The sequence below is a fragment of the Shewanella sp. 10N.286.51.B8 genome (assembly GCF_041469325.1).
Lineage (GTDB): Bacteria > Pseudomonadota > Gammaproteobacteria > Enterobacterales > Shewanellaceae > Shewanella.
The window spans coordinates 156,210-203,573 of record NZ_JBFRKG010000004.1 but is presented as its reverse complement, the minus strand read 5'-3'; the positions used below and the strand labels follow the sequence as shown (position 1 = coordinate 203,573).

The window sequence follows — 47,364 nt, the reverse complement described above, 5'->3', positions numbered from 1 at the left end:
GCTATAGTTTTATTTCGCTACAGTTCTGCAGAGCACATAAACTGTCACTACTTACGAGTAAGCTTAACCTTCTCTCTGGTTAAGCAGTAATCACTGCCGGCCATTCTTCCTATGGCATCTAATTTGTCACTATCGATTCTAAAATCCTCAATGATGTCATCTTTAACATGAATAGCGACGACATTACCTAATATTAAATGGCCAGATAACGGTTCATTGCCCAAATCAATAATCTGATTAAGCTGGCACTCAAAGCTAATTAGCGCTTGCTTAACGAGACTCGGCTTAACTATAGATGCTGGGGCTTTTTCAATGTTGGCATACTCAAATTCATCTATATCGGCAGGAATATGATGGCAAGTTTCATTCATCACCGCTAAATCAGGATAGCTCACTGTATTGATGACAAATTCACCCTGTTGGCGAATATTAGTTAACGTATCCTTTTCCTGACCATCATCCATGCCCATAGGGTTGAAACACAGCACTGGCGGGTTAGCGCTGGCCACAGTAAAAAACGAAAAAGGTGCTAAATTGGCCACCCCATCAACAGAAATAGTGGAAACCCATGCGATGGGTCTAGGCGTTACTCCACCAATCAATAACTTATATATTTGTTGCTTACTTAACTGTTGTGGCGACAATAACATTAGGCTCTCGCAAATATTCTTAATAGGGTAAATCACATTCAACTTTAACAGTACTATGCCAGATATGTACGCTGTATAGGTTTTAAAAATATGTTAACCCAACACATTTTTATCCGCTGAAGATGAAACTGCTTAGCAAGATATCAAATCGCTGTTCAGAATGACAATTGCTCAATTCTAGCAAGGGAGTAATGAAGCGAGTCTTTTCTATCTAAGCCATCAATTAAACATTAAAATTGAGCCATCCAATAACAAAAGAATGAGCTTTCACCTTTCAGAACTTTATCGCTCTACATACTCAATAGGTAAAAATTTAATGCGTAAAACCCAATGGTTATTTGATGATGTCACTCAATTCAAAACGTCAATAGCACCAGCGATGACAGCCGGGCAACAAAAGTGCTGGTCAATGCTGAAACAGTTTTACAAACAACAGATGCCTTATTCAAAGCCAACAATGAAAGAAGATATAGCGGTGATCATGGCCAAAGATACTCAGTTACAGCAGTCGAATATTGATAAAGAAATAAATGAACCTGTTAATACAGTTTCTAGTGCCGCTATTGCTAAAGGAAAGAGTCGCAATAATCCTGACAATAGTATTATTGCGGTAGTAAGAATAAAGCCCATTGGCCAATATCAGTTGGTAACCGGCCTTGTCGTTGCTAGTGAGTATAGAGGCGGTGGACTTGCCCATACATTGCTAGCATTCATTGCTGAAAAACTAAAATGCGAGCAATGTTTTGTATTTTCCTTACCCCATTTAACCCAACTTTATCAAGAGCATGGCTTCAGTGAGGTAAAACTGGCGACAAATGATATTCAACAACTTTATCTAAAACATCATTCACCACAAAAACCATTGGTGCTAATGCAGCTGCAGACTCAACTTTCTTCTAGAAAATAGTTTAAAAGCAACCGCTTGTTAAAAACTTCGCGTTAATAATCGTTTCGTTAACAGTGATCAAAATGCGCAGTTTCGACACACATAAAGGAAATCTGCTGTAATGATAAAACTGGTACATTCATCACTCGACCATTGTCAGTATCAAGTAGGTGATTGTCAGTACTCAGCACAATTTGCTCTTGATAACCATTTGAACGCCCGCATAAAATCCATTGGTCTTGCCATTTTACTGCATATATTGACTGAGCATTCCCGCTGGTTGTCGGCTGCTTATTAAGCTCAAATGCTTCACAATCCAAATCATTAGCCGCAAGCACACCCACTACAATTTTTAAATTCTCGAATGCTGATAGTCTTAACGACAAATAAGATGCAAATAACTCATTAAACAGCTGAGTTGTATTTTGTTCCATAGTGACCTCTTAAACCTCATCTTGATGTCTTTTTCGATGAGAGTACGATACTAATTAGCTAACACCAGTAAATAATAATCACGCTGCTGAAAGCCAAAATAATCGACCACTTCCATCGATGCCTTACGGGTATGTGCGGCAAAAGATAATGCATTATCTTCAGCAATGAAGGTGACCATATAAGGTAGCTTTTTGCCTACATGCCTTGCTAACTGACTAACCAGTTGTTCAAAAATACCTTGGCCGCGATGATTACTATGGATCCAAATAGGACCATATTGGCAACTGTTACTCTCAGATAAACGGCTATAACCCATTTCGATACTGGGTAAGCGCTTTAATATCGCTTGATAGATAGACCAAGATTTAAATAGGGACCAAGGGCCAGCAATAACATAACCAATAATCTTGCTATCGCAGCAAGCCAGCATTATCCAGCCTTGATTAATTAAGCTGGTAATTTGCGGCTCCGAAAAGTGTTGCCCTGCCATCCCCTGTCCATTTGACCCTAGCTCATCATGCATATGAGTTAGCTCAAGCTGAGCAATTTCAGCGGCATCATCTCGTTGGGCTAATCGATAACTAACTTTCATTTATCTTGCTCATCATCAGTTGAGTTTACGGCTTGTTTTTGCGCCCAACTAAAAACCAGGGCTACCGGATAAGGCGCCATGATGACAAACCCAAGCCCAATTAAACACGCCACGACTAACATGCCAGAGACTTGACTAGCCACTTCAGTGAATAAATACAAACCAGCGCCGACGGCGACAAAAATCAATCCAACGGCATGCAAAATTTTAAAAATGTTACTCATTAAACTCACTCTTTTTGGCTAATAGCCTTATTGTATCGCCTTATCGGGCAGATTCGGCTGATTTAACATTTATTGATTAAATAAGGCGGTAATAAAATCAGTAAATTATCATTAATTATTATTCAAGATGAAAAAAATCAATGTGACTCAGTATATACTATGGCTATTAACGACCCTATTTGGAAATGCCTCTCATGTTCAAACCTCTCCTCGGCGCGTGTTGTATTATTTTTGGACTCAGTGCTTGTCAAAGTGCGCCGCCTCCAGTTGAACAAGTCAATCTACTTGGCAGTTGGCATATTGAAACCGCGCTATCAAATCCTGTGATTGATAATAGCCCTGCACAAATTACCTTTGCTGAAGAAGGTAAATTATCTGGCAACAACAGCTGTAACCGCTTCTTTGGTGATTATAGCCAGCAACAAGATAAGCTAAGCTTAACGCCTGCAGGCACTACCAGAATGGCCTGTGTTGAAGTATTGATGCAGCAAGAGCAAAGTATTATGAAAGCAATGACGTTAGTCACCAATATCAAACAAGCGAAATCGGGTAAGCTATTACTAAAATCTCAAGATGGCGCCACCTTATTGGTATTGGCTAAACAAGATTAGCTTGCGATTAAACAAAAAAAGAGTGAAGCCATGGCTTCACTCTTTTTGTATCAATCGCTCACAGCATGATGCTAGCTAGGTATTTTTACCTGTGACTCAGTTTGTTGTAATTCAGTTTCTGCCTGCTGCACAATCATCGCAGACTGCTCCATATCCGCATTATAATGCTCAACATCAAGTTCATCTTCAGAGCGAGCAATCATAGTCGTTGCCACTAAGTCTCCTGAAACGTTAACCACTGTTCGCGCCATATCTAATATTCGGTCGATACCGGCAATAATCGCCACACCTTCAAGTGGTAAGCCTACCGTTGTTAACACCAAGGTCAACATCACTAAACCAGCGCCAGGCACACCCGCAGTGCCAATTGAGGCTAAAGTCGCGGTAAGAATAATCGTTATGTATTCAACCCAAGTTAAATCCACCCCAAATGCCTGAGCAACAAATAACGCAGTTACGCCCTGATAAAGCGCTGTGCCATCCATATTAATGGTGGTTCCCAGTGGCAATACAAAGCTTGAAATCTTTTTATTCACACCTAAGTTTTCACTGGCACACTTCATGCTCGCCGGCAGGGTTCCTGCTGAACTTGAAGTGGTAAATGCCACCGCCATCGCATTAGCAATGCCTTTAAAAAACTGCAGCGGATTGAGTTTGCCAAACACAGTTAACACTAAACTGTAAAAACCTAATACATGTAATGCACAGCCCAAGTATACCGCGACGATAACCTTAATTAATGGCAACAACATCTCTAAGCCATACTCACCAGCAACCCATGCCATTAAACCAAACACACCATATGGCGCTAACTTCATTACCATGTCAGTTAGTTTGTACATAGCTTCTGCTAAGCTTTCAAATAGACGAATAGCAGGCTTACCACGCTCGCCGATTAACACCAGTGAAATACCTAATGCCACAGCAAATACAATTACCTGCAGAATTTGACCACTGGCTAGTGCCGCGACAGGGTTAGTCGGCACAATATTAATCAAGGTATCCATTAAGCTTGGCGCTTGCTTTACATCGGCTGCAGCTGCAGCCCCTTTAAGACCAAGACCTGCACCAGGCTGCATGATATAACCGACAAGCAGGCCAATACTGATAGCAATCGAAGTGGTACCTAAATAAAAGGCAAAAGACTTAAAGCCAATTCGGCCCATTTTCGCCGTATCCTGCATCGAGGTCACACCAACAATGAGCGAGCAAAATACCAAAGGAATAATTAACATTTTGATGGTATTTACAAACAAAGTACCAATGGGTTTTAAATAGTTGGCATCTTCACCTAGGCTTACCCCAGTAATAATACCTAGCACCATACCTATGAGGATTTGTAACCACAAAGGAACTGACATCCAGCGAGACCAGGCCCGACCAAGAAGTGAAGGAGCATGTTTTGACATGATTTAAAACCCTGTAAAATTGATAGTTGAGTAATTAAGTACGCTGCTTATGATATGACTAACGAATGCACCGCTAAAGGTGGCATATATCACGATAAAAATCGGCGACGCATACTAGCATGACACCTCAACTACATTAGATGATCTAGGTCACCTTATAAGGTCTATACACTATAAATTACAGGGTTTAAGCGCATTAAGCTTCAAAAACAGTTTCAGCCTCATCAGTACCGACCTTTAGAGTATAAAGTGCTGCCGGAGGTCGCTCCCTTTCAATTAAGTAACTCCAGTAATCATCATCAAATCCCGCGAGAAAATTATTGCCCTCGCCACGTGATTTTAAGATTAACCACCACCAGACCATGCCCCAACAGCCAAAGGTGACTATGGTGAGCAAAAAATGCAACAAATGATTAATCGAAGGCTGTGTAAGCGATCTGACTGTAGTAGCATGAGCTAAGTGAATCCTATTAGGGTGGCTAAAATATCGCCTAACCCTAAATTGATAGCGTCGGTAAATCGATGAGCTGACAGCTTTATTAGCCTGAACCGTAGAATTTAATCCTGATTGACATTGAGCATGTGGCTTTGCCATAACTGCCCCCAAAAACAAAACAAGTATAATTATTAAGCATAGCAGCTTAGACTTTAGTCGAATAAAAATTAGCACTATTTTTATATCAAGGAGCCACAATGAAAATAAGAAAAGGCCAACTATCAGATTTATCAGCATTAGTTGAATTTAACCAAGCCATGGCAATGGAAACTGAGCAGCTTCACTTGGATAATGAACAGCTCACTAAAGGGGTGAGCACTATGCTAAGCAGCCCAGAAAAAGGCTTTTATTTAGTGGCTGAGATAGATGGTGACATCGTGGGTTCATTAATGGTCACCCTTGAATGGAGTGATTGGCGCGCAACTAACTATTGCTGGATCCAAAGTGTGTATATACGCCCGCAAAACCGCCGCCAAGGAATATATGGCAAACTTTATCAGCAAGTTAAAGCAATGGCTGAGGACATGGGCGGCGCGGCCAGTTTCAGATTATATGTAGAGCATGATAATCATGCCGCTCAGCAAACCTATAAGGCACTCGGCATGGAGCAAAGCCATTATTTGATGTTTGAACAGCTTCCAGAAGCTCACTAATCAGCGTCAACTATCAAAAAATCTCAATAAAAAAGGCTTTCAAATGAAAGCCTTTTTTATTGAGTTCAAGCTGTTATCTCAAACTAAAAATTAAGCACAAAGGTTAGTCACTTTAATGGCTAAGCCGCCTTGACTGGTTTCACGGTATTTAGAGTGCATGTCTTTGCCAGTCTCATACATAGTCGCGATCACTTTATCTAAGCTTACTCTAGGCTCTGAATTACGACGAAGCGCCATACGTGAGGCATTAATCGCTTTAACCGATGCTATGGCATTACGCTCAATACAAGGCACCTGCACTTGACCTGCGACTGGATCGCAAGTTAAGCCAAGGTTATGCTCCATGCCAATTTCAGCCGCCATACACACTTGTGAAGGTGAGCCGCCCATTAACTCAGCTAAGCCCGCCGCCGCCATAGAACACGCCACACCCACTTCACCCTGACAGCCCACTTCAGCACCAGAGATTGACGCATTACGTTTATAAAGCGAGCCGACTGCCGCTGCTGCTAAAAAATAACGACTGCATTCTTTAGGGCCCACCTTTTGAATAAACTTATTATAGTAAGCTAATACCGCAGGAATAATCCCAGCAGCGCCATTGGTTGGTGACGTCACCACGCGGCCACCAGCAGCATTTTCTTCGCTCACAGCTAAGGCAAATAAGTTAACCCAATCAATTATTTCCATTGGATCATTACTTAAACGCTCACAGCGTAATAACTCACGATGTAACGCTGGCGCTCGACGTGACACTTTTAGCGGCCCCGCTAACACCCCTTCAGTATGACAGCCCTTTTCAATGGCGTTTTGCATGGTTTTCCATACTAAACTAAAGCCAGTGTACATCTCTTCTTCAGTGCGAAAACACAGCTCATTTTGCTTCATCAAACCGCTGATGCTTAAACCTGACTCTTTGCAGTGCGCCATGAGTTCATCAGCAAAATTAAAGTGATAAGGTACTTTTACCCCATTAGAGTGTGTTTGATTAAACTCAGCTTCATCAACAATAAAGCCACCACCGATTGAATAGTAGGTATTTGAGTAAACACGCTCATCACCAATCCAAGCATGCAACTTCATCGCATTTTCATGTAATGGCAGCGTTTCAGGATGAAACACTAATGCATCAGTAGGGAACGCCACATGATGAATCGCATCACCAATGATAATTTCTTCGGTTTTAGCCACTTGAGCAATGAAATGTTCAATAGCTTCAATATCCACAGTTTCAGGCTCATTACCGGCTAAACCCATAATAATAGCGATATCAGTATGATGACCCTTTCCCGTTAGTGAAAGAGAACCATAAACATCCACGGTAAATTTAGTAATTTGTGTTAGCTGCCCTTGTTCAATTAAATCATCAACAAACCGATTAGCCGCTTTCATTGGGCCTACGGTATGCGAGCTTGATGGCCCAATACCAATCTTAAAGATTTCAAATGCACTAAACATAGATGTACCTCAACACTTTTGTATCTAAGCGCGCGGTTTTGGCTATCATGTCAAATCAACATCGATTGTAGTTAATCAGTTGAGTTAACTTAATTCACTTGGACCAAAACAACACACTAAAACAGCAAAGATAAAACAGAAAAGAGGAGCATCAAAGATACTCCTCTACTACAGCAAAACTTGAATTAATTTAGCTCATTAAGCCAAATAGAATCGCTGTCATAGCCAGTAAACCAGCAATAACCACAAACACATTACTAATGCGGCCACGGTAAGCTTTTAGCGCAGGTACTTTATGGACAGCATACATAGGCATTAGATAAAGGATTGCAGCAATAATCGGACCGCCCAACGCTTCAATCATGCCTAAAATGCTTGGGTTAATAACCGCAACAATCCAGATGCTGAAGAACATGAAAGCCAAAATGAATTTATTTAGCTTAGCCTCTGATACTTCTTTATTACTGCTACGTAATTGCTTAGTGATCATGCCTTTTAAACCTTCAGTCGCCCCTAAGTAGTGGCCAAAGAAAGAAGAAATAATCGCAATAAACGCAATAATAGGGCCAAAGTAGCTCACAAAACCACTTGAGTGAACATTGGCTAAGTAAGACAAAATAGCTAAGTTTTCACTCTTTGCTTCAGCAAGTTGCGCTGGGCTTAATGATAAAACACAAGAGAACACGAACAGCATCACGAAGCCCACAAGCATCATTGAGGTGTTACGTAAAATCACATCTGCTTTTTTAGCTGCATTGTTGCCATGCTCACGCTTAAGTGACACAGAGAATTGTGAAATTGCAGGAGAATGGTTAAAAGCAAAGATCAATACTGGAATAGTTAACCAAACAGTACCAAAAAACTCACCTGCCGATGGCACCACTTGCAAAGCATCCATTTTCCAGTCAGGAATTAAGTAAAATGACATAAATGCCAAAATCGCAACCAGTGGGTAGACTAAAAATTGCGTCACTTTCAGCATGAATTTTTCACCCGCAACCATCACTGACATCATGCCAATAATAAGTAATGCCGATAATAAAAAACGTGGCGGTGAGGCAAAGCCAAGCTGGTGAACAATAAAGCTATCAACTGTGTTAGTAATACCAACACCATAGATAAGCACAATAGGAAAAATAGCAAAGAAGTATAACAGCGTGATCGCTTTACCCGCATTAACGCCAAAGTGCTCTTCTACCACTTGAGTAATATCACTACCCGGATTCTTAGAAGAGCACACAAAGCGAGATAAACCGCGATGAGCAAGGTAAGTCATAGGTCCAATAAAAACGGCCATCATGACTAAAGGCCAAAAACCGCCCATACCCGCGTTAATAGGTAAAAACAAAATACCGGCGCCAACAGCGGTGCCAAATAGACTTAACATCCAAGTGGTATCTTGACGACTCCAGCCTTTAACTTGAGTTTGCTCACCTTGAGTTGCTACAGCAACATCCTGCGCACTGATTGAATCTCTTTGCATGGAATAACCTTTGAGGTAACTAATTTGGCGCGGAGAATACAGTGTTCTTATTTGAGAATAGTGACCTAGTTCATTTTTTTGATCCCACACAGCAATAAGAGAGGCGCAATGTGCGCATGATCAAATATTAACTTGGTTACTAATACAGCTTCATTAACAACAATTAATTTAATTGCCAACATTAGATACAAATGATCAACTGCGAATGTACTGCAAAGTCACAAGCCAAAGGGGTTTAAACACTAATAACCTAGTGAATACTTGACTATTTCAATCAAGTAACTCAAGGTTTTTCGATGATAAAATAGCCTTATCACTGTCGAAAGGGAAACGAGAAGGTTAGCTTGAAATAGAAGATTAGCTTGAAAAAGAAAGTTAGCTGGAAATAGATAAGTAAGCTAAAAGCAAAGTTAATATTCACCCAGCAAAGCGTCGAATTTACATTTTTACAGCGGTAAATTCGACTCAACTGAAGTTATATACGATATAACAATATCGCTAGCCCGTTCTTAAACTTAATATGGCGGCGACATCCAGCGCCTTGTCATATTTGACAAACCCAGTCAGTTTTTGATCAATGGCATAAATCGACATACGGTCGGCCAATTCATTGCCTTCAATCCCCACATGAGCGGCAACGTGTTCAATCTCCATATCATCTTTAATGGCATCATAAAGTTCATGAGCCTGCTTAATGACTTCAAGATTGGCGATATCACCGGCAGTCTTGCGTTTCCAGCCTTTTGACTTCCAGCCATAAGCCCAATTAGTGATGCAATTAATCGAATATTGGGAGTCACTGAGTATTTTAACCGTTTGATTAGCCTTAATGGCCTTTTGTGCCACTAATATCGCTTGATAAAGCGCATTCAATTCGGCGCTATTATTGGTGCCATTGGGATTATATAAACCAAACCACAACTCAGCGACTGCGCCATTACGGTAAATCGCCATGCCTGAGCCCGCTTTACCAGGGTTGGGCTCACAGCCGCCATCAGTGAATATCATCACCTCATGAGTGGATAAATCAATCTTAGCTTTGCTGGTCGATGTTGTTTTAGTCGCAGTGCTAGCTTTACTTTTCGCGCTAAAAGCCGCTTTACCTATACTTTTACTTGCCGATGCGCCAAATGCCGCTTTAGCCTCTGCTTCAGTCGGGAAAGATTTGTATTTTGCTTGGGGAAATTTATCCACCTGCTTCTTGGTATAATCCCAACTGGTAAAAATGCCGGTCTCACGCCCTGCCCAAACCACATAAAACTTCTTCGCCATAATGACTTCTCTATAAAATCGCTTAAGATACTCAATGCGCACCAGTTTAGCGTATGACGTAGCAAAATCACCAACTGTTCAGTAAAACTTGGATACTAATTTATGCCTCAAGCACCATTAACGATTATTGTCGGCTCAAATAACCCCGTAAAAATCAATGCCGCCAAAGTGGCCATCAGTCAGTATTTTCCTGATCGTAAAATCAATTGCAGCGGCATGCATGCGCCCTCGTTAGTGGCCGATCAACCCATGACAGATGCAGAAACCAAATTAGGGGCCATTAATCGTGCCCAGTTTTGCCAGTCGCAATACCAATCAAATGCCCAAGAGGCTGACTTTTTTATCGCGATGGAAGGCGGTGTTGATAATTTTGACCATGGCCCTGCGACATTTGCTTATATGGCCATCATTCATAAGCAACAACTATCAGTTGGTCGCAGCGCGCTACTGCCATTACCCACTCAAGTTTACCAAGCGCTAGAGCAAGGTGAAGAGCTGGGCCATGTTATGGATAAACTCTTTAATACCCACAACATTAAGCAAAAAGGCGGCGCAATTGGATTACTCACTCACGGCTTAGCAACCCGCGAAAGCATTTACACCCAAGCGATTATTTTAGCGATGGCGCCTTTTATGAATGCTGAATTTTTCAACAATTAGTTTGCCCATAGGAATAAGTTACTTTGTTTTATGGATAAAGATTGCTAACTTCGAAGTAACTCGTTTCCATAGGAGAATTAAATGGAATATCAACGCATAGCGCATTCTAGCCTTGATGTTAGCAAGATTTGTCTTGGTACCATGACATGGGGCGAACAAAATACCCAAGCCCAAGCTTTTGCACAAATGGATTACGCCATTGGTCGTGGAATTAACTTTATTGATACCGCTGAAATGTATCCTGTGCCACCCAGTGCTGACACCCAAGGTGAAACTGAGCGCATTATTGGTCACTACCTTAAACAAAGAGGTAATCGCGATAATTTAGTCATTGCATCAAAAGTGTCAGCTGCAGGCCCTAAAAGTGATTTTGTTAGACCAAACATGGCCTTAGATTGGGTCAACATCCACCAAGCGGTTGATGCATCACTAGAGCGACTACAAGTCGATACCATTGATTTATATCAGCTGCACTGGCCTGATAGACACTGTAATTACTTCGGTGAGCTACTTTACGACCAACTGGATGATGAACATCAAACCCCTATTTTAGAAACCTTAGAAGCATTAGCTGAAGTCATCCGCCAAGGAAAAGTGCGCTATATCGGCGTGTCCAATGAAACCCCTTGGGGCTTAATGCAATACCTTCGATTAGCTGAAAAGCATGGCTTACCCCGCATCGTCAGTGTGCAAAATCCTTATAGTTTGCTTAATCGCAGCTTTGAGGTGGGCATGTCTGAAATCAGCCACCGTGAAGAATTGCCTTTGCTGGCCTACTCGCCTTTAGCTTTTGGCGCATTAACAGGTAAATATGAAAATAATCAGTGGCCTGAAAACGCCAGATTAACGTTATTTAAGCGCTTTGCCCGCTATAACAGCACAGCAATGGCAATTGAAGCTACTCAAGCTTATGTGGATTTAGCCCGTGAGTTTGGTTTGTCGCCAACCCAAATGGCCTTAGCCTTTGTTAATTCAAGACGCTTTGTCGCTTCAAACATTATTGGCGCTACCAATCTTGAACAGTTAAAAGAAAATATCGATAGCCTTGATGTTAGTTTGTCCGCAGAGCTTATTGGCCGCATCAACGAGCTGTCTAACCTTTATCGCTTGCCTTGCCCATAACAAGTGTGAATAACAGGGGTTAATAAGACCTTTTGCCAATCAGCATATTGATGCTTGCAATAAGCGCTACAATCTATGAAGATCGTAGCGCTTTTCTTATGCTGAAGCGATAACTTCAGCGATTCATCATTAACTTAACGAGCTTTCAATGACAGTGCCTGTGGATACCGTTTTAATTAATAATGCCTTTGATCACCAAGCTATTCGATCTCAGTTTCCAATATTGGATCAACAGCTAGATGATAATCCATTGTGTTATTTAGATACGGCAGCCACCAGCCAAAAGCCTGTTAGTGTCATTGAGGCAATGACTCAGTATTATCAGCATGATAACGCTAATGTGCATCGCGCCGCCCATCAGTTATCAGCCAGAGCCACAGCCAACTATGAACACGTTCGTCATCAAGTTAAGCAATTTATTAATGCTAGCCAAACTGAAGAAGTTATTTTCACTCACGGCACCACTGAATCGATCAACATGGTCGCTGCAGGCTTAAGCAAACAGCTTAAAGCTAATGATATTATTTTAGTTGATAGCGCCGCCCATCACGCCAACTTAGTACCATGGCAACAATTGGCCAAAAATACCGGCGCTGTGGTTAAACCCATTCCACTGAATGAGCATTTATCCATTGATATCAATGCCTATTCAGCACTGCTTAGTTTAAAACCTAAGCTTGTGGCCATAAGCCATGTGACCAATGCGCTGGGGTCGGTAAATGATGTCAGCCAATTAGTTGAGCTTGCCCAGCAAGTAGGTGCACTCACTCTTGTTGATGGCGCTCAGGCCATCGCCCATATCGATGTCGATGTACAACAAATTAACTGCGACTTTTATGTGTTTTCAGGCCATAAAATGTATGGCCCCACTGGCGTTGGGATCTTATACGGCCGTTATGCCGAGCTCGATAAGCTTGAACCGCTGCTAACAGGCGGCGAAATGATAAAGTCGGTGAGTTTTGAAGCTACCACCTTTGGGGAACTGCCCAATAAATTAGAAGCGGGCACCCCAGCGATTTCAGCGGTTATCGGTTTAGGCGCAGCAATTAGTTTTATCAATGGACTGCCAAAAGCTGAGTTACTGGCCCATGAGCAAAGCTTACTGAACTATTTGCAAAATGAACTCAGAAACTTAGGCGATATAACCCTTATTGGTGCAACGCCGCATAATATTGGCGTGGTTGCGTTTAACTTGGCACAAGAGCATCATCAAGATGTTGGGATACTACTTGATCAACAAGGCATAGCCGTTCGTTGTGGCCACCACTGCGCCATGCCATTAATGCAGCAGTTAAACATTAAAGGTTGTTGCCGAGCATCCATTGGCCTCTATACTAATAAGCAAGACATTGACCTGTTTATCGCGGCGCTGGGTAATGTTAAAGATCTACTGTTATAGCCTGATGTTTTAGCCAGCTTTTTAACCTTAGCTTTATAGCTGCAAATACTCTCCACCACCTGATAGTAAATTGAGAAAATGACTAACCAATTACCACAACCCCAAGAGCACTGTTTTAAACCGCTAGATAATAAGGTCGCACAAGCCGTCAGCGCGATTGAGTCAGCAAGCAACTGGCAAGATAAATACCGTCAAATCATGCTGGTTGGTAAAGCCCTACCGACACTTGATGATGCCTTTAAGCTAGAGTCAGCCCAAGTAAAAGGCTGCGAAAGCCAAGCGTGGCTTTACCATAAAGCGATTGATGGCAAACATTTTTTTTGTGCCGACAGTGATTCACGTATAGTTAAGGGTCTAATTGCTATACTGTTATATGCAACTCATACAAAAACCAGTGCCGCCATTAGTGCATTTGACTTAACTGAGTATTTTGAACAATTAGGACTTAGCGGCCAATTAAGCCCCTCTCGTACCAATGGGCTTACCGCACTCGCCAATGCTATTAAGCAATACGCCGCAAACTAATCAATAATGATTACGAGCGTTAAAAGGAATAACAATGTCTGAAAGCGCTTGTAACCAAAACAGAAGAACCCTACTTAAAGGGATCGCTGCAACCAGCTTACTTTGCCCGCTGTATAGCACTTCTGTGTTTGCCGCCTCCAAAAAGCGCCTCTATATTGATGGTTTATCATTTCTGCCCGAAAACCTAGCAGATGTTCGCGAATCAAAACTTGATGCTTACATCTGTGATATCTCCGCTATCGAAACTATTACACAGCCCGATGGCACCACCAATTACAAACGCACCTACCAAGCCTGTATTGAAAGTATAAAACAAGCTAAAAAAGTGGTCGATGATAACCCTTCAGTTTTATTACAAGGGCTAACAGGCAACGACATTGCCAAAGCCCGAAATGAGCAGCGCACCGCGGTGTACTTTCAAATCCAAGGCGCTGACTGTGTTGAAGCCGATGCCGATAACGCTAACAGTGGCGATAAGCCTTGGCCACAACTAGACCAATTTCACAAACATGGTTTACGGGTGCTGCAATTAACCCACCACTACGGCAACCGCTTTGCCGGTGGCGCATTAGACAATGATGGCTTTCAAAGCCTCAATAAGCCACTGACCGCTGATGGTAAGGCATTAATCGCCGAGCTTAATCGTCACAATATTCTTATCGATGTCAGTCACTCAAGTCCGCAAACCGCACTGGATACCGCTAAAGTCTCCACTAAACCCATAGTGCAAAGCCATGGCGCTGTGCGCTCCATCGTCAATAATGCTCGCTGCTCACCCGATGAAGTGATCCGCGCTATTGCCGACACTGGCGGTGTGTTTGGTATTTTCATGATGAGCTTTTGGCTCACCAATAAGCCTGTGCCGACCATTGATGATTATATTCGCCAACTTGATAGGGTCGCTAGACTGGGCGGCATGGATGTAGTAGCCATTGCCAATGATTTCCCACTGCGGGGACAAGAAAACTTACTGGCGTTAAATAACAATAACGCTGAAGGAGTTAAACAATACCTGGGTTGGTGGCAAAGTCTTGCTGATAAAAATGTATTAGGCTTTGACCATACCCCTGAGCATGTGGTTATCCCAGAACTTAACCATATCGACAGAATGAGTCGCATTGACGATGCACTGGCCAAAGCACGTTATAAGTCGAGCGATAGAGATCGTTTCCTCGGTGGCAACTGGCAAAGAGTGCTTAAACAAGTGTTGGTTTAAATTACATCAGATTTAAGTTGTTGGTTTGCTTTCTGTATTTCCAAACTCCGTTTGGATTAACGTTGTGGCGCTTCGTTCATACCTGATTTATTTTTTTAAATATTTCCAAACTCCGTTTGGATTAACGTCGTGGCGCTTCGCCCACACCAGATTTAGGCTGTTGGTTTCCTTTCTGTATTTCCAAACTCCGTTTGGATTAACATCGTGGGTTTTCCACCCACACCCGACCAAAAGGGTATCAACAGCAATACCCTCTTGGATCACCCTGCCGCCCCTAACGAAAAATGCTGAAAAGCGCATAGTTTTCGATGGGGATCGATCCAGCTTTTAACTTCGTTTGTAGACTGCTTCGGTCTTATTCGAAAATGCTAACGCTTCCGATGGTGCATCCCTGCACCGCGAAAGCTATGCTCACATCCATGTGAGCATCACGCTATTTTCTTCAACGTCCTCAATTCAAATTGAGTCTTTTGGATTTTTAGCTTTATATCTTTTTAATCTTTTTAATCTTTTACTTGGCACTAATACAGTCAAATCGAAGAAGCAATAATCCCAGTGTAGATGCAGCAGCGAACTTCTGACTGCCAAGGATGGCGGGAATGTCATTATTTGTCGGGAACAAATATGACCAAAACATGGCGAAGTTTCACAGTGTGAAACGCTCTGAGCGAGAGGCATGGATGCCGAACTGGCCGTTTAACATGGATGTTATTTGTTTTCGCAAAGCCCACATGGATGCGTTTGCGGCGTGTCTTGGATATATCAAAATCAATGTTAGCTTTGTGTGATAAAAACAACGACAGAATTGCATATTATAGAAATTAATTATGCAGAAAATAGAATTTAAAAACGTCAACAGTAAAAATACAAAAAACTTAGTTCTTATTGTATTTCTGGCGAGTAGTTCACAATTACCCCTGTTATAAAAGTTATTATTAATAATAAAAACTCTTCTTCATTAAAATATATAATAGTTAAGCATATACTAATTAATGAATATATAAATTGACCTGTAATATAACTTTAGAATAAATATGACTTCAATCTCAAACCCGAATAATAAAAGTAGTAGTAAAGTTTACATCCCTTCATGACAATGTAATCTATAAATCTAATTTTTAGATTACTACATTATGAAAAAAATAATTTTTAACATTTCTATCTTTCTATTTACTTATATCATTATAAATTCAGTTGCATCTGCCCAGGATATGAAAAGCCTTCGGGGAGAGACTATGGGTAATAAATATAAAGTTACTTGGTTAGAAACTAAAATATCTGCAAAAAGAATGGCTGATATTAGAAGTCAAATAGAACAACGTCTAGATGATGTGAATCAATCAATGTCAACTTGGCGTAAAGACTCTGAAATCAATAAAATAAACAACTCACCTAAAGCTACACCCATACGCATTAGTTATGACATGAATCACGTCATAACTAATGCTATTCATGTTGCTCAACTCACTAATAATGCACTGGATATCACAGTTGGGCCTTTAGTTAATTTATGGGGGTTTGGCCCTGATGGCCAAGTCACTGACTTACCATCAGAACAAGCAATCGAAGCAGCCATAAAATCCACCGGAATTAGCAATATAACCCTTAAGAATCAGTATCTCACAAAAAACGCGGCCAATCTAAAAATTGACCTTTCAGCTATAGCAAAAGGTTACGGTGTCGATGTCGTAGCTGACGTATTGGAACGCAATGATATTCATGACTATCTAGTTGATATTGGCGGGGAGTTAAGAATTAAGGGATTAAATGCTAGCCAACAGGCTTGGAAGGTGGGAGTTGATAAACCCTTTGCTTATTCAACAGGACAAATGGAAATTATCACCCCTGGGGACTCCGCCGTCGCGACATCGGGGAACTACCGTAAATATTTCGAAAAAAATGGCCACTACTACTCGCATTTAATTGACCCTAGAACAGGAAAACCCGTATCTCATACCGTTGTTTCAGTCACGGTAATTGAAAAAAATTCTATGACAGCTGATGCATTGGCTACCGCCTTTATGGTGCTCACTGTTGAGGAATCATTGGCTGTTGCCAATGAACACAATATCCCAATCATGATCATTGAGGATAAGTTTGGAGAGTTGATTACTCACCATTCAGAAAGCTTTAAAAAATATATTAAAGAATAGTTTTAAACTATTAACAGGAAAAATGATGAAGAATAAATTTAAACTAAGTGTATTATGTATTGCTGTATTAGGTATGACTGCCTGTAGTGATGATGATAAAGATACATCTGGGCTTGAAAGCCAAATAAAACAGCTTGAACAACAAAATGCTGAATTAAACTCTCAAAATACAGAATTAAGTTCAAAAAATGAATCATTAGCAGAAGACAATGCTAATTTAACAACTAAAACTGAAGAACTTCAGGATAAAGCAGTAGGCTACATTTCTACTTTCAACCAACAATGCGCTGAAGAAGGCGTTATGTTTGATTATCTTGACCCTAATGCACCAGCAGAAGAAGCACCACAAATGTCAGCATTTGCAAGCGCCATGGCAGCTGATGATTGCATGAGCTGCCATAGCTATGATGCAAATGATCCTTCAAATGTCCCTCATGGCGATTACGGCGTTTGTAGCACCTGTCACGAAGGTCACAATGAAACACCACCTGTTGATCCGGGTAATCCACAGGATCCAACGTTCCCACAACCTGAACCAGACGACAGTCTCGTTGATGGAAAAACTGGGGCATCGGGTTCTTTCTACTACGGCAGCTCTTCATTCCTAAACGCTGACTATTTAGCACAAAGACTCAATGGTAGTATTTACAACTACGAGTGGGTAGAAGCCACAGAAAGTGGTGAAAATACCGCTAAGACATTGAAAACAGCTTGTGGTTTAGAAAATCGTGAATTTATTAAAGACATGTACCCTAACGACGGTAAAGAGTACAAACTAAACGGCTTTAATAACCAAATGGGTTCTAAATTAATTTCCACTGTTAGTAAATTTACTGATGAAGAAACAACTGAAGAAGTTGAATTGCCTAATGTTGCTATTTTCGGCTACGGCATGAAACTAGAAGATAATGGTAACTATTACGCCTCGATGAATATTGGTAAGAATAACACTTGTTATAATGCAGTTATGCATGGTGACGTTCGATTGGCATATTACGAATACTCACCAATGCTATCAAGTAAGCCTGATCGTAATATGGGTGCTCGAATTTTAGGTACTATTGATTACGAGCGTACAGCACTAAAAGGATTTGACTGGGTTACTGAAGTTCCAGGACTTGGTGCTGGAGAAGACTTTACTCCATCGGATGTTGACTGGACAAACGTTGGTTCTTGTTCATTAGTGATTAAAGTTGAAGGTATTATTCCTCTAGGATAATTCACACATTGCGATATAAAAAAGCTGAAACCTAGGTTTCAGCTTTTTTTATTTTTGAAAACTTACTTTTAGTAGCTCATTTTTAGTTAGCTTGTTTATCTTTAATTAACGCCAAGCCTTTCAAACTAAACACTAGCCACCAAAGTCATCTAGCAAGATATTTTCTTCTTCAACACCTAAGCTTTCTAGCATGCTGATCACAGAGGAGTTCATGATTGGAGGGCCACACATGTAGAACTCACAATCTTCTGGCGCTTTGTGATTCTTAAGATAGTTTTCCAATAATACCGTATGAATAAAGCCGGTATAGCCGGTCCAGTTATCTTCAGCTAAAGGCTCTGACAAAGCTACATGCCATTCAAAGTTGTCATTTTCAGCGGCTAAGGTATCAAAATCATCTTGATAAAAAATCTCTCGCGCTGAACGCGCTCCATACCAAAATGACATTTTACGTTTTGTTTGCTTACTCTTAAGTTGATCAAAAATATGCGAACGCATCGGCGCCATACCTGCGCCACCACCAACAAACACCATTTCAGCGTCTGTTTCTTTGACAAAAAACTCACCGAAGGGCCCTGAAATAGTCACCTTATCGCCAGTCTTTAGATTAAAGATATATGACGACATTTGCCCTGGTGGTAAATCATTGCTTGGCGGCGTAGCAATACGCACATTCAGCATGATGGTGCCTTTTTCATCAGGGTAGTTCGCCATTGAATAAGCACGTAATACATCTTCATCAACGGTTGAAACTAGGCTAAATAAGTCGTACTTATCCCAGTCATCACGATATTGCTCAGGAATATCAAAATCAGCGTATTTCACCTCATGGGCAGGGGCTTCAATTTGAATATAACCACCGGCTTTGAAATGAACATCCTCCCCTTCAGGGACTTTCAGCAGCAGCTCTTTAATAAAGGTCGCTTGGTTGTCATTAGAAACTACCTCACATTGCCACTTTTTAACCCCAAAGATCTCTTCATCCACTTCTAGTTCCATGTCGGTTCGCACCGCAACCTGACACGCTAACCGGCAGCCTTCTTTGGCTTCTTTTTTGGTGATGTGGTCAAGCTCTGTGGCTAAGATATCACCGCCACCTGATTTCACTGTGACCCGACATTGGCCACAGGTGCCGCCACCGCCACAGGCCGATGGAATAAAAATACTGTTGCTCGCCAGTGCGCCAAGCAGTTTATCACCAGCAGGTGTGCACACACTTTTGTCTGCATCACCATTAATGCCGATGGTGACATCACCCGTACCCACCAATTTGCTTTTGGCGAATAAAATTATCATTACCAGCAAACTTACCACTATGGTAAACATGCCTATGCCAATTGCCATTTCCATTAAATGCACCTTCTCAACAGTTGCTGATAACAAGCAGTCTCATGGGTCAGTTTTACCAAAACCACTGATTCAAGCATGAGTGAGTCATCTATAAGCGAATTCAAATTTGTTTGCATTTTCACGCCTTACAAAGTGATGCCAGCAAATGACATAAAACCTAATGCCATTAAACCTGTAGTAATAAAGGTAATGCCAATTCCTTGCAGCCCTAGTGGGATAGCATGAAATTTCATCCGTTCACGCAGCCCGGCGAGTAAGACAATGGCCATCGCCCAGCCCACAGCACTACCTGCTGCAAACACCACAGATTCGCCTAAGTTATAATCACGGTTGGCCATGAAAATAACCCCAGCAAAAATGGCACAGTTCACCGTTAGTAGCGGTAAGAAAATACCTAAAGATTGATACAGAGTTGGAATGTATCTTTCTAAAAACATCTCCAAAATCTGCACTAAAGCGGCAATCACCCCAATAAAGGTAATTAACTGTAAGTAGCTTAAGTTAAGCTCAGGGAAGCCTGCCCATGCCAGTGCACCTGGCGCAAGGATATTCACGTAAATCAGCTGATTTACCGGTACGGCTAATACCATCACCACAATCACTGCAATGCCCAAACCAAATGAGGTTGAGACCTTTTTAGACACCGCGAGGAAGGTACACATGCCTAAGAAAAAAGACAGTGCCATGTTGTCGATAAAGGCCGCTTGAATAAATAAATTAATATAGTGTTCCATTGCCATTATCCTCTCTTACGCTGCACAACATTGATCGCCCAAATCATCACGCCGATCAAAAAGAATGCGCTTGGTGGCAAGGTGAACATTTCATTGGCAAGATACCAACCACCGTTTTCGATAGTGGTAAATATCTCTTTGCCAAATAAGGTTCCGCGTCCTAGTAGCTCACGCACAAAGGCGACACTTAATAAAATCACCCCGTAGCCCATGGCATTACCTAGCGCATCAACAAATGCCAAATGCGGTGGGTATTTCATCGCAAAGGCTTCTGCGCGGCCCATGATGATACAGTTGGTAATAATCAAACTGACAAATACAGATAACTGCTTTGAAAGCTCATAAGCCACGTCCTGCAACACCATGTCAACGATAATTACCAAAGAGGCAATCACGGTCATTTGCGCAATAATACGCACGCTGCTAGGGATAAAATTGCGAATGCTCGAAATGATCACATTGGAGCACACTAAAACAAAGGTCACCGCCAGTGTCATTACCAATGCGGTTTGCATTGAATTACTCACAGCCAGTGCAGAGCAGACCCCTAGCACTTGCATCGCCACTGGGTTATTGGCAAAAATCGGTGAGGTCAGAATTTGTTTAGTTGAGATAGTCGTACTCATTATTTCGCCTCCGTAGTGGCAAACTGGTTAAGAAAGGTTTGATAACCTTCTACACCAAACCAAAATTCAACCGCACGTTGAATGCCCATGCCCGTTCGGGTTGCGCCACTAACGCCATCAACACCGTGAATATCGCCAGCTTTAGCACCGCCTTTGATAACCTTGATGGAAATTTTGCCTTTATCATCAAATAGCTGCTTACCTTTCCATAAGTCAGTCCACTGGGGATCTGTTACAAAATCAGCAATACCAGGGGTTTCACCGTGTTCGTAGAAAATAATATTCTCAACGGTATTTAAATCAGGCTTAAGGGCTAAATAACCATAAATCATCGACCACAGTCCTTTACCATAAATGGGCATCACCACACTGGATAATTGACCATTAGCGTCAAAGACTTCAAATACGCGGATATTATCCGCACGGCTTTTAATTTTGGCGGTATCTTTTTTAGGTTTTGATGATGTATCTGGGTTTATCGCTGCCATACGCTCATCAAAATCAAGTAGATTGTCATGATCAACAAACTCACCCGACTCTAGATTGACCATTTTAGGGCTTACTCTTTGTTCAAATAATTCCCTAAAATCGCCGCTGCTGATATCAATATTGGCGGCCCGTAATACAAACTGCTGCACTTCATCACGCTTTTTAACCAGCTTACGTTCTTTTAAAATTTCAGCGGTACCGGTGATCATAAACGAACAGACCAAACTCAGGCTGATGATAAAAATCATCGTGCCAGCTATGCTATCTTTCTTAAAGGCCATGGCGTTTTAGTCTCCGTTTAATGTTGGCACGAGCCACCAGATAATCGAATAATGGCGCCCATAGATTTGCGAACAATATCGCCAACATGATCCCTTCAGGCAATTTCACATTCAACACTCGAATGAGTATGCTCATAAAGCCAATTAACGCGCCATAGGCGTATCGACCACTGCGGGTATATGAGGCGGTCACAGGATCGGTTGCCATAAACATCATCCCCAGTGCAAAACCACCGGTAACTAAATGCCATGTCCACGGCATAGAAGCCATAGAGCTTTTCGCAGGTCCAACTAAGTTAAACAATATTGCTGTAGCGATCATGCCGAACATAACCCCTGCAACCACTCGCCAATCTGCCACTCGAGTTAGCAGCAATACACCGCCGCCAATCAAAATAGCTAAGGTGCTGGTTTCACCAATAGAGCCTGGAGTGAAGCCTAAAAATGCATCCATCCATGCAGGATCTGATAAGGCGCTAATCCAGCTAACATCGGCAAACATATTCGCGCGACTGGCTGCAGCTTGGGTTAAGGTGGTGGCACCTGAAAAACCATCAGCAGCAACAAATTGGCTTAAGGCTGCGACTTCTGTGGGGTAGGCAAAATAGATAAAGGCATAACCGGCTAACGCAGGGTTTAAAAAGTTATAACCCATGCCGCCAAACATTTCTTTGGCTACGATAACCCCAAAGGTCACTCCTACAGCAATAATCCATAAGGGTGTCGATACCGGCACTATGATAGAAAACAGTAATGCTGTAATAAAGAAGCCTTCATGTAATTCTTGGCGCCGCACTTTGGCAAAAACCACTTCCCACACTAAACAGACAAACAAGGTCATTAGGTAAATTGGCACATAATAACTCGCACCATAAGCCATTAAGCTGACAAAACCTGATTGTTCGGTTAACTGGCCAAACAGCATTGAAAACAAGCCAGCCTGCCAAGCCTCAGGTTGAGTTGCCCCAGCCATGATGGCAATTTGCGCTTGTAAGCCTAGGTTGTACATCCCAAAAAATATGGCGGGCAGTAAACACATACCCACAATATGCATGGTACGTTTTACATCAATGGCATCACGAACATGCACTTTACCTTTGGTACTGCGGCCACGAGCAATCCACAAGGATCGCAAGTAACTTTTCATCGAGTCGCCATGAGCATAATAGCGATCTTGATGATCCGGTTTCTTTTGTTGCTGACTCATTAACCTTCCCTCTCGATGATATCTAGGCAAGCACGTAACTCTTTACCAAAGTCATACTTTCCGGGACAAACAAAGGTACAAAGTGCTAAATCTTCTTCGTCTAATTCTAAAGCGCCTAATAGCTGTGCTTCATCGGTATCTCGCACCACCAGATCTCTCACCAACAAGGTCGGTAAAATATCCAAAGGCATAACGCGGGCAAGCTGACCAAAAGCCATCATCGCACGAGGAGAGCCACCTGCATGGGTGGTAAAATCAAACAGTTTTTTAGTACGGCTAAAACCTGACATCATGATACCTGTCAGTGAGAACTTTTCTTTATTACGGCGCACCCAAGGTAATAACTCGTGACGGGCGTTTTCAGTTAGTACACAAACTTGATTATGATAACGACCTAAATAGTTATAAACCCCAACGGCGGTATGGCCACAAAGTACGGAGCCCGATACCACCCGTGAGTGAATATCTTCAATTTCATTTTCGACTAGCTCACCCAAGTCTGCCCCTAATTGGGTCCGCAGTAACCTTGGTTTTAACACATTGGGTCCAGCAAATGACACCACTCGCTCATTAAATAGCTCACCGGTTTGAAACAGCTTGCCAACGGCAATCACATCTTGATAGCCAATATGCCAAACTACCCGCTCAACACTTACTGGATGCAGCAGATGGATATGAGTACCCACCAGCCCAGCGGGATGAACGCCGCCAAATTGATATGACTCAACTTGAGCTAAATCATGGCCGGGTAACGCCTCACCTTGATCATGACACAGCATCACTTTACCATCGGTTAACCGGGTTAGTGCCTGCATTCCCACAGCAAATGCTTGTGGCTGCTCAGCGATAATCACGCGAGGATCGGCCGCTAACGGATTACTGTCCATGGCGGTCACAAAGATTGCTGATGGCCTAGTATCTAACGCGGGAATTTTTGAGAAAGGGCGGGTTCTTAATGCCGTCCATAACCCACTGTTAACCAGATTGGTTTGCACCGCTTCGCGGGATAATGCCAAAACATCATCGCTAGTAGCAAAACTCACGGCTTCATCGCCTTCGCAACGGATCACCACTGATAATAGCACCCGTTTTTCGCCCCTGTTTATGGCAATCACTTCGCCACTCGCAGGGGCAGTAAAGGTCACTCCGGCAATCTTTTTATCTTGAAAAAGCGCTTGGCCTTTTTTAACGATATCACCTTCTTCAACCAACATAGTCGGCTTTAAACCAACATACTCTTCGCCTAATATGGCAACTCTGGTTGGCTTTGCTGTGACGTCGATTATTTGTTGCGGCTCACCCGCGATAGGCACATCGAGGCCCCGTTTAATTGTTATAACCTGATTTGAGGATCCAGCCATTACTTGTAACCTTTAAAATTCAGATACCACATAATAAATAGATTTGTGATCTAAATCCGCTATTGAGGTCACACCTTTTAAATAAATTGTGAAATAAATGTACTAATAACACCTAAATTCGACCAAAAACTTGAACCAAGACCGATATTCAATTTCAAAACAGGAACTAAAGCACAAAAAACAGCATCTAAAACGCTACCCAATGCTGAACTACCCCATGCATCACAATTTAACATAGACACAGTTCACATTAATCTCAATAAAAGCTGTATAAGAATTACAGAAATCAAAATTTGCTAGGTAAGCACTGAGATAATAATTAAGTTTGAAGCAATAAGAATGACAAATATGGGATAAGTATGAAATGAACATGTTAATGGCAAGCCTGAGCAGCTAAAAACAAAAAATGGCCAAGACTGTCGTCTTCGCCATTTAAATTCATGCGGTCAAAATTATCGGTAAATATAGCTTAAGATCAAATCCGCTAAATACCCACTTGAGACTGAATTGGTGCAGCTGAGTACTCTTGAGGATTAAACCAATTGAGGCTGTCTGCCAATGACACCACCTCACCGATAATCATCAATGCTGGCATTTGCAAAGCAGGATCTGCAGCCAGCTGCGATAACTCACTTAACTTACCTATAAAGCGCTGTTGAGATGCGGTCGTCGCCTTAGAAACAATAGCCACAGGCGTATCACCATCACGGCCACTACTCATTAATCCATCACGGATAATCTCTGCGTTCAAAATGCCCATATAAACCACTAAGGTATTATTTGGATTTGCATAACCTTGCCAGTCCATCGGCCGACTTTGTAATTGGCAATGACCAGTAATAAACGTCACTCCTTGAGCAAAATCTCGGTGGGTTAATGGAATGCCAGCATAAGCAGCTGTGCCACTAGCAGCAGTAATACCGGGGACAACCTCAAAAGCAACCCCTGTTTCTGCTAAGGTTTGCAGCTCCTCACCGCCACGACCAAAAATAAACGGATCACCACCTTTAAGGCGTACCACGTTTTTGCGAGTGTAAGCTTTTGTCACCAGTACCTGATTTATTTCATCTTGCCCAGCACTATGCTTGCCAGCACGTTTACCCACAGCAATTTTTTCAGCGCTTTGTGGGATTAAATCTAAGATGTCTTGGCTAACGAGGGCATCGTACAGGACAGCATCGGCTTGCTTTAACACCCGATAAGCTTTGAGGGTGAGCAGCTCAACATCTCCAGGCCCTGCACCGACTATCCAGACTTTCCCTTTGGCCCCTTGACCCGGTATCGAAACCAATTCCATTTTTCAAAACCCCACAATGTTTACTTAGCATCAAATATAGCCCTTTATATATTCCATATATAATAGATAATACTTAGCTTTTATTCCATTTAGTTATATGAGACCTATTAAGTGGCATTTAAAAACCTTGGTAAACTAGCTGCACAGTTACCATACAAAGCCCAAGCTCAAATCATCAGTACTTTTCATTTTTAACCATAGTGTTAGTCTAGAAAAATATAATTAAAGGGAGCTTTTAATGAAACCAACATGGATCCGATTATGGTTTAGCGCAGCCATTGGTTTAGGAGTAAGCCAAGTGGCTTTAGCTGAAGACTCACTCGTTGATGAAAGAGTAAAAGACGAGCTTAAAACTTCAGAGGAGCGCTTTGTCATTACCCCCCATAAAGTTAATTACATTTTGCCATACACCTATAATGACAACCCTAACACTGACCCATATACAAACTTTACAACCAATGACGACAATGAAGAAGTCATCGATAACGCTGAGGCTAAGTTTCAGATAAGCTTTAAATTCCCGCTGTGGTATAACGTTTTTGGCGACAATGGCCACCTCTATTTCGCCTATACCAACCAGTCTTACTGGCAAGTCTATAATAAAGAAATTTCCTCCCCTTTTAGAGAAACTAATCATGAACCGGAAATGTTCATGCTATTCAATAATGACTGGCAAGTGGCAGGGTTAACAAATTCGTTTTGGGGTGTAGGGGCTGTGCATCAATCTAATGGTCAATCTGGTTCACTTTCACGCAGTTGGAATCGAATTTACGGCACCATGGTATTTGATAGAGGCCCTTTTGCATTAGGTCTAGAGGCGTGGTGGCGGATCCCTGAAGATGAAAAAGCAACACCCAGCTCGCCTGAGGGTGATGACAACCCCGATATTGAAGACTATATGGGCAACTTTGAGTTAACAGCCGTCTATGGCCTTGATGAGCATATGTTTACCTTAATGGGGCGCAATAATTTACAACACCCAAATAAAGGCTCCATTGAGTTTACTTGGAGCTATCCGATATTAGGCAATTTACGCTTATATACCCAGTACTTTAATGGCTATGGCGAAAGTATGATTGACTATAATCATCATAATCAGCGCATTGGGATCGGGGTTTCGATTGGTGATATTCTTTAAAATAGGCCATCACAAACAATAAAAACAACCATAAAAACAACAATAAAAAAGGTGAAGCTGCAGTTATATACAGTTCACCTTTTTTGTTTTCAATACCCGACTAGCTTGTTAGCAACTTAGTAAGCTTTACTATCACCGCGAGTAGAGATTGAAATACCTTTATCGGTAATATCCAAGTTGACCTGCATGCGCATGTCATAATCTTTGAGCATTTCTAGTTCTTCTGGCACTTGCTCACCGCTTTCTTCAATGAGTGAAAATACCGGTTTCAGCACTTTTTGATAATCAATCGACATATTCGCTAAGCCATTGGCGACCAGTGGTTCTTTTGCCAGTTTATTAGCTAAGTCTTCACCTTTATCGCCACTGTAAATAACAATGTGTTGATCTTTAATGGCCATTTGAGCGCTTACCCCCATTGAAGGTGGCAGCATTAGCAATGAAGACACATCGATGGGATCACCATTAGTCTCCAGTTGAACTTGGGCTAACTGAGGCACAAATGGCTTAATCATGTTTAATAGCATTTCTGGGTTTTCAGCCGATAAGCTAATCAGTGCATCTAGGTGCTTAAAGCCAGGCTCACCATTTTCGTCAGTTAACGAAAAGTCGACTATGGTGGCACTCATGCCCTTAACCCCATTGGCCATGCCTGTCATCATGCCAAGCATTGCCGGATTTTGGCCGCTGATTTCATATTGCATTTGCGCTAGTGCTTCACACTGATAACTGGGCGTTTGTAAATCTTGCCAAATTTCAGTTAATGCTGGTGCTAATTGCGCCGCATCAAGCCCCAGTGCTATGGACATGGCATTGTCAGTTAGGCTATTAGTGAAACTAGGAATAAAACCACGCATTTTATTAAATGCACCTAATATCACTTGGTTGTTAGATTCAACCACCATTTGGGCATCAAACTGCGCTTGTTTACGGCTAACATTAAATGCTTTTAAGCCCATAACCGTGCGCGGCCAATTTGCAGCGATAGCATCAAGCTCTGTTTGACACTCAGCCGTTTTAAACTCTGCAAAAGGATCACTGCCAGTGCCATCTAACTCGCCTAATTTAGATAACTGTTTAGCCAGCATATTGCCATCAGTTGAGGTTAATCCTTTCACTAATTCCACATGGTTTATAAAGCTTATACTGTCGTTTAAAAAACCATGAGTCTTAATGATATCTTCAACAATGCCACTGTCACTAATTGGATTATCAACTTTGGATAATCCCAGCGCCGTTGCTAATAATTCTGGTTTATTGAAGGAGGTATTTAAGGTTACTGTTAACCAGCCATCTTGCTGGGCAACAACTAAATCAATCGATTCATCGTCATCAATAAGTGAATAAGCACGATACTCAAGGCCTTCAATGGTTGCCGTGGTGTGGGCTAAACCGCTTTCTTCTGACGCTTTGTCCAATACTTTCCAAATAGCCTGTTCATCAGTGACTTGCACCTTAAAAACAGGCAACGCCCCTAGCGTGTAGGTATATGACTCAATCTTGGCAGGCAAACCAAAGGTTGTTAAAAACAGTTCAGGGTCTTCAAGGCTAGTTAAATAACTTTTATATAAACTGACAAAAAATCCCTCTTGGGCACTTGAATATGGGCCAGCCTGCTCAATTTGCTCTAGTTGGGCAGCACCGTTTTGCCCCATAGGCATTGAATACAAATAATCTTCTAACGGAAACGGGGTGAGTTGCCCTGAAAAAAGTAAGGTATCTGCTGGGATATACGCGAGCATGTCGTTATCAGTTGTGGTGACACCATCGTTGTTCGATAGCATGTATGCGCCTGCACCAGCAGCGGCAATGGCAACTGCGATAGCCAGTTTTTTCATTTATTTGTGCTCCATAATTCACATGTAAGTAATAACAAGTCACTCTTCCTTGAGAGTAAATGCTTAGTTAATGCCGATAACTCAATTTGATCAAGCATAGCGATAACTTAGCACACTTTTAATTTGCAAATAAAATAATGCCTCGATAAAAGTGGCTTGGGGTTTGATAAGCAATAACCGAGTTAAGCAATTGTTTATAAGGTTTAAAAGTCTAATAAAAGGTTAAGCAGGTGCCAAAAAGATAGGATAAATAAACCATGAAGATAGCGATATCGATGAAAGGTTGGTTTCTCGGCTAGCCAATGATGGCTAACCGAGACAACCAAAAGATTATGCTTACGCTAGCAAGCCAATCACTACACACTCGTTTTACGAGCGAGGCTTTGGAGGTACGTGGCGTGCAAAAACATGCCTAAAGTGTCGACAAAACCATCTACGGGAACTTCTAAATTTAGACTATAGAATTAACAAATGCCTAATTGTTTTTGGCTAAATATCACGATATAAAGCAACAGAGGTAAATATCAGTCATTGGTTTTAATACTTTGGTCGAAAGCAATGTTAGCTATTAATAATAAGCGCTCGCATTAGCAGTAAATATTAACCTTAGCGACCCATATGTTGCGTTCAACATCCCTATTGACACTTTTATTGAATCCCAAAAATATTAAACTCAAAAAAATATCAGCCTCATTGGACTGATATTTTTTATAACCAAATGACTAACCTGCAATTGGCTAAATTTCGTAATGTAATCCACATTCACGCTTCAAGCCATTAAAACGGGTTTCTTCTTCGCTCATTCCTAGCTCTAGGGGTTTGCTTGAATGGGTATCGCCAACAGACACATAACCTTGCTCCCACAGCGGGTGATAAGGTAGTTGATGCTCACTAAGGTATTCATGGACATCTTTGTTACTCCAATCAATGATGGGCAGTAGCTTATATTTATCACCATGAATAGCTAAAATGGGTAGCGCTTCACGGCTACTGGCTTGCGAGCGACGTAGCCCGGCAAACCAAGTGCCGACATTTAGCTCAGCCAAAGCACGTTGCATAGGCTCCACTTTATTGATGCGATTATACTTTTCTAAGCCTTCGAGATCTTGCTCCCAAAGCTTACCGTAACGGGCTTCTTGCCATGCAGATGACTGCTGGGCGCGAAATACCTGTAGATTTAAATCTAGTCTTTGGGTTAACTCATCAATAAATTGATAGGTTTCAGCAAACAAGTATCCTGTATCCGTCAATATCACCGGAATATCTGTCTGCGCTTGGCTTACCATATGCAACATAACCGCCGCTTGAATACCAAAACTTGACGATAAAGCATGTTCGCCAGGCAAAAAAGCTAATCCCCAAGTGACTCGCTCTTGCGCGGTTAAATCGGCTAAAAAGCGATTCACTTTTTCTAGCACTATTTTTTGCTCAGACTTGGGAGCTGATAATAGTGCTTGCAACTCATTGTGATTAATCATCGTAATGACCTCTGTTGCTAACCCGTTAGCCATGAAAATCTACAGCGGCATCGTTCACGGCTTTAATTATGCCAAAGCGAACTGTAAAGTTACCGAAGGTTTCACCTGCATCACTCTCAAGTACATACAAGCCGAATAATCTGTCTAACTCAGCTAAAATTTCAGCTTCTTGAATATTCTCTTTGTACATTTTATTAAGGCGTGTGCCTTCAAAGCTTGCACCTAAATACAAGTTATAACGTCCAGGCGCTTTACCTACTAAACCAATTTCGGCTGCGAACGGTCTCGCACAGCCATTAGGGCAACCTGTCATTCTCACCACAATGGCTTGCTCGCTAATACCATGCTTAGCTTGCAGCGCATCAATATTGTCAATAAACTCTGGGAAATATCGCTCCGCTTCGGCCATGGCTAATGGACAGGTAGGCAGCGCCACGCAGGCAATTGAATGGCCGCGGGTTTGACTGATAACCTTGCCAAAAAAGCCATGCTTACGGGCTAAATCTTCAATCGCAGCTTTATCTTCTTCTGCAACCCCAGCAATAATCATGTTCTGGTTAGAGGTCATTCTAAAATCACCTTTATGGATTTTGGCGATTTCTCTTAAGCCTGTTTGCAGCGTCTGACCTGGCTCATCTTTAATACGACCACTTTCAATGAACAAGGTTAAATGCCAGTTGTTATCTAAGCCTTGAACCCAACCATAACGGTCGCCGCGATCGCCAATCACTACCTCACGTTTAGGTTCAAAACTCACCCCTGCACGCTTTTCAACTTCTGCTTTAAATTCTGCAACGCCATGATCGACAATGGTGTACTTCAAACGTGAACGCTTACGATTGACACGGTTACCCCAGTCACGCTGAACTGTCATAACAGCTTCAGCGAATTTAATCACATCGTCAGTTTTAATAAAGCCAAAATCATCCGCTAGACGTGGGAAGGTTTCCACTTCACCATGAGTTGAGCCCATACCGCCACCAGCAACTAAATTAAATCCGACTAACTCACCCGCTTCAGCGATGGCAATAAAACCTAAGTCATTGGTATAAACATCAACATCATTGTCTGGGGGTACTGCTACAGCCATTTTAAATTTACGTGGCAAGTAGGTTTTACCGTACACAGGTTCGTTAGTTTCAGTATCAAGCAGCTTTTCTTTATCTAACCAAATTTCAGCATAGGCGTGAGTATGAGGCAATAAATGATCTGACAACTCTTTAGCCACTGCATAAGCCTGTTGATGTAACTTAGATTCAACAGGGTTTGGGTTACACATTACGTTACGGTTAACGTCACCACAGGCCGCAATAGAATCTAACGCCGCTCTATCAAGGCCTTGGATCAGCGTTTTTAAATTACGCTTTGGAATGCCGTGATATTGAAAGGTTTGACGGGTGGTTAAACGAATACTGTTTGATGTCGTTAGCGTTGATGAGATTTTATCCACATCCAACCATTGCTCAGGACTACAAATACCACCTGGTACACGGGCTCGTAACATGAAACTGTATAAAGGCTCTAGTTTTTGTTCTTTACGCTCATTACGTAAATCACGATCGTCTTGCTGATAAAAGCCGTGGAATTTGATCAACTGCTGATCGCCATCACTAAACGAACCGGTAACTTGGGTGTCTAAGCCTTCTTTAATGGTGCCGCGCAGGTAATCACTGTCGGTTTTTAAATATTCATTTACTGCTAACTTTTGCTCACTCATCCTGTGGCCTCTATCGATGCTTTTATGACGCTGGTGATATCAAATCACCAGCGTGTATATTATTTTCGTTATGCTTATTTCGAACTCATGCGGTATTCATTTAGTAAACGTCTTTTTGATAACGTTTCGCACTGCGCAACCCTTCAAGGTAATCCTCAGCGCCCTGCGCATCTAAACCACCATACTTAACTGCGACATCTAGTAAGGCTTGATGGACATCTTTTGCCATGCGCTCTGCATCGCCACAGATATAAAAATGCGCGCCATTTTGTAGCCATGCCCAAATCGCTTCACCTTGCTCTGCAATCCGGTGTTGCACATAAATTTTATGTTGTTGATCACGTGAGAAAGCCACATCGAGGCGCGATAAATCACCCACTTTTAGGTACTGTTGCCACTCAACTTGGTATAAAAAGTCTTGCTCAAAATGCGGATTACCGAAAAATAACCAGCTATCGCTGTTAACGCCGTCTGCTGCACGTTGTTGCATGAAGGCTCTAAAAGGCGCCACACCAGTGCCAGGGCCAACCATAATAACTGGAGTGTCGCTATTTTCTGGCAAACGAAAATGCTTATTCGGTTCAACGTAAACCTTAACTTGCTGACCTTCTTCTGCAGATGCTAAGAAGTGCGAAGCGCCGCCAAAACGCGCTTGACCCGCACGCTCATCTTCAACCAGTGCCACGGTTAAATGCACTTCGTTTTCCACTTCCGCTTGGCTAGAGGCAATTGAATATAAACGCGGTGTTAATGGGCGTAATAAACTTACTAAGGTTGCGGCATCGATTTTTACTGGATACAAACTGATTAAATCAGCTAATTGATGACCTAATACAAAATGGCGAGTTTGCTCTTTATCTGCAGCAATCGCGCTAAGCTCTGCATTCCCCGCAAGCTCTGCCCATGCCGTCACAAGACCCGGGTAAAGTTGGGTTAGCTCTTTTTTATCTGTTAATGCTTGTTGTAGCGATAAGGTATTTTTACTGACCACAACTTCAGTTGACGGGTCTAATCCTAAACCGCTAATCACTTCAGTGACTAAAGCCTCGTTATTGGTAAACCAAATACCTAAGGCGTCACCCACTTGATAACTGATACCAGATTCGCCTAAATCGATTTCCACGTGGCGAACATCACGATCAGAATCACGACCGGTAAGCTTTTGACTTAATAACACTTCTGCTTCATAAGGATTTTGCTTGGTAAATTCGCTTTCACCCGCCGCTTTGGCGCTATCAATTGACACTACGCTGGCACTGCTAGTTTCAACTAATGGCTCAACCGCTGTTATTACCGACTCAAGCCATTGCTCTGAAGCTTCTTCGTAATCAACATCACACTCAACTAACGGCAATAACTCTGTTGCACCTAAAGCAGATAAGCGTTCGCTGAAGTCTTTACCGGTTTGACAATAAAACTCATAGCTTGAGTCACCCAAGGCCAAAATTGAAAAGTTAAGTTGATCTAACTTAGGCGCTCTTTTTGAAGCAAGGAACTTATGTAATTCAATAGCATCATCTGGCGCTTCACCCTCACCGTGGGTACTCACCACCGCAATCAAAATGGTTTCTTGCTTTAACTGACGCACATTGTAATCAGCCATCGAGCTTAAATTAACCGTAAAGCCTTTAGCGGATGCCTTTGCAGCTAACTCTTTAGCGATACCTTGACCATTACCCGTTTGACTACCAAATAAAATTGTCACAGTTTGCGCTGCACTAGCCTCTGGCGCACTTGCTGTTTGCCCTTGATTTGAAGATGCAGCCAAATAGCCACTAACCCAAGCTAATTGCACCGCAGATAATTCAGAAGTGAGCTGTTTTAGCTTGTCGACTTGTCCTTGAGACAATGGCGATGCGAATGAAGAAAGTTCTTTTAACAACATTGGAGAGCCCTATAACAGTTTAATATCATCAGATTACTCCGATTCTTTAAAACCAAAAAAGACTAAAAGTTAATTCTTTATTCCATTAAGGAATATGCAAAGCTGCATTTTTAAGCTACAAAAGTGTGGTCTAGTGCAAACTTTTGGGTCTGAACTCGGTAAAAATGTGATTTAGCGCATTATTTACTTGTTTCAAACCTAATAATTGCCAGAATGAAGCACCTAAAAAAATGTGCACCATAAAAAGGCACTTAGAAAAAATGAGTATTTAAAACAAAGTTGTATTAAATACTCACACGACCCGACCCTTCCCTATTTACACTAACTAAGAGGTTGTCCTTTTGAAATTAGGTCTACCGAAAGAGAGTCACCCAGGTGAGTTACGCGTTGCGTTAATCCCTGCCAATGTGACCGCATTATTAAAAAAACAGCTACAAGTGATCGTAGAATCAGGCGCTGGACAAAACGCAGGCTTTACCGACGACGATTATGTCAAGGTAGGCGCCACTATTGCTTCATCACGAGCAGCGCTACTGAATGAAGCTGACATCATTACCGTGGTGAACTGTAAGGGTGAGCAATTCGATGAAATTAAAGCGCTAATCAAGCCTCAGCAACTGCTGATTGGCATGATGGACCCGCTGATTAACCCGCAAAATGCCCAAGCAATTGCTGACACGGGTGCCAGCGCGATTGCCTTAGAACTTATTCCACGTATTACCCGTGCCCAAAGTATGGATGTGTTGTCATCAATGGCAACGATTTCAGGCTATAAAGCTGTGTTACTCGCCGCCCATAAAGCGCCGCGTTTATTCCCAATGATGATGACAGCTGCTGGGACATTAAAACCCACTCGCGCCTTTATTATGGGTGTGGGTGTTGCGGGACTTCAGGCCTGCGCCACAGCTAAGCGTCTTGGCGCCGTTGTCGAAGCCTATGATATTCGCCCTGCGGCGCGCGAGCAGATTATTTCTGTTGGTGCAAAACCGGTTGAGCTTGATATTGAAGCCGAAAACACTGAAACCAAAGGCGGTTATGCCACCGAGCAAAGTGATGACTTTTTAAAGCGTCAACAACAAGCGATGGCGAATGTGTTAGCACAACAAGATATTGTGATTACCACTGCAGCCATTCCAGGCCGTAAAGCCCCTGTGCTTATCACTAAAGAAATGGTTGATGGCATGAAAAACGGCACCATCATTGTTGATTTAGCGGCTGAATCTGGTGGTAACTGTGAATTAACCCGCGTTGATGAAGTTATTATGCACAACGGCGTGATGATCTTAGGGCCATCTAACGTACCTAGCACTGCAGCGAATCATGCCAGCCAAATGTATGGTAAAAATGTCGAGAACTTACTGAACTTAATCGTCAGTAAAGAGGGTGAACTGGTTCTTGATTTTGAAGACGAAATCGTCAGAGACACTGTTGTTGCCCATGGCAAAGAAGTCACCAGTGCTCGCCTAAGAGATTTATTGGGTCTTGCGCCTTTAGCAACGCCTGAAGCTGACACCAGTGTAGAGGAAAAAGCATAATGGATATGACCTTACTATTATTACTGACGCTTTTTGTCGTCGCAGTATTTTTAGGTGTTGAGCTGATCACTAAAGTGCCACCGACACTGCACACGCCATTAATGTCTGGTTCGAATGCTATTTCAGGTATTTCACTGGTAGGCGCCCTACTGTCAGCAGGTTCTGGCGGTGGCATGATAGTGAATGTACTTGGCTTTATCGCCGTAGTGCTGGCTACCATCAATGTGGTCGGTGGTTACATGGTCACCAACCGTATGCTAGCTATGTTCAAGAGGAAATAGACTCAATGACAACAATTATTTATTTGGCTTACCTTGTTGCCGCAGTCCTGTTTATTCTTGGTATTAAAGGACTGACAAAACCTAAAACAGCGGTTCGTGGCAACCAATTATCAGCCATGGGTATGTTTATTGCTGTGGTGGTAACCCTATTTGACCAAAGCATTCTTAGCTATGAGTGGATCATTGCCGGCGTACTATTAGGTGGCACCATTGGTGCAGTGATGGCGACTAAAATTAAAGTCACCGACATGCCGCAAATGGTTGCACTGTTGAATGGTTTTGGTGGTGGTGCTTCACTGGCCATTGCTGCGGCAAGTTTCCTTGACCCGACTGCAGCTACTAGCATGGTGGCGCTAATTTCTATCGGAGCGACCATTATTATTGGTGCAGTTACCCTTTCAGGTTCATTTGTGGCTTTTGCTAAGCTGCAAGAGCTTATTTCAGGTAATCCAATCAAAGTCCCAGGTAATAAAATCCTTAACGCGCTGCTGCTGATCACTGCGTTTGGCTTAGCCATTGCGCTAGTCATTAACCCTGCTAACGTCAGCTTAATGTATGCTTTAGTGGCTGTGGCAGTGGTCTTGGGTGTGTTATTAGTGGTGCCAATTGGCGGCGCTGATATGCCGGTTGTTATTGCACTACTGAACTCCTATTCTGGTATCGCCGCGGCAACGACTGGTTTCATTACAGGTAATACGGTATTGATTATCTCAGGTTCACTGGTTGGTGCATCAGGAATTATCCTCACACAAATCATGTGTAAAGCCATGAACCGTTCATTATTTAACGTCTTATTCGGTGTGATGGCTGAAGGCGGCGAGAAAGTCGATGCAGATGAAATTTACGCAGGTAAAGTAAAATCAACTTCGCCAGATGAAATTGCCATGATGCTAGAAACCGCTGAACGTGTGGTTATTGTCCCAGGTTACGGTTTAGCCATGGCGCAAGCACAGCATGCAGTACGTGAGCTCGCTAACGTTTTACAAGAGCGTGGAGTCGATGTGAAGTACGCGATTCACCCTGTTGCTGGCCGTATGCCTGGCCACATGAACGTGCTACTTGCAGAAGCTGAAGTGCCTTATGAACAGTTAGTTGAAATGGATGAGATTAATCCACAATTTGCGCAAACGGATGTGGCGATTGTCATTGGTGCCAATGATGTCACCAACCCAATGGCACGTGAAGATAAAGGTAGCCCCATCTATGGTATGCCAATTCTAAACGTCGATAAAGCCCGCACCGTGGTGGTAATTAAGCGTTCATTAAGCCCAGGGTTTGCAGGTTTACCTAACCCATTATTTGCCATGGATAATGCACTTATGTTATTCGGTGATGGTAAAAAAGGCATTGTTGAGCTGACGCAAAGCTTAAAAGAAGCTGATTAATTTTCAACATGTTAGATATACCCCCTAAAAAGGCCGCTTAGCGGCCTTTTTATTAATAAGCGCTTCATTTCTATCATTGGGAGAATAAGTTATCAATAATCATACATTCTCATTCTTGACGAATTTATGAGTAAAATGTACAAAGGATATACCGATTGCTTTTCAAGCTTTAGCTCGTTTTAACACAAGGATGATTTTCTCAGATGGACCCATTGGCTTCACAAATTCAACAGCTCACAGCTCAGTTAAATCAACTCACCCAAGAGAATGATTTACTTAAGCAGAAACTAAAGCTGTGTGAAGAGAAGCTCTCAGCAACACTCGATGGCACAGGCTTGTGTCTGTGGGAGCAACATATCCCTTCTGGCGATCTGACCATTTTCAATCAAGAATGGGGCGCATTGCTGGGTTATACCCTCGAAGAGCGAGCGGCAAATATTTCTAGCTGGAAAAGCCATTTACATCCTGAAGATAAAGACTGGGTCATCAAAGCTTTTGAAGATCACCTCACAGGTAAAGAAGAGGTTTATCGCGCCGTTCATCGGATGATCCATAAAAATGGCACCACCAGCTGGGTTTCAGACAGGGGACGTATTGTGGAATATACCCCAGATGGTCAACCCTTAAGGATCATGGGCACTCATATTGATATAACCCAAGAAAAGCGCTATGAACTTGACTTAGCTCGCCTTGCCCACCAAGACCCTCTCACCGACTTGTTAAACCGTACTGCGATTGAAACAGCATTCCAGCAGATACAGAAAAATACCAACTTCCAATCAGGAACATTACTATTTATCGATGTCGATAACTTTAAAGGGGTTAACGACAGGTATGGTCATCATTTTGGGGATTTGGTGTTAGTAGAGATAAGCAATACCCTAAATCATTATTGCCAAAAGTTAATTTCTAAACACAAGGTCAGCATAGCCCGACTGGGTGGCGATGAATTTGTGATAATTACCGCTATTGCAGACTTCGCGACTATCAGTATGTTCGCCGAAGCATTAATCAATCACTTTAAACAGTTACAAACAATAGATGATAAACCGCTATCACTGGGGTTAAGCATTGGTATTAGTCGTTTTAATCAACGAGACCAATTCACCCACGTTTGCGAGCAAGCAGATAATGCCATGTACGGTGTAAAGCAATCGGGTAAGCATAACTATTCTTTTTGGCAGCAATCAGTCAAAATAAAAATGCACCAGTTAGGCTAGCAATGTCGCGTTAAAAAAATGCTGTTAAAATTTTTCGCTGTCACATTCACTAATATCTACATGCTATAATCCTGAAAATAATATAAAAATTAGTGTTTACTTAGCTTTTTACCACCTCTTATCCTGCTAGGTAATAAAAATTATTGTTGATAAAGATTAATGGTAAAACCTCTATGCCTAAAACGTCCTCTTTACTTACCGCATTTGTTTGCTTAAGCACATGCTCTTTTTCTGTCATCGCTGACAATGACCAAACCAAAACGGTTAATCCACCAAGCAAAGCTGAGTCTCATGCAGATGTAGAATACTTCCCATCAACCTGGGGAGTTGGCATTGGTGTGCGTAAAGCTGATATTCCTTATGCCACTGAAAATGATGATGTCTATGACGTCATGCCATTGATTGAATTTGAAAATGATTATTTTTATTTAAATGGCTTAGAGGGCGGGGTTCATTTATGGAAAAATGATGAACATCAAGTCAATGTTTATAGTCGTTTTCGGTTCGTTGACATCCCTAAAGAATATCAAAATCAAACCCAATCTGACGCCTTTGATTTTGGTTTTCAATACCGCTTTCAAAAAGACGGCCTAGAAGCTGATGTTGCCATCATGAGTGATGGTAACAAGCGCATGTATGGTTACACTCGTACTCAATACCACTGGCAAGGCGGTGATTGGCAATTAAATCCTTATGCCGAATTCCAATGGAAAAGCAACGATTTCAATGAACATTACTATGGCTTAGAGCTAGCCGATCCCGGTGCTGGATTGGCTTTTTCAGCAGGGGTTAATGCTCGCTATCACCTTGCCAGTAATTTATACCTATTGGGTAACTTTGGGGTAACCCGCCTTGAAGATGATATTTATCACTTGCCCACCATTGAAAATCAATATCAATTTGAGTCCTTCTTAGGCTTTGGCTTTTTCCCTGATAATAAAAGGCCCAATACCAATCCAGTCCCTAAAGAAAGTGGCGAATTTTTAAGAGTCGCACACGGCTGGGCAACGCCTTCAAGCTTGAATGACATTTTAACCGGGAATGCCAAAGGCGATCGTTACAACAATCAAATGACCTCCCTTTTCTATGGTATCCCACTCAGTAATAGCTTATTCAACTTACCCATTGATTTATACTTAACAACAGGTGCTGTTTGGCATCATGACTCTGAAGTACAAGATAACTTAGCTGAAGGTGTACTTGCAGTTAAAGCCTTTTACACCATAGATTTAGGCTGGCGTTTTCGGATCGGGGTTGCTGAAGGGTTATCTTATGTCTCTGATGTCACCTACATTGAAGGCAGCGAACTTGACGAAAAAGATTATCGACCCTCAAAACTATTAAATTACTTAGACTTTTCATTTGATGTTAACTTGGGAGATGTGTTCAACCACGCCCCAATGAAAAACGCATGGCTAGGTTATAGTATTCATCATAGATCAGGGATTTTTGAAACCAGCTCAGCTTTTGGCCGCATCAAAGGTGGCAGCAATTACAACTCGGTTTATCTGCAGTGGCATTTTTAACTTAAAAACATTGCCATAAAAAAACAGATTGTTAGTACATTTAAAAGCGACTTAATTAGTCGCTTTTTTATAACGTTTAAGCTCGAGGTTACAGTACTAATCAGAGTTATAACTTATTGTGCTCAGCCTCTTTGTTGACTAATTGCGCCGCCTCAGAGAATTGCTCAACCAACCACTTATGGGCCTTATCCTCGCCCATTAACATGACTAATGTCGGGGAAATAACCTCAATAAGTCGTTGTTGTCGCCAAAATATATATTTAGGTAGCGCCAGCGTTGCACCTCGGCCAAATGTGCGTTGCACTAGGCTGGAGATTTCAGCAATTTCAGTGTCATCAAATCGCGCTAACTGCGGAAATATTGTGGCAATAAACTCACTGTAGTGGTCAAAGCCTTGTATGTCTTTAAATTGATATTGGCTCAATAACCAGTGTAACTGCGGTGAGCTCCAATGGCTCATATTATGTCTATTGTTAATCAAATCCATATTACGGCGATGAAACTGCTGCCAAGCTAAATTCAAATCGGGGTGCGTTTGGGCAATACGCCACACTAAATACATGTCCGCCAACCATTCATGCTGATAGGCAGAAAGCGTACTGGGAAGTACATCGCCGACCAAGGCAATATTCTCTAAATGCCCCACCTCATGCCATAGAGTTAATTTAAATTGTTCTAACAGCGCTAACTGATAGGTATGCCCATTGATTGAGGTTATCGTTTGGGTAAGGGGCTGCTTAGCGCTGACAATAATAATGCCGGCGATATCATGGTGATTAACCGCTAACACCATTGCGGTTTTACCCCCTAAATGAGAGCTGATTTGCGTGTCTTTCGGTAATTGGCTCACGACTTCAATAGGTAACGCATTCAAGCAACTCGGGTAACGACTTTCATCGCACACAATTGCCTGCTTGTTACTAATAGGCATCCAACTAAATGAGCTTGAATAATAGGGGGAGATGGTGGGGGCGAGTGCGGTTTTTATCTGAAAAGGCAAGTGAGTATCAGCCAGCAATGACTGACTGATCACTAGGGTACTGATTAGAAATGCTCTCTTTAAAACGGCACTGTCTAAAATAGCACGGATTAAAACGGCACTCTTTAAAACGGCACTGTCTAAAATAGCACGGATTAAAACGGCACGGATTAAAACGACACTGTCTAAAATAGCACGGATTAAAATAGCACGGATTAAAACGGCACTCTTTAAAACAGCACTGGCCATTAAGTACAGTGCCCGCCTATTCACTACTTGTTAGCCATGATATTTTCAATAATAGCCGTAGTAGAGACGCCGTCTTCAAACCCAAGAATTTCGACACTACCACCAGCAGCCATCACCTCTTTACCACCGGCCACTTGTTCGACTTTATAGTCCCCGCCTTTTACCAACAAATCCGGTAATAAGCGGCTAATGACGCGCTGCGGAGTATCTTCACTGAAAGGAATAACCCAATCAACTGACGCTAATCCCGCTAAAACAGCCATACGGCGATCAACTTGATTCACTGGGCGACCATCACCTTTTAAACGCTTCACTGAAACATCATCATTAACGGCAACAATTAAACGATGGCCCAATTCTTTTGCTTGCTGCAGATAGCTTACGTGGCCTGCATGTAAAATATCAAAACAGCCATTGGTCATGACTACCTTTTCGCCGCGAAGACGCGCTTGCTCAATGGCGTAAGCTAATTGATCTTCAGTCACCACGCCAAAGCCTGACTCGCCTTGATTTAAAGCTAAGGCCCCAATGAGTTCAATTCGGGTTACTGTTGCGGTACCTAACTTAGCCACCACCACGCCTGCAGCAATATTAGCGATAGAACAAGCCTGTGCTAACGAGCTACCCGCTGCCAGCGAACTTGCTAATGCTGAAATAACCGTATCTCCAGCACCTGTCACGTCATAGACTTCACGGGCAACTGTTGGGATATGCAGTTCAGCATCATCATGACTAATCAGCGTCATGCCTTTTTCAGAGCGGGTCACCAAAATAGCAGTAAAATCGTTATCTTTAATCAGCTTTTTGGCTTTTTCGATTAAGTCAGCTTCACTGGTTACTGGGCCCACAACCGCTTCAAACTCGCTCATATTAGGGGTGATTAACGTCGCACCGCGATAGCGTGAAAAATCACTGCCTTTAGGATCTACCAGCACCTTTACGCCTTTAGCGCGGGCTTTAGCAATAAAGTCGATTGGCGAGTCAATCGCACCTTTGGCATAGTCAGATAACACCAATACATCGACGTTATCTAACAGCGCTTCACTGCTATTTAATAAACTTTCGCTATCAGCTTTAGCGTATTTTTCTTCAAAATCTAAGCGGATAAGTTGTTGATTGCGAGAAAACACTCTTAATTTGGTAATCGTTGGTTTATCAGCAACGGTTAACCAGCGAGGTTCAACCCCTTGGGCTTGAACACCAAGGGTTAACGCTTTAGCATTTTCGTCATTACCGACAATACCAGCAAGCTCAACTTGACCGCCAAGGGCAGCAATATTTAATGCCACGTTAGCAGCGCCGCCGGGACGGTCTTCTATTTGATTGATGTTAACTACAGGTACTGGCGCTTCTGGTGAGATTCGACCAGTAGGGCCAACCCAATTACGGTCAAGCATGACATCGCCGACCACTAAAACACGGGCTTTTTCGAATGCAGGAAGAGATACCTTCATAGTAAACTTATTCTTTTGCTGATATTAAACCGTGATTGTACCTAATTTTGCTCTAAAATTAAGTTAGAATAGCAACTAATTTTGATTTTTGGATGAGTTCCTCGTGGTAGATAAAGCACAATTTTCCTCGCATTTATTACACCCAAAGTATTGGCCATTATGGTTTGGTGTTGCTCTTATGAAGCTGACCCAGCTATTACCGCTTCGCTGGCAAATGACACTTGGCAAGGGTTTAGGCCGTTTGGTTTTAAAACTTGCTGCGAGTCGCAGACATACTGCAGAGCGCAATTTTCAGCTGTGTTTTCCTGATATGCCAGCAGTAGAGCGCGAGGCACTACTAAAGAGAAACTTCGAAGAAACCGGTAAAGCCCTATTCGATACCATCAACGCTTGGTGGTGGTCTGATGAAAAAGTGCAGCAGCATATGACCATTAAAGGCGATGAGCATGTGCGCAATACCCTAGATAATGGTCAAGGCGTCATACTGTTTGCAGTGCATTGCTTACCGTTAGAAATGGGCGCGAGAATGTTTGGCCAGTTCCAACCGGGGATAGGCGTTTACCGCCCTCACAACAATCCCGTGATGGAATACTTACAAGTCAAAGGCCGCCTGCGCTCGAATAAAGGCTTAGTACCAAAACGTGATTTACGTAAGATGGTAAAAAGTTTAAGAAACCCAGATGTGATCTGGTATACCGCCGACCAAGATTTTGGTCGCTCAAGTGCAGTATTTATCCCGCTATATGCCGTACCCGATGCAGCGACTATTACTGGCGCTACCACCTTAGCGAAATTAGGCCGCGCCAAAGTATTACCCTTTTTTGTCGAACGTAATGATGATGACACGGGGTACAATATGGAAATTTTAGCGCCGCTTGATAACTTCCCCGGTGAAAATGAGCTCGAAGATGCTATTCGTGGCAATAAGATCATTGAACAATTAATTGATCGTAACCGTAATCAATATATGTGGCTGCATCGCCGCTTTAAAACTCGGCCAACCAAAGAAACCCCCTCTTTATACAAATAGCCAGCAGAGTTAATATTAACTGTAAAATATCACTGGATAACGACCATAGCTTGAAATAAGCGCAAAAATGATCAAGTATCCAGTGATAAAAATAGCGAAACTTTAGTTTAAGTTTTCATCAGATGTTGAGATTTATTCTGCAGGAGCACTGATAACACTCACCAAAGCCATTGTGATCATCACTCACATAGGAAAACATCCACCTTATGATTAAGTCTTTTTGCGCCAAATTGATTGTTGTTTCTACCATGCTGTTTAGCGTCCAAGTGGTGGCGGTAGAATATGCTTTACCCGCTAAAGACAGTCGTTTAATTGGTGAAAATCAATATTATGTTGTACCTGAAGGTAAATTAACCCTAGAAGCCATTGCAGATCAGTTCCAACTCGGACTGAGCAATATGCTTGAAGCCAACCCAGGCGTTGACCCATACTTACCTAAACCAGGTAGCACCTTAGTGATCCCCCATCAGTTGATCCTACCGGATGCACCGCGTAAAGGCATCGTGATTAACAGTGCTGAAATGCGCCTATATCACTATAAAAAAGGCACCAATATTGTTGAAGTACTCCCAATTGGTATTGGTCAAGTAGGCCGTGACACCCCTGAAAATTGGGTGACTCAGGTTTACCGTAAGCGGGCTAACCCAACCTGGACTCCCACTAAGCGTACCCGCGAAATTTATGCAGCCAGAGGCGAGACCCTTCCCGATGTGTGGCCAGCAGGTCCAGATAACCCAATGGGGTTGTTTGCCTTATATGTAGGTAATTTATTTGCGATACATGGCACGAATGCCTCTTTCGGTATTGGCCTGCGCGTCAGTCAAGGCTGCGTCAGGTTACGTGAAGATGATATTGAGCATCTATTTAACACAGTGCCAGTTGGCACCCGAGTGCAATTTGTTAATCAACCGATTAAAGCCACGGTTGAGCCCGATGGTAATCGTTATTTAGAAGTACATCAGCCATTGTCTGAGACCCAAGAGCAATTTGATTCATCTGAGCCACTTCCATTGACCTTAAATAAAAAAATTACTGCTGTTGTAGCTAATGCTGACACTGACTCATTTGTACTAAAGCGCTTACTAGAGCAGCGCACCGGTATACCTACTCGAATTAACAGCATGCAACAGGCAAAAAACCAAGACATGGTTAACCCTGTCGATTCAGAATAGCCGCTCAATAGCCAGCAGCGAATAACAATAAGTCATTTTGTTAAACACCTATATTCAAGCACTTACCATATGAATATTTCATTGATAAGTGCTTGAGCTCTTTATCAATACTCAGTAACCTAAATCAAGGGTTCACTTTATACACTGGGTAATAGATTGAAAGCCATCACTGCCATTTCTGCTTTACTATCAGTAACCTTGCTATCAATAACCTTGAGTGGCTTCATCAGCCCAGCTATTGCCAGTTCCCCCACATCACTATCTACATCACTATCTACATCTACATCTACATCTACATCTACATCTACATCTACATCAGCGTCATTGACCGAATCAAGATCAATAGCCCAGCAGTGTGACCTCACTGATGGCATAACTAAGCTTCAAATACTTGAACAGCAGATCGCCCTCAGTGAACTGGATAATGGTTTGATTATTCGCCAAGTGAATTTACCCAGTCTCAATACGGTGGCCATTGCCTCGCAATTTAATGTGGGCTCCCGTAATGAGCAAACAGGGCAAACGGGTTATGCGCATTTATTTGAGCATTTACTGTTTAAAGGCAGTAAAAATGCCCCCGATGAAAGCTACCCACAACAAATGAGCGCCCTTGGAGCACGTTTTAACGCCAGTACCCACTTCGACTACACCAATTATTATGTCACTATTCCAGCTCAAGCCTTAGAGCAGAGCCTGTTTTTAGAGTCCGACAGATTTATTCAACCGCAACTGTCAGAAACCACGGTCAAAAATCAGCAAGGCGCGGTGTTAGAAGAAATGGCCACCAGCATTGATAACCAACCCTACATTCGAAAGGCAATGGAGTTTCTATTATCGCAAGTCAAAGGCAGCCAATATGGTCATGCCATCATTGGCAGTAAGCAAGATGTTCAAGGCGCCAGTGCCGCTGAACTCATGGCATTTCATCAGCGCTATTACCGCCCAGATGCCATGCAAATATCCTTGGTTGGCCAACTCAATGACCGAAGTGCTGACTGGCTAACAAAGTACTTTGGCCACTGGCAAGCTCCCACTCATCCGCAAGATAAATTTAGCAAAATCGATCTAGGTACAAAGACTAACGCTATCCACGCTGAAATCATCGATACTCGCGGCCCATGGCCTGCATTATTGCTGGCTTGGCATACGGTAGGCAGACAAGATCGCGATTTTGAGGCAATTTCATTACTGCAAAGCTATCTTTTTCAAAATATCGCCAATGCATTAACCAAAGCAAGCCTTGCCAACCCGCCCCATATGCTCAGTTATTCAGTGCCATTAACCATGGACAATCACGGCGTCACTAATCTGGTATTGGTCCCCAGAGCCAACACCTCATTAGATGAACTTAATCAACTAGTCAGTACTATCCTTAAGCAAGTCGCCAGCCAAGGTATTGAGCCCAATGTATTGTGCCAACTTAAAAGTATTGCCCTTAATGACACGCTAATTAACTTTACTGATAGTCAACAATTGGCTATTCATTTATCAAATACCGCCAGTCGCGATAAATTCTTGCCGCTCACTCAGCCATGGCAGCGCATAAACCAAGTCACTAGCGATGATATTAAAACTGTCACCCAGCAATACTTTATCGGCAAACAAGTTCGCCTTGATTTACTGCCGCCTTGGTACATTCGCTGGGGCAAAACCTTACTTGAATGGTTACCCCAAGGGATGGCTGAATCTTTAGAAGAGTGGGCATTATGAAAAAGTCGCATTCAATTCTCTGGGCAAAAATAATCGGCTTAGCTGTCTTTATCTGCTCACAACAGGCTTGTCAGCATGCACCTATTAGTTTCACCCCTGCACAGCCGCCCAATTTAGCAAATTATAACGATTTGCCGGTATTCGGTAGTGAAAAAGTACAATTGCCATTAAGCGCAATAGTCTCGCCGCAAACCATGTCATTGACTACAAATAGTTTTTTACATCAATGGTCATTAACTGCTGACTCCTTTGCCCAGCAAGGACATCAGCTATACTTAGTCGGCATATCAACTCAGACTGCCATTGCTAACCCCGATATTATTATCGCAGCCTTCAAACAACGGCAAAAACACATGGCCAATACTCAAGTGCTAACCGCCGTGCAAGCAGCCTGTTATGACAGCATGCGCTTTAGGGCCAGCCTGCACAGTATCGGCATCAGTATTAATTGTATGGCAACCACAAAGCTTAAATCGGAACTACTGTGGCAGTTTTGGGATAACCAAGCGGTGAATGAGGTCAATATTGCCACTATCAAACGCAATCTTAAATTGAATAAGCACATAGGCGCTTTCACTGGTAGCGAAATAGATCTCGCCTTTAGAAAGCAATTACTGGGCAGCCAACACCCTTATAACCAAAACATCAATAATAACGCTGTGATTGATGAGTTAACCCATTCCAGCTTATCCAAACTGCACACTGAGCTGCGACAACAGCTGCAGTGGCACTTGTTTGCGCCACAATTTAGCCCGCAATTAACCAATATAAAAGCGCAGACCTTAAAAGCAAATACCGTAAAAACGAATAGCTTAAAAACGAATAGCTCAAAGACTCAAATAGCTCAGCACGTCACATCGCTGCCGAGTTGGCTATTAACAGAAAAGCCAGATTCAAGTCATTCAGCTTTCGATTCAAGCGCTCAAACAAGCGCTCAAACAAGTGCTAAAGCAAGTGCT

41 protein-coding genes and 2 pseudogenes are annotated in these 47,364 nt (G+C 42.4%); 20 read left to right on the top strand and 23 right to left on the bottom strand.

The window, feature by feature from the left end; all coding sequences use genetic code 11:
- Positions 1 to 47: 47 nt before the first annotated feature.
- The gene (locus tag AB4160_RS02180; protein WP_102439708.1) at positions 48 to 650 is read right to left on the bottom strand and encodes a flavin reductase family protein; all 603 of its coding nucleotides are present in this window, start codon (positions 648 to 650) and stop codon (positions 48 to 50) included.
- Between the two features lie 316 nt (positions 651 to 966).
- Here AB4160_RS02180 and AB4160_RS02175 point away from each other — a divergent pair, with 316 nt between their 5' ends.
- Complete coding sequence (locus AB4160_RS02175; RefSeq protein WP_372003464.1) at positions 967 to 1,557, top strand: GNAT family N-acetyltransferase; 591 nt, start codon at positions 967 to 969, stop codon at positions 1,555 to 1,557.
- Positions 1,558 to 1,604: 47 nt separating this feature from the next.
- Here AB4160_RS02175 and AB4160_RS02170 read toward each other — a convergent pair whose 3' ends face one another.
- From AB4160_RS02170 to AB4160_RS02160, 3 genes are read right to left on the bottom strand one after another with little or no spacing between them, the layout of a single operon-like run.
- Positions 1,605 to 1,970 carry a hypothetical protein gene (locus tag AB4160_RS02170; RefSeq protein ID WP_102439710.1) on the bottom strand — a complete coding sequence of 122 codons (366 nt, stop codon included), beginning with the start codon at positions 1,968 to 1,970 and terminating at the stop codon, positions 1,605 to 1,607.
- Positions 1,971 to 2,020: 50 nt separating this feature from the next.
- Positions 2,021 to 2,563 (bottom strand): GNAT family N-acetyltransferase, encoded by a 543-nt coding sequence (locus AB4160_RS02165; RefSeq protein WP_102476926.1) that lies wholly within the window; start codon positions 2,561 to 2,563, stop codon positions 2,021 to 2,023.
- Positions 2,560 to 2,787, bottom strand: a complete 228-nt coding sequence (locus AB4160_RS02160; protein WP_102439712.1) for a hypothetical protein — start codon at positions 2,785 to 2,787, stop codon at positions 2,560 to 2,562. The genes AB4160_RS02165 and AB4160_RS02160 overlap by 4 nt, the downstream gene beginning before the upstream one ends.
- Positions 2,788 to 2,981: 194 nt before the next feature.
- On the opposite strand from AB4160_RS02160, the gene AB4160_RS02155 reads away from it, so the two are divergent.
- Entirely contained in the window at positions 2,982 to 3,398 is a 417-nt protein-coding gene (locus AB4160_RS02155; protein ID WP_102439713.1) for an META domain-containing protein, read from the top strand.
- A 71-nt stretch (positions 3,399 to 3,469) separates the two neighbouring features.
- On the opposite strand, the gene AB4160_RS02150 is transcribed toward AB4160_RS02155, so the two are convergent.
- Positions 3,470 to 4,807, bottom strand: coding sequence for a dicarboxylate/amino acid:cation symporter (locus AB4160_RS02150; protein ID WP_372003462.1), 1,338 nt, complete (start codon positions 4,805 to 4,807; stop codon positions 3,470 to 3,472).
- A 196-nt stretch (positions 4,808 to 5,003) separates the two neighbouring features.
- On the bottom strand, positions 5,004 to 5,402 hold the full coding sequence (locus AB4160_RS02145; RefSeq protein ID WP_133126408.1) for a hypothetical protein: 399 nt from the start codon (positions 5,400 to 5,402) through the stop codon (positions 5,004 to 5,006).
- 98 nt (positions 5,403 to 5,500) lie between these two features.
- Between AB4160_RS02145 and AB4160_RS02140 the strand changes: the two genes are divergently transcribed.
- Positions 5,501 to 5,956 carry a GNAT family N-acetyltransferase gene (locus AB4160_RS02140; RefSeq protein ID WP_102439716.1) on the top strand — a complete coding sequence of 152 codons (456 nt, stop codon included), beginning with the start codon at positions 5,501 to 5,503 and terminating at the stop codon, positions 5,954 to 5,956.
- A 90-nt stretch (positions 5,957 to 6,046) separates the two neighbouring features.
- On the opposite strand, the gene AB4160_RS02135 is transcribed toward AB4160_RS02140, so the two are convergent.
- The 3 genes from AB4160_RS02135 to AB4160_RS02125 form a co-directional block, all read right to left on the bottom strand.
- Entirely contained in the window at positions 6,047 to 7,414 is a 1,368-nt protein-coding gene (locus tag AB4160_RS02135; RefSeq protein WP_102439717.1) for an L-serine ammonia-lyase, read from the bottom strand.
- A 190-nt stretch (positions 7,415 to 7,604) separates the two neighbouring features.
- Positions 7,605 to 8,897, bottom strand: a complete 1,293-nt coding sequence (locus AB4160_RS02130) for a serine/threonine transporter (protein ID WP_102439718.1) — start codon at positions 8,895 to 8,897, stop codon at positions 7,605 to 7,607.
- A gap of 498 nt (positions 8,898 to 9,395) precedes the next feature.
- Positions 9,396 to 10,169, bottom strand: coding sequence for a ribonuclease H family protein (locus AB4160_RS02125; protein ID WP_102439719.1), 774 nt, complete (start codon positions 10,167 to 10,169; stop codon positions 9,396 to 9,398).
- Between the two features lie 102 nt (positions 10,170 to 10,271).
- Here AB4160_RS02125 and yjjX point away from each other — a divergent pair, with 102 nt between their 5' ends.
- The 7 genes from yjjX (at position 10,272) to AB4160_RS02090 (ending at position 18,463) form a co-directional block, all read left to right on the top strand.
- Positions 10,272 to 10,829, top strand: coding sequence for an inosine/xanthosine triphosphatase (gene yjjX / locus AB4160_RS02120; RefSeq protein WP_102476923.1), 558 nt, complete (start codon positions 10,272 to 10,274; stop codon positions 10,827 to 10,829).
- A gap of 81 nt (positions 10,830 to 10,910) precedes the next feature.
- Positions 10,911 to 11,951: an NADP(H)-dependent aldo-keto reductase gene (locus AB4160_RS02115; RefSeq protein WP_102439721.1), complete on the top strand. Its 1,041-nt coding sequence runs from the start codon at positions 10,911 to 10,913 to the stop codon at positions 11,949 to 11,951.
- 148 nt (positions 11,952 to 12,099) lie between these two features.
- The gene (locus tag AB4160_RS02110; protein WP_102439722.1) at positions 12,100 to 13,350 is read left to right on the top strand and encodes a cysteine desulfurase; all 1,251 of its coding nucleotides are present in this window, start codon (positions 12,100 to 12,102) and stop codon (positions 13,348 to 13,350) included.
- Positions 13,351 to 13,428: 78 nt separating this feature from the next.
- Positions 13,429 to 13,875, top strand: a complete 447-nt coding sequence (locus AB4160_RS02105) for a SufE family protein (protein WP_102439723.1) — start codon at positions 13,429 to 13,431, stop codon at positions 13,873 to 13,875.
- Between the two features lie 34 nt (positions 13,876 to 13,909).
- The gene (locus tag AB4160_RS02100; RefSeq protein ID WP_372003459.1) at positions 13,910 to 15,091 is read left to right on the top strand and encodes a membrane dipeptidase; all 1,182 of its coding nucleotides are present in this window, start codon (positions 13,910 to 13,912) and stop codon (positions 15,089 to 15,091) included.
- 1,133 nt (positions 15,092 to 16,224) lie between these two features.
- Positions 16,225 to 17,244: an FAD:protein FMN transferase gene (locus AB4160_RS02095; protein ID WP_303501749.1), complete on the top strand. Its 1,020-nt coding sequence runs from the start codon at positions 16,225 to 16,227 to the stop codon at positions 17,242 to 17,244.
- Positions 17,245 to 17,266: 22 nt separating this feature from the next.
- Positions 17,267 to 18,463, top strand: a complete 1,197-nt coding sequence (locus AB4160_RS02090) for a hypothetical protein (RefSeq protein WP_372003456.1) — start codon at positions 17,267 to 17,269, stop codon at positions 18,461 to 18,463.
- A 132-nt stretch (positions 18,464 to 18,595) separates the two neighbouring features.
- Here AB4160_RS02090 and nqrF read toward each other — a convergent pair whose 3' ends face one another.
- The 7 genes from nqrF to cobA all read right to left on the bottom strand — a co-directional run bounded on the left by nqrF (position 18,596) and on the right by cobA (position 25,808).
- On the bottom strand, positions 18,596 to 19,813 hold the full coding sequence (nqrF, locus tag AB4160_RS02085) for an NADH:ubiquinone reductase (Na(+)-transporting) subunit F (RefSeq protein WP_102438461.1): 1,218 nt from the start codon (positions 19,811 to 19,813) through the stop codon (positions 18,596 to 18,598).
- Positions 19,814 to 19,938: 125 nt separating this feature from the next.
- Positions 19,939 to 20,547, bottom strand: a complete 609-nt coding sequence (gene nqrE / locus AB4160_RS02080) for an NADH:ubiquinone reductase (Na(+)-transporting) subunit E (protein ID WP_076540866.1) — start codon at positions 20,545 to 20,547, stop codon at positions 19,939 to 19,941.
- Positions 20,548 to 20,552: 5 nt separating this feature from the next.
- On the bottom strand, positions 20,553 to 21,173 hold the full coding sequence (locus tag AB4160_RS02075; protein WP_076540771.1) for an NADH:ubiquinone reductase (Na(+)-transporting) subunit D: 621 nt from the start codon (positions 21,171 to 21,173) through the stop codon (positions 20,553 to 20,555).
- Positions 21,173 to 21,943 carry a Na(+)-translocating NADH-quinone reductase subunit C gene (locus AB4160_RS02070; RefSeq protein WP_102438459.1) on the bottom strand — a complete coding sequence of 257 codons (771 nt, stop codon included), beginning with the start codon at positions 21,941 to 21,943 and terminating at the stop codon, positions 21,173 to 21,175. The genes AB4160_RS02075 and AB4160_RS02070 overlap by 1 nt, the downstream gene beginning before the upstream one ends.
- On the bottom strand, positions 21,933 to 23,150 hold the full coding sequence (locus tag AB4160_RS02065; RefSeq protein ID WP_372003454.1) for an NADH:ubiquinone reductase (Na(+)-transporting) subunit B: 1,218 nt from the start codon (positions 23,148 to 23,150) through the stop codon (positions 21,933 to 21,935). Before AB4160_RS02065 ends, AB4160_RS02070 begins: the two co-directional genes overlap by 11 nt.
- Positions 23,150 to 24,511 carry a Na(+)-translocating NADH-quinone reductase subunit A gene (locus AB4160_RS02060; protein ID WP_102438455.1) on the bottom strand — a complete coding sequence of 454 codons (1,362 nt, stop codon included), beginning with the start codon at positions 24,509 to 24,511 and terminating at the stop codon, positions 23,150 to 23,152. The genes AB4160_RS02065 and AB4160_RS02060 overlap by 1 nt, the downstream gene beginning before the upstream one ends.
- A gap of 484 nt (positions 24,512 to 24,995) precedes the next feature.
- On the bottom strand, positions 24,996 to 25,808 hold the full coding sequence (cobA, locus tag AB4160_RS02055; RefSeq protein ID WP_372003452.1) for a uroporphyrinogen-III C-methyltransferase: 813 nt from the start codon (positions 25,806 to 25,808) through the stop codon (positions 24,996 to 24,998).
- Between the two features lie 238 nt (positions 25,809 to 26,046).
- Here cobA and AB4160_RS02050 point away from each other — a divergent pair, with 238 nt between their 5' ends.
- Positions 26,047 to 26,946 (top strand): phospholipase A, encoded by a 900-nt coding sequence (locus AB4160_RS02050; RefSeq protein WP_372003450.1) that lies wholly within the window; start codon positions 26,047 to 26,049, stop codon positions 26,944 to 26,946.
- A 116-nt stretch (positions 26,947 to 27,062) separates the two neighbouring features.
- Here the strand turns inward: AB4160_RS02050 and AB4160_RS02045 are convergent, their stop codons facing one another.
- The 4 genes from AB4160_RS02045 to AB4160_RS02030 form a co-directional block, all read right to left on the bottom strand.
- The gene (locus tag AB4160_RS02045) at positions 27,063 to 28,784 is read right to left on the bottom strand and encodes a hypothetical protein (RefSeq protein ID WP_102438449.1); all 1,722 of its coding nucleotides are present in this window, start codon (positions 28,782 to 28,784) and stop codon (positions 27,063 to 27,065) included.
- Positions 28,785 to 29,521: 737 nt separating this feature from the next.
- Positions 29,522 to 30,295: a phosphoadenylyl-sulfate reductase gene (locus AB4160_RS02040; protein ID WP_102519156.1), complete on the bottom strand. Its 774-nt coding sequence runs from the start codon at positions 30,293 to 30,295 to the stop codon at positions 29,522 to 29,524.
- Positions 30,288 to 31,979: an assimilatory sulfite reductase (NADPH) hemoprotein subunit gene (gene cysI, locus AB4160_RS02035; RefSeq protein WP_372003448.1), complete on the bottom strand. Its 1,692-nt coding sequence runs from the start codon at positions 31,977 to 31,979 to the stop codon at positions 30,288 to 30,290. Before cysI ends, AB4160_RS02040 begins: the two co-directional genes overlap by 8 nt.
- 100 nt (positions 31,980 to 32,079) lie before the next feature.
- Positions 32,080 to 33,864 carry an assimilatory sulfite reductase (NADPH) flavoprotein subunit gene (locus AB4160_RS02030; RefSeq protein WP_372003446.1) on the bottom strand — a complete coding sequence of 595 codons (1,785 nt, stop codon included), beginning with the start codon at positions 33,862 to 33,864 and terminating at the stop codon, positions 32,080 to 32,082.
- A gap of 341 nt (positions 33,865 to 34,205) precedes the next feature.
- Here AB4160_RS02030 and AB4160_RS02025 point away from each other — a divergent pair, with 341 nt between their 5' ends.
- From AB4160_RS02025 to AB4160_RS02005, 5 genes are all read left to right on the top strand, one after another.
- Positions 34,206 to 35,399, top strand: coding sequence for a Re/Si-specific NAD(P)(+) transhydrogenase subunit alpha (locus AB4160_RS02025; RefSeq protein WP_102438441.1), 1,194 nt, complete (start codon positions 34,206 to 34,208; stop codon positions 35,397 to 35,399).
- A 5-nt stretch (positions 35,400 to 35,404) separates the two neighbouring features.
- Positions 35,405 to 35,680, top strand: coding sequence for an NAD(P) transhydrogenase subunit alpha (locus tag AB4160_RS02020; RefSeq protein WP_102438475.1), 276 nt, complete (start codon positions 35,405 to 35,407; stop codon positions 35,678 to 35,680).
- A gap of 5 nt (positions 35,681 to 35,685) precedes the next feature.
- Positions 35,686 to 37,065: an NAD(P)(+) transhydrogenase (Re/Si-specific) subunit beta gene (locus AB4160_RS02015; RefSeq protein ID WP_076540751.1), complete on the top strand. Its 1,380-nt coding sequence runs from the start codon at positions 35,686 to 35,688 to the stop codon at positions 37,063 to 37,065.
- Positions 37,066 to 37,268: 203 nt separating this feature from the next.
- The gene (locus AB4160_RS02010) at positions 37,269 to 38,285 is read left to right on the top strand and encodes a sensor domain-containing diguanylate cyclase (protein WP_102531996.1); all 1,017 of its coding nucleotides are present in this window, start codon (positions 37,269 to 37,271) and stop codon (positions 38,283 to 38,285) included.
- Positions 38,286 to 38,458: 173 nt separating this feature from the next.
- Entirely contained in the window at positions 38,459 to 39,811 is a 1,353-nt protein-coding gene (locus tag AB4160_RS02005) for a MipA/OmpV family protein (protein WP_102438473.1), read from the top strand.
- Positions 39,812 to 40,818: 1,007 nt separating this feature from the next.
- Here the strand turns inward: AB4160_RS02005 and AB4160_RS02000 are convergent.
- Together AB4160_RS02000 and hldE are read right to left on the bottom strand one after the other, a co-directional pair.
- Positions 40,819 to 40,974, bottom strand: a pseudogene (locus AB4160_RS02000) (hypothetical protein); the annotation flags it as partial.
- Between the two features lie 88 nt (positions 40,975 to 41,062).
- Complete coding sequence (hldE, locus tag AB4160_RS01995; protein ID WP_372003443.1) at positions 41,063 to 42,493, bottom strand: bifunctional D-glycero-beta-D-manno-heptose-7-phosphate kinase/D-glycero-beta-D-manno-heptose 1-phosphate adenylyltransferase HldE; 1,431 nt, start codon at positions 42,491 to 42,493, stop codon at positions 41,063 to 41,065.
- Positions 42,494 to 42,596: 103 nt separating this feature from the next.
- Between hldE and AB4160_RS01990 the strand changes: the two genes are divergently transcribed.
- Together AB4160_RS01990 and AB4160_RS01985 are read left to right on the top strand one after the other, a co-directional pair.
- Positions 42,597 to 43,523, top strand: a complete 927-nt coding sequence (locus AB4160_RS01990) for an LpxL/LpxP family Kdo(2)-lipid IV(A) lauroyl/palmitoleoyl acyltransferase (RefSeq protein ID WP_372003441.1) — start codon at positions 42,597 to 42,599, stop codon at positions 43,521 to 43,523.
- A 248-nt stretch (positions 43,524 to 43,771) separates the two neighbouring features.
- Positions 43,772 to 44,695, top strand: coding sequence for a L,D-transpeptidase family protein (locus AB4160_RS01985; RefSeq protein WP_372002084.1), 924 nt, complete (start codon positions 43,772 to 43,774; stop codon positions 44,693 to 44,695).
- Positions 44,696 to 44,832: 137 nt separating this feature from the next.
- On the opposite strand, the gene AB4160_RS01980 is transcribed toward AB4160_RS01985, so the two are convergent.
- Positions 44,833 to 45,069 (bottom strand): hypothetical protein, encoded by a 237-nt coding sequence (locus AB4160_RS01980; protein ID WP_372003439.1) that lies wholly within the window; start codon positions 45,067 to 45,069, stop codon positions 44,833 to 44,835.
- Between AB4160_RS01980 and AB4160_RS01975 the strand changes: the two genes are divergently transcribed.
- Both AB4160_RS01975 and AB4160_RS01970 read left to right on the top strand, forming a co-directional pair.
- On the top strand, positions 45,020 to 46,405 hold the full coding sequence (locus AB4160_RS01975; RefSeq protein WP_372002063.1) for a pitrilysin family protein: 1,386 nt from the start codon (positions 45,020 to 45,022) through the stop codon (positions 46,403 to 46,405). The genes AB4160_RS01980 and AB4160_RS01975 overlap by 50 nt on opposite strands.
- Positions 46,402 to 47,364 (top strand): annotated as a pseudogene (locus AB4160_RS01970) (hypothetical protein); the annotation flags it as partial. The gene AB4160_RS01975 and the pseudogene AB4160_RS01970, both read left to right, overlap by 4 nt.

Excerpts from the sequence above, each read along its gene's own strand:
- yjjX (WP_102476923.1), top strand. The coding sequence starts at position 10,272 with ATGCCTCAAGCACCATTAACGATTATTGTCGGCTCAAATAACCCCGTA.
- AB4160_RS02135 (WP_102439717.1), bottom strand. The coding sequence starts at position 7,414 with ATGTTTAGTGCATTTGAAATCTTTAAGATTGGTATTGGGCCATCAAGC.
- AB4160_RS02100 (WP_372003459.1), top strand. The coding sequence starts at position 13,910 with ATGTCTGAAAGCGCTTGTAACCAAAACAGAAGAACCCTACTTAAAGGG.
- AB4160_RS02170 (WP_102439710.1), bottom strand. The coding sequence starts at position 1,970 with ATGGAACAAAATACAACTCAGCTGTTTAATGAGTTATTTGCATCTTAT.
- AB4160_RS02140 (WP_102439716.1), top strand. The coding sequence starts at position 5,501 with ATGAAAATAAGAAAAGGCCAACTATCAGATTTATCAGCATTAGTTGAA.
- AB4160_RS02165 (WP_102476926.1), bottom strand. The coding sequence starts at position 2,563 with ATGAAAGTTAGTTATCGATTAGCCCAACGAGATGATGCCGCTGAAATT.
- AB4160_RS02060 (WP_102438455.1), bottom strand. The coding sequence starts at position 24,511 with ATGGCTGGATCCTCAAATCAGGTTATAACAATTAAACGGGGCCTCGAT.
- nqrE (WP_076540866.1), bottom strand. The coding sequence starts at position 20,547 with ATGGAACACTATATTAATTTATTTATTCAAGCGGCCTTTATCGACAAC.
- AB4160_RS02010 (WP_102531996.1), top strand. The coding sequence starts at position 37,269 with ATGGACCCATTGGCTTCACAAATTCAACAGCTCACAGCTCAGTTAAAT.
- cysI (WP_372003448.1), bottom strand. The coding sequence starts at position 31,979 with ATGAGTGAGCAAAAGTTAGCAGTAAATGAATATTTAAAAACCGACAGT.
- AB4160_RS02090 (WP_372003456.1), top strand. The coding sequence starts at position 17,267 with ATGATGAAGAATAAATTTAAACTAAGTGTATTATGTATTGCTGTATTA.
- AB4160_RS01980 (WP_372003439.1), bottom strand. The coding sequence starts at position 45,069 with ATGCCATCAGTGAGGTCACACTGCTGGGCTATTGATCTTGATTCGGTC.
- AB4160_RS01985 (WP_372002084.1), top strand. The coding sequence starts at position 43,772 with ATGCTGTTTAGCGTCCAAGTGGTGGCGGTAGAATATGCTTTACCCGCT.
- AB4160_RS02045 (WP_102438449.1), bottom strand. The coding sequence starts at position 28,784 with ATGAAAAAACTGGCTATCGCAGTTGCCATTGCCGCTGCTGGTGCAGGC.
- AB4160_RS02075 (WP_076540771.1), bottom strand. The coding sequence starts at position 21,173 with ATGAGTACGACTATCTCAACTAAACAAATTCTGACCTCACCGATTTTT.
- AB4160_RS02020 (WP_102438475.1), top strand. The coding sequence starts at position 35,405 with ATGACCTTACTATTATTACTGACGCTTTTTGTCGTCGCAGTATTTTTA.
- AB4160_RS02040 (WP_102519156.1), bottom strand. The coding sequence starts at position 30,295 with ATGGCTAACGGGTTAGCAACAGAGGTCATTACGATGATTAATCACAAT.
- AB4160_RS02175 (WP_372003464.1), top strand. The coding sequence starts at position 967 with ATGCGTAAAACCCAATGGTTATTTGATGATGTCACTCAATTCAAAACG.
- AB4160_RS02050 (WP_372003450.1), top strand. The coding sequence starts at position 26,047 with ATGAAACCAACATGGATCCGATTATGGTTTAGCGCAGCCATTGGTTTA.
- AB4160_RS02145 (WP_133126408.1), bottom strand. The coding sequence starts at position 5,402 with ATGGCAAAGCCACATGCTCAATGTCAATCAGGATTAAATTCTACGGTT.
- AB4160_RS02105 (WP_102439723.1), top strand. The coding sequence starts at position 13,429 with ATGACTAACCAATTACCACAACCCCAAGAGCACTGTTTTAAACCGCTA.
- AB4160_RS02065 (WP_372003454.1), bottom strand. The coding sequence starts at position 23,150 with ATGAGTCAGCAACAAAAGAAACCGGATCATCAAGATCGCTATTATGCT.
- AB4160_RS02125 (WP_102439719.1), bottom strand. The coding sequence starts at position 10,169 with ATGGCGAAGAAGTTTTATGTGGTTTGGGCAGGGCGTGAGACCGGCATT.
- AB4160_RS02155 (WP_102439713.1), top strand. The coding sequence starts at position 2,982 with ATGTTCAAACCTCTCCTCGGCGCGTGTTGTATTATTTTTGGACTCAGT.
- AB4160_RS02130 (WP_102439718.1), bottom strand. The coding sequence starts at position 8,897 with ATGCAAAGAGATTCAATCAGTGCGCAGGATGTTGCTGTAGCAACTCAA.
- nqrF (WP_102438461.1), bottom strand. The coding sequence starts at position 19,813 with ATGGAAATGGCAATTGGCATAGGCATGTTTACCATAGTGGTAAGTTTG.
- AB4160_RS02150 (WP_372003462.1), bottom strand. The coding sequence starts at position 4,807 with ATGTCAAAACATGCTCCTTCACTTCTTGGTCGGGCCTGGTCTCGCTGG.
- AB4160_RS02070 (WP_102438459.1), bottom strand. The coding sequence starts at position 21,943 with ATGGCCTTTAAGAAAGATAGCATAGCTGGCACGATGATTTTTATCATC.
- AB4160_RS02095 (WP_303501749.1), top strand. The coding sequence starts at position 16,225 with ATGAAAAAAATAATTTTTAACATTTCTATCTTTCTATTTACTTATATC.
- AB4160_RS02030 (WP_372003446.1), bottom strand. The coding sequence starts at position 33,864 with ATGTTGTTAAAAGAACTTTCTTCATTCGCATCGCCATTGTCTCAAGGA.
- AB4160_RS02115 (WP_102439721.1), top strand. The coding sequence starts at position 10,911 with ATGGAATATCAACGCATAGCGCATTCTAGCCTTGATGTTAGCAAGATT.
- AB4160_RS02005 (WP_102438473.1), top strand. The coding sequence starts at position 38,459 with ATGCCTAAAACGTCCTCTTTACTTACCGCATTTGTTTGCTTAAGCACA.
- AB4160_RS02160 (WP_102439712.1), bottom strand. The coding sequence starts at position 2,787 with ATGAGTAACATTTTTAAAATTTTGCATGCCGTTGGATTGATTTTTGTC.
- cobA (WP_372003452.1), bottom strand. The coding sequence starts at position 25,808 with ATGGAATTGGTTTCGATACCGGGTCAAGGGGCCAAAGGGAAAGTCTGG.
- AB4160_RS02110 (WP_102439722.1), top strand. The coding sequence starts at position 12,100 with ATGACAGTGCCTGTGGATACCGTTTTAATTAATAATGCCTTTGATCAC.
- AB4160_RS02180 (WP_102439708.1), bottom strand. The coding sequence starts at position 650 with ATGTTATTGTCGCCACAACAGTTAAGTAAGCAACAAATATATAAGTTA.
- hldE (WP_372003443.1), bottom strand. The coding sequence starts at position 42,493 with ATGAAGGTATCTCTTCCTGCATTCGAAAAAGCCCGTGTTTTAGTGGTC.
- AB4160_RS02015 (WP_076540751.1), top strand. The coding sequence starts at position 35,686 with ATGACAACAATTATTTATTTGGCTTACCTTGTTGCCGCAGTCCTGTTT.